Here is a 54,630-nt window from a genome sequence, read left to right as displayed (position 1 = left end):
CATCGAACCGAGCCCGATGACCACGGCGTCGCCCACCCCCAGGGTGCGCCGGAGCCCGGCAGGGGACTGTGTCATGGGCTTCATGGGCCGAACCCTACTGATCGTCGCAAACGCCCGGTGCAGCGGCGACGTCCCCGTCAGCAACAGGAGGGGAACAAAAGCACGATCGACGGACACGCCACCCCATCAGCAAGGACTTTCTGCCTCCCCGTCGGCAGACGGGGAGGGCGGACACCCACCCAGGTACCCGCCCTTTCTCGCGGCGGCCCACCGCCGTCGCGCCGGGCCGTCCATCCCGCCCGTCACGCGCCTAGCCGCTCCGCAGTGCTCCGGACCGGCTGGTCACCGGTAGTTCACGAACTGGAGCGCGAAGTCGAAGTCCTTGCCCTTGAGCAGCGCGATGACGGTCTGAAGGTCGTCGCGGCTCTTGGAGCTGACGCGCAGCTCCTCGCCCTGGACCTGGGCCTTCACACCCTTCGGGCCCTCATCACGGATGATCTTCGCGACCTTCTTGGCGTTCTCCTGGGAGATGCCCTCCTCGATCGTGGCGAAGATCTTGTACTCCTTGCCGGAGAGCTGCGGCTCGCCCGCGTCCAGCGCCTTCAGCGAGATGCCACGCTTGATCAGCTTGGACTGGAAGACGTCGAGGACTGCCTTCACCCGGTCCTCGGAGTTCGCCTCCATGAGGATCTTGTCGCCGGACCACGAGATCGAGGCGCCCACGCCCTTGAAGTCGTAGCGCTGCGAGATCTCCTTGGCGGTCTGGTTGAGGGCGTTGTCGACCTCCTGCCGCTCGACCTTCGAGACGATGTCGAAACTGGAGTCGGCCATGTGCTGTGGCTCCTTGTATCGGGGTCCGTGTCGGTGCGTATCGGCGTACGTGGGGGCGACCGCCGAGCCCGGTGTGCAACCCGGGCCGCATCCGGATAAGCCTAGCCATCCCCGGTCCCCGGGGCGGAGATCAATCGGGTGGCGGACCACCCCTCGGCATCGGGTATTGTTTACGTCGTTGCCGGGGAACGCAGCCGAAAGGCAGTTCGAAGGACAACAACCCCGGCGGTGTGCCCGAGCGGCCAAAGGGAGCAGACTGTAAATCTGCCGGCTCAGCCTTCCCAGGTTCGAATCCTGGCGCCGCCACTTCGGGGAAGACCCCCTCAGCACTGTGGAAACACAGGGCTGAGGGGGTCTCTTCGTGTGCGGCCGTTCCCCGGGCAGACTGGCCCCATGACCACTCGACGCAGAAGGTGCCCCGAGTGCCGTCGGGAGATCGCCGTGGTTGCCGGGCGGTTCGCGCGGCACGATCCGCCCGGTGCGCGGAGCAGCGGGGAACTCGTCTCGTGCGCCGGTTCTCGGCGGCCCGCGGAACTCGGCGCCGCGCAACCGTCGTTGGACGGGTACGTCGTGCCCGAGTTCCCCGGTCAGCTGCCGCTGTTCTGAGGGCTCGGCGTTCTCAGTTGCCCGCCACCGACTTCACCGCCACCGACACCGGAGCCGAGCCGCTGACCAGCTCCAGGGTCAGCCCGGCCGTGGCCGGGGTGTCGATCAGCTCCGCCAGTACGGCGGCCACGTCGTCGCGCGGGATCGGGCCGCGGCCCGTGTGGGCCTCCAGGCGGACCAGGCCCGTGCCGGCGTCGTCCGTCAGCGCGCCGGGGCGCAGGATCGTCCAGTCCAGTGCGGTCAGGCCGCGCACGTACTCGTCCGCCTCGCCCTTCGCCCGCAGGTACACGTCGAAGATCTCGCTGCCCTCGTGCTGAGGGTCGGCACCCATGGACGACACGATCACGTACCGGCGCACACCCGCCCGCACCGCCGCGTCCGCGAACAGGATCGCCGCGTCCTTGTCCACCGTCTGCTTGCGGGCCGATCCGCTGCCCGGCCCTGCGCCCGCAGCGAAGACCGCCGCGTCCGCCCCCTGCAGATGCGCCGCGACCTCCTCCACCGTCGCCGACTCCAGGTCCAGCAGCACCGGTTCGGCACCCGCCTCCCGCAGATCGTCGCCCTGTTCGGCGCGGCGGATGATGCCCGCGACCTCGTCCCCGCGCGCGGAGAGCAGCCGCTCCAGCCGCAGCGCGATCTGACCATGACCTCCAGCGATGACTGTGCGCATGTCTTCGACCGTACGCCCGGACGGCTGCATCCGCCGCATGAGTCCCCAGAGCCTCCGCGGCCCGACCGGCACCGCCCCGCAACCGCACCCGCCCCGACGTGGGCCCCACGCCTCACCCCGACGCCGCTCAGCGCCACTTACCCAGCGCGACAAGCCCTGCGCTCCGCGCACACAGGCCCCGACGATGCCACCCCGCCCACCCTCGAAACCCGGCCCCCACCGCCTCAGGAAACCTCCCCCCGCCCCTGCCGGGGCAACCCCAACTCCACCGCCGCCGCGGAGTTGCAGTACTCCCGCACCGCGCTCGTCCGCGCCACCACGCGCCCCCGATGCACCACGATCCGGCTGTACGCCAGCGACAACGCCCCCGCCAGCCGATCCCCCCGCACCGCCAATAGGTCCGCCGGAAAGCCCGCTTCGACCCGGACTTCGGGCAGACCCAGAACCGTCCGCGCCCCTGAACTCACCGTGTCATAGGCGTCCTCCGGGCTCAGCCCGTAGCGGGACGCCAGCAGATACGCCGCCTCCAAAGGGTCACCGCGGCCCACCGGGTTGGACACGTCCCGCAGCGCCCCGCTCCCCGCGGCCACCCGCACCCCGGCCGCGCGCAGCAGCCGTACCGGCGCCGTCCCGCGCTGCTCCACGCCCCCGCAGCCGCCCTGCGGCAGGCACACCACCGTCACGCCGGCCGCGGCGAGTTGGTCCGCCGTCCGGGCCGCCGCGTCGGCCGGGAGGCGCCCCAGGCCGCCGCACGGGCCGAGCGTCACGCCGGGGCGCAGGCCGCCCGCCATGGCCGCCAGCCGGGACAGCCGCGCCGGGTCGTCGGCGTCCGTGTGCAGGTCGACCGGGCAGCCGTGCTCGGAGGCCAGTTCCAGGACCGCCTCCACGTACCCCGTCGGATCGGGATCCAGATCCGGACAGCCGCCCACCACCGCCGCGCCCATCTTCAGCGCGTCCCGCAGCATCGCCAGCCCGTCCGCCCCGGCCACGCCGGTCAGCAGCCGCGGCATCGCCACCGCGGTCAGCTCGGTGAGCCCGCGCAGCGAGCGCCGGGCGCGCAGGACGGCGGACAGCGCGCCGAGCCCCGGGACGTCGCCCACCCGCACGTGGGCCCGCACCGCGGTCGCGCCGTGGCCGAGCTGCAGCAGCGCCGCCTCCGTGACCCGGCGCTGGACGTCCTGGGGGTCGTAGGAGACCGGGCCGTCCGCGTCGGCGGAGAGGGCGGTGTCGCCGTGGGCGTGCGGATCGGCGGGGGCCGGCAGGAGCAGGTAGCCGGTGAGGTCCACCCGCGAGCCGCACGCGCGCGTGCCGCTCGCCGCCAGGCTTCCCGCCGTGCCCACCGCCTCGATGCGACCACCGCCCAGCCGGACGTCCACGGTCCGGCCGTCGGCGAGCCGTGCCCCGCAGAGCAGCAGGGCGGCCGGATCGGACGGACCGGACGACCCCGGGGACGACGACGAGGACGACGAATGATGCGGCTGGGGCTGGCTGTCGGGCATCGCGCTCCAGGTGCTCGCTGCTCGGGCTGCGCGGCGGACTGCGCGGGGACGCAAGATCACGCAGAGTGCGTCGAGCCTAGGACGGTGATCCGCTCGCGGCCGGGAGGAGCGCAATAGTCGTACCGGTGTGGTCCGCCATGCGGGAGCTGGGGCGATGGCCTACGGCGGGGGCGGCCGAGGCGCCTGGGAAGCGCGCCGGAACAGGGTGCCGAGGGCGCCGCGAAACGGATTTGGGTGAACGGCTGCCGAGCGTGTAATGTCTTCATCGCTCGCCCCAATAGCTCAGTCGGTAGAGCGTCTCCATGGTAAGGAGAAGGTCTACGGTTCGATTCCGTATTGGGGCTCTGGTGTGAGAGGTTCCCGTCGCAAGGCGGGAACTGATCGCATCACAGCGGTGTAGCTCAGTCGGTAGAGCAAGCGGCTCATAATCGCTGTGTCACCGGTTCAAGTCCGGTCACCGCTACTGACAGTAGCCGATTGCGGGGTCGGTCCTTCGATCGGCTACTCTTGCTTGCGTTCATGTCCTATCCGTTCGTCAAGGAGCACTCACGTGGCTGCCACCGACGTCCGCCCGAAGATCACGCTGGCCTGCGTGGAGTGCAAGGAGCGGAACTACATCACCAAGAAGAACCGGCGTAACAACCCGGACCGTCTTGAGATGAAGAAGCACTGCCCGCGTTGCAATGCGCACACCGCGCACCGCGAAACGCGATAAATCAGGCTCGTACACGAGGCCGTCCCCGCACTCCGGGGGCGGCCTCGTGTCGTTTCGTCGGCCGGTCGACGGCCGGTTCGCAGATCCCGGGAAACCACACGCTGACTCCAGGAGGTGCCGAGCCCATGGCGCTCGACCAGTCCTTCGTCGGGCGGACCTATCCGCCCACCGACCCCTACGAGGTCGGCCGCGAGAAGATCCGTGAGTTCGCGGAGGCGGTGGGGGACGCCAATCCGGCGTACACCGACCCGGAAGCCGCCAAGGCGCTCGGCCACCCCGATGTGATCGCCCCGCCCACCTTCGTGTTCGCCATCACCTTCAAGGCGGCCGGAGAGGTCATCGCCGACCCCCAGCTCGGCCTCGACTACAGCCGGGTGGTGCACGGCGACCAGAAGTTCGCCTACGCCCGCCCGGTCCGGGCCGGCGACCGGCTCACGGTCACCTCGACCATCGAGGCGATCAAGTCCCTCGCCGGCAACGACATCCTGGACGTCCGCGGTGAGGTCCACGACGAGGCGGGCGAGCACGTCGTGACCGCCTGGACGAAGCTGGTCGCCCGCGCGGCCGAGGAGGCGTGAGCAATCCCATGACGGCGAAGATTTCGTACGCCGACGTCGAGGTCGGCACCGAGCTGCCCGCGCAGACGTTCCCCGTGACCCGTGCCGCGCTCGTCCAGTACGCGGGCGCCTCGGGCGACTTCAACCCGATCCACTGGAACGAGAAGTTCGCCAAGGAGGTCGGGCTGCCGGACGTCATCGCGCACGGCATGTTCACCATGGCCGAGGCGATCCGCGTGGTGACGGACTGGACCGGTGACCCGGGCGCGGTCGTCGAGTACGGCGTCCGCTTCACCAAGCCCGTCGTGGTCCCCAACGACGACCAGGGCGCCACGATCGAGGTCAGCGGCAAGGTCGCGGCCAAGCTCGACGACAACACCGTCCGCGTGGACCTGACGGCGACCAGCGCGGGCCAGAAGGTGCTCGGCATGTCCAGAGCGGTCGTACGACTGGCCTGACGGCACGCGCGCGGGGGGTGAGGTAAGGGGCGTTCTCCATGGTGGGGCGCCCCTTACGGCGTTGCGGCCCCCTACCGGCCCCAACGGGTGGGGGGTTGGCCCGGTTCCCTCGCCCTTGACTCAGTTAGTGATTGAGTACTAACTTACCGGCATGGTCAGGATGAGCGCAGAAGAGAGGCGCGAGAGCGTCATCCGTGCCGCGATGGGCGAGTTCGCCCGCACCGGTTATCACGGGACGTCGACCGAGACGATCGCCAAGCGGGTCGGTGTCTCGCAGCCGTATCTCTTCCGGCTCTTCCCGGGCAAGAAGGCGATCTTCCTGGCGGCGGCGGAGCGGTGTCTGGAGGACTCCATCCGCACCTTCTCGGAAGCGTCCGAGGGGCTGGAGGGCGAGGAGGCCCTGCATGCCATGGCGGACGCGTACACCAAGGTCATCGCGGAGCATCCTGAGCAGCTGCTCATGCAGATGCAGATGTACGTCGCCGTGGCGGCCGCCGAGCGGGAGGGCGAGCTGGAGCTCGGCGCCGCGGTGCGCGAGGGCTGGATGCGGCTGTGGGACACCGTCCATCTGCCGCTGGGCGCCGACGTCAAGGAGACGACGACCTTCATGGCGTACGGGATGCTCGTCAACTGCCTGGTCGCCATGGGATTCCCGCCCGAGCACCGGGTGTGGGAAGGGCTCTACCCGGCCGCCCGTACCAAGGGGCGGCTCGAACACTGACGCCAGGGAGAGGCGTTTCCGGCGCCTTTTCATGATCGTAAAAGTTAGTCATCAATAACTAACCATGCCGCGTGAGCACCCTCTGGGGGAGAGATGTCACAGCAGACCGCACCTCGCGGAGGGCCCGTCTGGGCTCTCGTCATCACCAGCGTCGCCGGATTCATGGCGGCCCTCGACAACCTCGTCGTCACCACCGCGCTGCCCTCCATCCGCGAAGACCTCGGCGGGGGGCTGCACGACCTGGAGTGGACGGTGAGCGCGTACACCCTCACCTTCGCCGTCCTGCTGATGTTCGGCGCGGCGCTCGGCGACCGGTTCGGCCGCCGCCGGCTCTTCCTCGTCGGCATCACGATCTTCACCGCCGCCTCCGCCGGCGCGGCCATGGCCCCCGGCATCGATTCCCTGATCGCCGCCCGCGCGGTGCAGGGCGTCGGCGCGGCGATCATGATGCCGCTGACGCTGACCCTGCTGACGGCCGCCGTGCCCGCCGCCAAGCGGGGGATGGCGTTCGGGATATGGGGAGCCGTCAACGGCCTCGCCGTGGCCTCCGGGCCGCTCATCGGCGGCAGCCTCACCGAACACATCTCCTGGCAGTGGATCTTCTGGCTGAACGTTCCGCTGGGCCTGATCCTGCTCCCGCTCGCCCGCCTCCGCCTCGCCGAGTCGCACGGCACCGGCGCCGCCCTCGACCTCCCCGGCACCCTCCTCGCCAGCGGTGGCCTCTTCGGCATCGTCTACGGCCTGGTCCGCGGCCCCGCCGACGGCTGGACCGCGCCCTCGGTCCTGACCGCCCTGTTCGCCGGAGGGGCGCTGCTCGCCGGGTTCGTCCTCTACAGCACCCGCGCCAAGAACCCCATGCTCCCGATGCGGCTGTTCCGCTCCCGCGCCTTCTCCGGGATCAACGCCGCCAGCATGCTGATGTTCCTCGGCATGTTCGGCTCGATCTTCCTGCTCAGCCAGTACATGCAGGGCGTGCTCGGCTACTCGCCCACCGAGGCCGGCCTGCGGATGCTGCCCTGGACCGGCATGCCGATGCTGGTCGCGCCGATCGCCGGCATCCTCTCCGACCGGATCGGCGGCCGCCCCGTCGTCGCCACCGGCCTCTTCCTCCAGGCCGCGGGCCTCGGCTACCTGGCCTGGGTCATCACCGCGGACGCCTCCTACGGCATCCAGCTGCCCGGTCTGATCATCAGCGGTATCGGCATGGCCCTGTTCTTCGCACCCGCCTCCGCCCTCGTCATGTCCAGCGTCCGGGCCGGCGAGCAGGGCATCGCCTCCGGCGCCAACAACGCCCTGCGCGAGGTCGGCGGCGCGCTCGGCATCGCCATCATGTCGTCGATCTTCGCGGCCCAAGGCGGCTACGAGACCGGACAGACCTTCGTCGACGGACTGAAGCCCGCCCTGGTGACCGGCGCCGCGCTGGTGGCCCTCGCCGGTGTCGCCGCCCTGATCATCCCCGGCCGGAGGCACACCGAGCCCGCCGGGACCCCGGACACCCCCGCCCCCGTGCTCGAGACCGCCGGACGCTGAGGAGAACGTCATGCCCACTCTTCCCTGGACCGCTCCGCACACCCCTGAGCACGGCGCCGAGGTGCACGTCTTCGCCTCCCGCTTCGAGACCCGCACCCTCGCGGGCGCGCTGAAGTTCTTCCTGCGCACCCCGGGCGTGTGGCGCCAGGTCAGCCGCGCCCCCGGCGCCTACGGGGCCACCCTCAGGGCGCAGCCCCTGCGGCGGACCTTCTGGACCCTGTCCGCCTGGGAGTCGCCCCAGGCCCTGAAGACCTTCGCCCGCTCCGGCCCGCACGCCCCGGCCTCCCGGGACCTGGCCCCCCTGATGCGGGACGCGAAGTTCGTCACCTGGACGGTGCGCGGCGACGAACTCCCGCTCGACTGGTCCGAGGCGATCCGCCGGCTGGGCTGAGTCCTGGACGACGTAACGGAGCGGCCCCGCCCGGACCGGTGGGGCCGTTCTCGTACCCTTGAGCGCGTGCAGGAACTCCACGACGCCCCCCTCGCCCCGCTGACCACCTTCCGCCTGGGCGGACCCGCCACCCGGCTGATCACCGCCACCACCGACGCCGAGGTGATCGCCGCCGTCCGCGAGGCCGACGCCGCGGGCACCCCCCTGCTGGTCATCGGCGGTGGTTCCAACCTGGTCATCGGCGACAAGGGCTTCGCGGGCACCGCCCTCGCCATCGCCACCCGGGGCGTCGAGCTCGACGGCACCCGCCTGGAACTGGCCGCAGGCGAGGTGTGGACCGACGCCGTCGCCCGCACCGTCGAGGCCGGACTCGCCGGCGTCGAATGCCTGGCCGGCATCCCCGGCTCGGCGGGTGCGACCCCGATCCAGAACGTCGGCGCGTACGGCCAGGAGGTCTCCGCCACGATCACCGAGGTCGCCGCCTACGACCGCCACCACGGCGAGACCGTCACGCTGACCAACGAGGAGTGCGCCTTCTCCTACCGCCACAGCCGCTTCAAGGCCGACCCCGAGCGGTACGTCGTCCTGCGCGTCCGCTTCGCCCTGGAGGACGCGGACGGACTGTCCGGGCCGATCAAGTACGCCGAGACCGCCCGCGCCCTCGGCGTCGAGCCCGGCGACCGGGTGCCGCTCGCCGACGCCCGCGAGACCGTCCTGAAGCTGCGGGCCGGAAAGGGCATGGTCCTCGACCCCGAGGATCACGACACCTGGTCCGCCGGATCCTTCTTCACCAACCCGATCCTCACCGACGAACAGTTCGCGGCCTTCCACGCACGCGTGCACGAGCGGCTCGGCGACACGGTGGAGCCCCCGGCCTACCCGGCGGGGGAGGGGCACACCAAGACCTCCGCCGCCTGGCTGATCGACAAGGCGGGCTTCACCAAGGGCTACGGAAGCGGGCCCGCCCGCATCTCCACCAAGCACACGCTCGCCCTCACCAACCGGGGCACGGCGACCACCGAGGACCTGCTCGCACTCGCCCGCGAGGTCGTCGCCGGAGTCCGCGAGGCCTTCGGAATCACCCTGGTCAACGAGCCGGTGACGGTCGGCGTCAGCCTGTAGAGCCTGTAAGCGCGGCTCTTTCGCGGCCCAATCTCCGTTGCGGGAGAGGGCGGGCAGCCCCGACCCTGGGGCCATGAGGCATCGCGCATGCGGCTGAGGCTGACCGAGTTCAGGCCGCGGACCGGACCCCACGCACACCGCGTGGTCCAGCCCCGGACCACCCTGCGGCACACCTCACTGACGGCGCCCGACCCCATCGGCCTGCTGCTCGGCGACCACGACGGACTCAGCCGGCTGGCGGGCCTGTTCTCCTTCGCCGCCTGCTCCCGGCACACCATCGTCCACATCCCGCTGCGCGACGGCGTCCCGCCCGACGAAGGCTGGGGCGAGCGGGTCGACCTCGTCCTGGCCCACCACACCCTCGGACTGCGCCCCAGCCAGTGGCCCGTACTCCGCCGCAAGCTGCGCGGGGGCACTCCCCTGACCGCCCGCACCGACGAGGCGCGCACCGCCCGGGACGCGCGGACCTGGCAGGCCCGGCGGGACCGCGACGAGCTGCGCCACACCACGCACGCCCGTACGTTCTTCCTGTTCGGCAGCCGGGACGTGTTCGCCGACACCGCCGTCGGCTTCGCCCACGCCGCAGGCTTCGGGCCGCACCACAAGCGGGTCGCTCAAGGGCACTCGGCGCTGATGACGGGACTGCCGCTGGCCCAGCCGCCCGGCGGCGGGCACCCCTACGAGGTCCTGATCTGCTTCAAGCCGTATCCGCCGTACGCCCACTTCAGGCGACCGGGCGAGTCAGCCACTCGTCCACCCCGGCCAGCAGCCGCGCCTTGACGTCCTCCGGCGCCGCCGACGCCCGTACCGACTGCCGGGCCAGCTCCGCCAGTTCCGCGTCCGTGAAGGCGTGGTGCCGGCGGGCGATCTCGTACTGCGCCGCCAGCCGCGAACCGAACAGCAGCGGGTCGTCCGCGCCCAGCGCCATCGGCACCCCGGCCTCGAACAACGTGCGCAGCGGCACGTCCGCCGGCTTCTCGTACACGCCCAGGGCCACGTTCGACGCCGGGCACACCTCGCACGTCACACCCCGGTCCGCCAGCCGCTTCAGCAGCCGCGGATCGTCCGCCGCACGCACCCCGTGGCCGATCCGGTGCGCGTCCAGGTCGTCCAGACAGTCACGCACCGACGCCGGGCCCGCCAGCTCACCGCCATGCGGAGCGGACAGCAGACCGCCCTCCCGCGCGATGGCGAACGCGCGGTCGAAGTCCCGCGCCATGCCCCGGCGCTCGTCGTTGGACAGCCCGAAGCCGACCACACCCCGGTCCGCGTACCGCACCGCCAGCCGCGCCAGCGTCCGCGCGTCCAGCGGATGCTTCATCCGGTTCGCCGCCACCACGACCCGCATCCCCAGGCCCGTCTCCCGCGACGTCGTCTCCACCGCGTCCAGGATGACCTCCAGAGCGGGGATCAGCCCGCCCAGACGAGGCGCGTACGAGGTCGGGTCCACCTGGATCTCCAGCCAGCCCGAGCCGTCCCGCACATCCTCCTCCGCGGCCTCCCGCACCAGCCGCTGGATGTCCTCCGGCTCCCGCAGACACGAACGCGCCGCGTCGTACAGCCGCTGGAAACGGAACCAGCCCCGCTCGTCCGTCGCCCGCAGGCTCGGCGGCTCCCCGCTCGTCAGGGCCTCCGTCAGCGCGTCGGGCAGCCGCACGCCGTGCTTGTCGGCCAGTTCCAGAACGGTGGCGGGGCGCATCGAACCGGTGAAGTGCAGGTGCAGATGGGCCTTCGGCAGCTGAGAGAGATCACGTACACGCTCCATCCCAGGATCCTGCCGCACGTCCGGGCCGCCCCGGTAGCGCTTTCCCCGTACGTGGTCTTGCTCGCACAAAGGAAGCACAAAGGAACAGGGCACCCGGGAAGCCCCAGGTGCCCTGCCCGCAGCGGTCTCGGCTACTTCGCCTCCGCCAGCAGCTTCTGGATCCGCGAGACACCCTCGACGAGATCCTCGTCGCCCAGCGCGTACGACAGCCGCAGATAGCCCGGCGTGCCGAAGGCCTCACCCGGGACGACCGCCACCTCGGCCTCCTCCAGGATCAGCTCGGCCAGCTCCACGCTGCTGCGCGGACGCTTGCCGCGGATCTCCTTGCCCAGCAGGCCCTTCACCGACGGGTACGCGTAGAAGGCGCCCTCGGGCTCCGGGCAGACCACGCCGTCGATCTCATTGAGCATCCGCACGATCGTCTTGCGGCGCCGGTCGAACGCCTCGCGCATCGTGGCGACGGCGTCCAGGTCACCGGCGACGGCGGCCAGCGCCGCGACCTGGGCGACGTTGGAGACGTTCGACGTGGCGTGCGACTGGAGGTTCGTCGCCGCCTTCACCACGTCCTTCGGGCCGATGATCCAGCCCACCCGCCAGCCCGTCATCGCGTACGTCTTGGCGACACCGTTGACCACGACGCACTTGTCCCGCAGCTCCGGCAGGATCCCGGGCAGCGAGGTGAAGGTCGCGTCGCCGTAGACCAGGTGCTCGTAGATCTCGTCCGTCATCACCCACAGGCCGTGCTCCACGGCCCAGCGGCCGATCGCCTCGGCGTCCGCGGCGCTGTAGACCGCGCCGGTGGGGTTGGAGGGGGAGACGAACAGGACGACCTTCGTCCGCTCCGTACGGGCCGCCTCCAGCTGCTCGACGGAGACGCGGTAGCCGGTCGTCTCGTCCGCGACGACCTCCACCGGGACACCGCCGGCCAGCCGGATCGACTCCGGGTACGTCGTCCAGTACGGCGCCGGGACGATCACCTCGTCGCCCGGGTCCAGGATCGCGGCGAAGGCCTCGTAGATGGCCTGCTTGCCGCCGTTGGTGACGAGGATCTGCGAGGCCTCGGGCTCGTAGCCGGAGTCCCGCAGCGTCTTCGCGGCGATCGCGGCCTTCAGCTCGGGCAAACCGCCGGCCGGGGTGTAGCGGTGGTACTTCGGGTTCTTGCACGCCTCGATGGCGGCCTCGACGATGTAGTCCGGGGTCGGGAAGTCGGGCTCACCGGCGCCGAAGCCGATCACCGGACGCCCGGCGGCCTTGAGAGCCTTGGCCTTGGCGTCCACGGCGAGGGTGGCGGACTCGGAGATCGCGCCGACTCGGGCGGAGACCCGGCGGTCGGTGGGAGGGGTTGCAGCGCTCATGGAGCCCATCGTTTCAGACCGGAAACTGCTCCGGCACGCGGGTTTCACGGACTGAACAACAGCTGAACAACCGTCCGGATCCGCGGCGCACGCTGGGCGATCTTCCATCTCCCCGGCTCCCACGGGGCACTTTCTGTTCGACGAGGCGCTTGAGAACACGTACACTCTCTCCTCGTTGGCCTCCAGCAGCCCGCACTCGTACGGTGCACACCGAGCACCCGTGTGGATGCGGTACGTTGGGGAACACACAAAGGGTCGTAGCTCAATTGGTAGAGCACTGGTCTCCAAAACCAGCGGTTGGGGGTTCAAGTCCCTCCGGCCCTGCTACACACACCTTCGCCAGGATGTGTGCGCAGGTACGTACAGCAATGCACCGCCGTGCGGCTCAGACCGGGCGCGGCACGGCCACGACCCGGAATCAGGTGAGGACGAGTGACGGACGCCGTGGGCTCCATCGACATGCCTGATGCCGAGGACGAGGCGCCGGATTCCCGGAAGACCCGCAAGGGCGGAAAGCGCGCCAAGAAGGGTCCGCTGAAGCGTCTTGCCCTCTTCTACCGCCAGATCGTCGCCGAGCTGCGCAAGGTCGTCTGGCCGTCGCGCAGCCAGCTGACGACCTACACGACCGTGGTGATTGTCTTCGTCGTCATCATGATCGGCCTGGTGACCGTGATTGACTATGGGCTCGACCACGCCGCCAAGTACATCTTCGGCTGAGCACAGAGCGAAGGGCGCCGCGGTTACCGGCGCCCCTTTTCGCATGTACCACCCCTATGTATCCAGGAAGAAGCAGCCACCGTGTCTGACCAGAACCTGAACGACGCCATCGAGCCCGACGAGACTGTCGAAGACGAGCTCGACATCGTCGAGGGCGCGGACGAGGACCTGGACGAGGTCGAGGCTGCCGACGCCGAGGCCGGCGAGCCCGCGGAGGAAGCGGCCCTCCACGTCGAGGACGAGGCCGAAGAGGCCGAGGACGAGATCGAGATCGAGGCCGCAGCCGAAGCCGAGGAAGAGCCGGCCGAGCCGGCCGACCCCGTCGCCGCCCTGCGCGAAGAGCTGCGGACCCTGCCCGGCGAGTGGTACGTCATCCACACCTACGCCGGTTACGAGAACCGCGTGAAGACCAACCTGGAGCAGCGCGCCGTCTCGCTGAACGTCGAGGACTACATCTTCCAGGCCGAAGTGCCGCAGGAAGAGGTCGTCCAGATCAAGAACGGCGACCGCAAGACGATCAAGCAGAACAAGCTCCCGGGTTACGTCCTGGTCCGCATGGACCTCACGAACGAGTCCTGGGGCGTCGTCCGCAACACGCCCGGCGTCACCGGCTTCGTGGGCAACGCCTACGACCCGTACCCGCTGACCCTGGACGAGATCGTCAAGATGCTCGCCCCCGAGGCCGAGGAGAAGGCAGCCCGCGAGGCCGCCGAGGCCGAGGGCAAGCCGGCGCCGCAGCGCAAGGTCGAGGTCCAGGTGCTGGACTTCGAGGTCGGCGACTCGGTCACCGTCACCGACGGCCCCTTCGCCACCCTCCAGGCCACGATCAACGAGATCAACGCCGACTCCAAGAAGGTCAAGGGTCTGGTGGAGATCTTCGGTCGCGAGACCCCGGTCGAGCTGTCGTTCGACCAGATCCAGAAGAACTAGATCTCACGCTTCCGGGCAGGTCAGGCGAACGCTCATGTGGGCGCCTGACCTGCTCGGTTTTTGGCCGCGCATCTATACCCGTTATCGTTGTGCGGTATGCCTTCATCCGGGACGCGACCCGGGTGGCGGCACACCCGATTCGAAAGGACCCGGAGAGCTATGCCTCCCAAGAAGAAGAAGGTCACGGGGCTCATCAAGCTCCAGATCCAGGCCGGTGCCGCCAACCCGGCTCCGCCGGTCGGCCCCGCGCTGGGTCAGCACGGCGTCAACATCATGGAGTTCTGCAAGGCCTACAACGCCGCGACCGAGTCGCAGCGTGGCTGGGTCATCCCGGTGGAGATCACGGTCTACGAGGACCGCTCCTTCACCTTCGTGACCAAGACGCCGCCGGCCGCCAAGATGATCCTCAAGGCCGCGGGCGTGGAGAAGGGCTCCGGCGAGCCGCACAAGACCAAGGTCGCCAAGATCACCCAGGCGCAGGTCCGCGAGATCGCCGAGACCAAGATGCCCGACCTCAACGCCAACGACCTGGACGCCGCGTCGAAGATCATCGCCGGCACCGCCCGTTCCATGGGCATCACGGTCGAGGGCTGAGCCCCAACCTCGTAGACCAGCAGTAGTGGCAGGGCCTGCTCGGCCCGGACCACGACTCCTAAGAAAACCCCAGGAGCAGTAGTGAGCAAGCGCAGCAAGTCTCTCCGCGCTGCGGACGCCAAGATCGACCGGGAGAAGCTCTACGCCCCGCTCGAGGCCGTCCGTCTCGCCAAGGAGACCTCCACGACCAAGTTCGACGGCACCGTCGAGGTCGCCTTCCGTCTGGGTGTCGACCCGCGCAAGGCCGACCAGATGGTCCGTGGCACCGTGAACCTCCCGCACGGCACCGGTAAGACCGCCCGGGTCCTGGTCTTCGCGACCGGTGACCGTGCCGAGGCCGCTCGTGCCGCGGGCGCCGACATCGTCGGCGCCGACGAGCTCATCGACGAGGTGTCGAAGGGCCGTCTGGACTTCGACGCCGTCGTCGCCACCCCGGACCTCATGGGCAAGGTCGGCCGCCTCGGCCGCGTGCTCGGTCCGCGTGGTCTGATGCCGAACCCGAAGACCGGCACCGTCACCCCCGATGTCACCAAGGCTGTCAACGACATCAAGGGCGGCAAGATCGAGTTCCGCGTCGACAAGCACTCGAACCTGCACTTCATCATCGGCAAGACGTCGTTCGACGACAGCAAGCTGGTGGAGAACTACGGCGCGGCCCTGGAGGAGATCCTCCGTCTGAAGCCGTCCGCCGCCAAGGGTCGCTACATCAAGAAGGCCGCCATCACCACCACGATCGGCCCCGGCATTCCGGTCGACCCCAACCGCACCCGCAACCTCCTCGTCGAGGAGGACCCGGCCGCGGTCTGAGCCATCGAGGCTCGCTGAAGTCGGCTACGGGCCCCGCACCTTCCCAGGTGCGGGGCCCGTTCCTGTTCCGGCGCAATTCAAGCGACCGCTCGCACCGCCATCGGTTAGGCTCACCGCTTCGCTGTGAATCGCTCATGTGTTCCTTGGGGGGAATCGATGACGGGGCCTTCTGTACGACGTTCCACGCGCGCTCGGACGATCGGCGCCGGGCTCGCCGCCGTGGCCCTCGCCGCCGGCGCGGTGAGCTGCGGCAAGGGCGAGGAGTCGCCGAAGATGTCACCCGCGGCGGCCGTTGCCAAGGCCGCCAAGAACTCTGACGACATCACCTCCCTGCGGTACCGCATGACGGGCGAGGTGCCGGAGCAGGGGCGGGTCAAGGCCGAGGCCTCCATGCGCATGAAGCCCACCCTGGCCATGAGCATGAAGATCACCGCCCTCGACGAGGGGGCGGACGGCTCCGCCGAGATCCGGCTCGTCGGCAAGGCCATGTACATCGGCGGGAACGCCGAGATGGCCAAGGAGATGGACGGCAAGTCCTGGATGAAGCTGGACATGTCCGCGCTCGGCGAGGACGCGCTCGGCGGAGGGGGAAACCCCGCCGCCGGCCGGGCCGAGCAGAACCCCGCGGCCGACTCCACGTTCCTCACCGGCGCCAAGGACGTGCGGGAGATCGGCACCGAGAAGGTCGACGGCGTCGAGACGACCCACTACCGGGGCACCGTCACCCTCGACGCGCTCCGCGACTCGCTCAAGGACGAGGACAAGGCCACGCGCGAGAAGCGTGAGAAGAGCATCGAGCAGTACGCGGACATGGGTGTCGACAAGCTCACGATGGACATGTGGGTCGACGGCGAGGACCACACCAAGCAGTTCCGGATGAAGGGCGCCGCCGACAAGGGCCCGCTCGATCTGACCATCACCTTCCTCGACTACAACGAGCCGGTGACCGTGCAGGCCCCGCCCGCCGAGGACACCGTCGACCTGGCCGAGATGATGAAGGACCTCGGCGAGAGCTGAGCGCCGTATGACCGGATTTGCTTCACGGCGATCCGGTCACGTACTCTCTTCCAGAAGCCAAAGACCGCTGGTCGTTGCCGTGCGCTCGTTCGAGGGCGCGGTGGCCGAAGGATCCGCTGAACTGCGGACGACCCGCGCAGGTGATTGTGGAAGTTGCTCCCGCATGGATCTTCATGACGGTCGAGTCACGCCCCGAGCGCCTGCGCCGGGGCGTTTCGTTTTCCCCAGTCCTCCTTCGGGTCCGCGCGGTCCGAATCACCCGGAAGGAGGCCGAGGCTCTATGGCGAGGCCCGACAAGGCTGCCGCGGTTGCCGAGCTGACGGACAAGTTCCGCAGCTCCAACGCCGCCGTGCTGACCGAGTACCGCGGTCTCACCGTGGCGCAGCTCAAGACGCTGCGTCGTTCGCTCGGTGAGAACGCCCAGTACGCCGTGGTGAAGAACACGCTGACCAAGATTGCGGCCAACGAGGCCGGGATCACGCTGGACGACCAGCTCTTCGCTGGTCCGACTGCTGTCGCCTTCGTCACCGGTGACCCGGTGGAGTCGGCGAAGGGTCTTCGTGACTTCGCCAAGGACAACCCGAATCTCATCATCAAGGGCGGTGTCCTTGACGGCAAGGCGCTGTCCGCCGATGAGATCAAGAAGCTTGCGGACCTCGAGTCCCGCGAGGTTCTGCTCTCCAAGCTGGCGGGTGCCATGAAGGGCAAGCAGTCCCAGGCTGCCGCGCTCTTCCAGGCGCTCCCGTCGAAGCTCGTCCGCACCGTGGACGCGCTTCGCGCCAAGCAGGACGAGCAGGGCGGTGCCGAGTAATTCGGCTCGCATCATGATCGCCGCCTGAGGCCTCCGGCCACGGGCAACGGTCGTAGCGGGCCGAACGTACGCCCGCCAGTCATGTACATCCGGCACCTGCCGAATTAGTGGAAGGAAAGCCATCATGGCTCTCACCCAGGAAGAACTGCTCGCCGAGTTCGAGGGCATGACCCTGATCCAGCTCTCCGAGTTCGTGAAGGCGTTCGAGGAGAAGTTCGACGTCACCGCCGCGGCCCCGGTCGCCGTTGCCGCCGCCGGCGCCCCGGGTGCCCCGGCCGCCGCCGTCGAGGAGGAGAAGGACGAGTTCGACGTCATCCTCACCGGTGCGGGCGACAAGAAGATCCAGGTCATCAAGGTCGTGCGTGAGCTGACCTCGCTCGGCCTGAAGGAGGCCAAGGACCTCGTGGACGGCGCCCCGAAGCCCGTCCTCGAGAAGGTCGCCAAGGACGCCGCCGAGAAGGCCGCCGAGTCCCTCAAGGGCGCCGGCGCCTCCGTCGAGGTCAAGTAACACCTCACCGGATCCGTACGGATCCGAGCGAGCTGATTGCGGTCCGGCAGGGCTGTAACGCGAGCGCACCGAAGAGCGATCATCCATCCGGGTGGTCGCTCTTCTGCGTTCCCGGAGGGGCGGCCGCGGTTGCCTTGCGCCTCAGGTCACGAGGGGTATGGTGATCTTCGTCGTGTCTCCGGACGCCCCCGGTTCTGCCAAGGGGGGCCTTGACGAACCGCACGCAGCGCGCAATTCTCAGGACGCGTCGTCACAACGATCCGAATCCGAGGCATGGATCGACGGCGAAGAGGGCAGTATGAACGTGCATCGAGGGCGTGCATGCCGAGGGCGTTGAGAACGAGGGCGTTGAGGACAACGAGGGTCGCGAACAACCCGCACTGGACATCAGTGTGCCAACTGGCTACACTGACCCTTTGCGCTGCCTGTTAGCTGTCCCCTGCCCGTCACCAGGGGCATGCCCTCGCCCGAGCACAGACGACCGGACCATCCCTGACCTGGCCAAACAGCCAAAAAGGGGAATCTGTCTCTGCGCCCCGGAGTGAGGGGCCGGTACGCGCGTAGTGAGTCCGAGCCCTCGGAAGGACCCCCTCTTGGCCGCCTCGCGCACTGCCTCGACCGCGAATACGAACAACGGCGCCAGCACCGCCCCGCTGCGCATCTCCTTTGCAAAGATCAAGGAGCCCCTCGAGGTTCCCAACCTGCTCGCGCTGCAGACCGAGAGCTTTGACTGGCTGCTCGGGAACTCCGCCTGGCAGAGTCGGGTCGAGGCGGCTCTGGAGTCCGGTCAGGACGTCCCCACCAAGTCCGGTCTGGAGGAGATCTTCGAGGAGATCTCCCCGATCGAGGACTTCTCCGGGTCGATGTCGCTGACGTTCCGCGACCACCGCTTCGAACCGCCGAAGAACAGCATCGACGAGTGCAAGGAGCGCGACTTCACGTACGCTGCCCCGCTCTTCGTGACGGCTGAGTTCACCAACAACGAGACCGGCGAGATCAAGTCCCAGACGGTCTTCATGGGCGACTTCCCGCTCATGACCAACAAGGGCACCTTCGTCATCAACGGCACCGAGCGTGTCGTGGTGTCCCAGCTGGTCCGCTCGCCCGGCGTCTACTTCGACTCCTCCATCGACAAGACGTCCGACAAGGACATCTTCTCGGCCAAGATCATCCCGTCCCGGGGTGCCTGGCTGGAGATGGAGATCGACAAGCGCGACATGGTCGGTGTCCGTATCGACCGCAAGCGCAAGCAGTCCGTCACCGTCCTGCTCAAGGCTCTCGGGTGGACCACCGAGCAGATCCTGGAGGAGTTCGGCGAGTACGAGTCCATGCGCGCCACCCTGGAGAAGGACCACACCCAGGGCCAGGACGACGCGCTGCTCGACATCTACCGCAAGCTGCGTCCGGGCGAGCCCCCCACCCGTGAGGCCGCGCAGACGCTTCTGGAGAACCTCTACTTCAACCCGAAGCGCTACGACCTCGCCAAGGTCGGCCGGTACAAGGTCAACAAGAAGCTGGGTGCGGACGCTCCGCTGGACGCGGGCATCCTGACCGTCGAGGACATCATCTCGACGATCAAGTACCTGGTGAAGCTGCACGCCGGCGAGACCGAGACCACCGGTGACAGCGGCGGCACGATCGTCGTCGAGACCGACGACATCGACCACTTCGGCAACCGTCGTCTGCGCAGCGTCGGCGAGCTCATCCAGAACCAGGTCCGTACGGGTCTGGCGCGTATGGAGCGAGTCGTCCGTGAGCGGATGACGACTCAGGACGTCGAGGCGATCACGCCGCAGACCCTGATCAACATCCGGCCGGTCGTCGCCTCCATCAAGGAGTTCTTCGGCACCAGCCAGCTGTCGCAGTTCATGGACCAGAACAACCCGCTGTCGGGTCTCACCCACAAGCGCCGTCTGTCGGCTCTTGGCCCGGGTGGTCTCTCCCGTGAGCGGGCCGGCTTCGAGGTCCGTGACGTGCACCCGTCTCACTACGGCCGTATGTGCCCGATCGAGACGCCCGAAGGCCCGAACATCGGTCTGATCGGTTCGCTGGCCTCCTACGGCCGGGTCAACGCGTTCGGTTTCGTCGAGACCCCGTACCGCAAGGTCGTCGACGGCCAGGTCACCGACGAGGTGGACTACCTGACCGCCGACGAGGAGGACCGCTTCGTCATCGCGCAGGCCAACGCCACGCTCACCGATGACATGCGCTTCGCCGAGAACCGCGTCCTGGTCCGCCGCCGTGGCGGCGAGGTCGACTACGTCGCCGGTGACGACGTGGACTACATGGACGTCTCGCCGCGCCAGATGGTGTCGGTCGCGACCGCCATGATCCCCTTCCTGGAGCACGACGACGCCAACCGTGCCCTCATGGGCGCGAACATGATGCGTCAGGCCGTGCCGCTCATCAAGAGCGAGTCCCCGCTCGTCGGCACCGGCATGGAGTACCGCTCCGCGGTCGACGCCGGCGACGTGGTCAAGGCCGAGAAGGCCGGTGTGGTCCAGGAGGTCTCCGCGGACTACATCACCACCGCCAACGACGACGGCACGTACATCACGTACCGCCTGGCCAAGTTCGCCCGCTCCAACCAGGGCACCTCGGTCAACCAGAAGGTCATCGTCAACGAGGGCGACCGGATCATCGAGGGCCAGGTCCTGGCCGACGGCCCGGCCACCCAGAACGGCGAGATGGCGCTCGGCAAGAACCTGCTGGTCGCGTTCATGCCGTGGGAGGGTCACAACTACGAGGACGCGATCATCCTGTCGCAGCGCCTCGTGCAGGACGACGTCCTCTCCTCGATCCACATCGAGGAGCACGAGGTCGACGCCCGTGACACCAAGCTCGGCCCCGAGGAGATCACCCGGGACATCCCGAACGTCTCCGAGGAGGTCCTCGCCGACCTCGACGAGCGCGGCATCATCCGGATCGGTGCCGAGGTCGTCGCCGGCGACATCCTCGTCGGCAAGGTCACGCCCAAGGGCGAGACCGAGCTGACCCCCGAGGAGCGCCTGCTGCGCGCGATCTTCGGTGAGAAGGCCCGTGAGGTCCGTGACACCTCGCTGAAGGTCCCGCACGGCGAGATCGGCAAGGTCATCGGCGTCCGTGTCTTCGACCGCGAGGAGGGCGACGAGCTTCCCCCCGGTGTGAACCAGCTGGTGCGCGTCTACGTCGCGCAGAAGCGCAAGATCACCGACGGTGACAAGCTCGCCGGCCGCCACGGCAACAAGGGCGTCATCTCCAAGATCCTGCCCATCGAGGACATGCCGTTCCTCGAGGACGGGACCCCGGTCGACATCATCCTCAACCCGCTCGGTGTGCCGTCCCGAATGAACCCGGGACAGGTTCTGGAGATCCACCTCGGCTGGCTCGCCAGCCGCGGCTGGGACGTCTCCGGTCTCGCCGACGAGTGGGCCCAGCGTCTGCAGGCCATCGGCGCCGACAGTGTCGCCCCCGGCACCAACGTCGCCACCCCGGTCTTCGACGGTGCGCGTGAGGACGAACTCGCGGGTCTGCTGCAGCACACCGTCCCGAACCGCGACGGCGAGCGCATGGTGCTCCCGACCGGCAAGGCGCGGCTGTTCGACGGCCGCTCGGGTGAGCCCTTCCCGGAGCCGATCTCGGTCGGCTACATGTACATCCTCAAGCTCCACCACCTGGTCGACGACAAGCTGCACGCCCGGTCGACCGGCCCGTACTCGATGATCACCCAGCAGCCGCTGGGTGGTAAGGCTCAGTTCGGTGGCCAGCGGTTCGGCGAGATGGAGGTGTGGGCCCTCGAGGCCTACGGCGCCGCGTACGCCCTCCAGGAGCTGCTGACCATCAAGTCCGACGACGTCACCGGCCGCGTGAAGGTCTACGAGGCCATCGTCAAGGGCGAGAACATCCCCGAGCCCGGCATCCCCGAGTCCTTCAAGGTGCTCATCAAGGAGATGCAGTCTCTCTGCCTCAACGTGGAGGTGCTGTCCAGCGACGGTATGTCCATCGAAATGCGTGACACCGACGAGGACGTCTTCCGCGCGGCGGAGGAGCTCGGCATCGACCTGTCCCGGCGCGAGCCGAGCAGCGTCGAAGAGGTCTGACGGGAGTTCGGCGGCCTTCACCAGAAGGCCGCCGGCCCCAGGACCCCCGTATCAGACCCCTAAGACTTACAACCCTGAGAGGGATTGACGCATAGTGCTCGACGTCAACTTCTTCGATGAGCTCCGGATCGGTCTGGCCACCGCTGACGACATCCGTCAGTGGAGCCACGGCGAGGTCAAGAAGCCCGAGACCATCAACTACCGCACCCTCAAGCCCGAAAAGGACGGACTCTTCTGCGAGAAGATCTTCGGTCCGACCCGGGACTGGGAGTGCTACTGCGGCAAGTACAAGCGTGTCCGCTTCAAGGGCATCATCTGTGAGCGCTGCGGCGTCGAGGTGACCCGCGCCAAGGTGCGCCGGGAGCGGATGGGCCACATCGAGCTGGCCGCCCCGGTCACGCACATCTGGTACTTCAAGGGCGTCCCGTCGCGCCTCGGCTACCTGCTGGACCTGGCTCCGAAGGACCTCGAGAAGGTCATCTACTTCGCGGCGTACATGATCACGTACGTCGACGAGGAGCGCCGCACCCGCGACCTGCCCTCCCTGGAGGCGCACGTCTCCGTCGAGCGGCAGCAGGTCGAGAACCGGCGCGACGCCGACCTCGAGGCCCGCGCCAAGAAGCTCGAGTCGGACCTGGCCGAGCTGGAGGCCGAGGGCGCCAAGGCCGACGTGCGCCGCAAGGTGCGCGAAGGTGCCGAGCGGGAGATGAAGCAGCTGCGCGACCGTGCGCAGCGCGAGATCGACCGTCTCGACGAGGTGTGGACCCGGTTCAAGAACCTCAAGGTCCAGGACCTCGAGGGCGACGAGCTGCTCTACCGCGAGCTGCGGGACCGCTTCGGTACCTACTTCGACGGCTCGATGGGTGCCGCGGCGCTGCAGAAGCGCCTGGAGTCCTTCGACCTCGAGGAGGAGGCCGAGAGGCTCCGCGAGATCATCCGTACCGGCAAGGGCCAGAAGAAGACCCGTGCGCTGAAGCGGCTGAAGGTCGTGTCTGCCTTCCTGCAGACCTCCAACAGCCCCAAGGGCATGGTCCTCGACTGCGTCCCGGTCATCCCGCCGGACCTTCGCCCGATGGTGCAGCTGGACGGTGGCCGCTTCGCGACCTCCGACCTGAACGACCTGTACCGCCGGGTGATCAACCGCAACAACCGTCTGAAGCGCCTGCTCGACCTGGGTGCTCCGGAGATCATCGTCAACAACGAGAAGCGCATGCTTCAGGAGGCCGTTGACGCCCTCTTCGACAACGGTCGTCGTGGTCGCCCGGTCACCGGTCCCGGTAACCGCCCGCTGAAGTCCCTCAGCGACATGCTGAAGGGCAAGCAGGGTCGTTTCCGGCAGAACCTGCTCGGCAAGCGAGTCGACTACTCGGCGCGTTCCGTCATCGTCGTCGGCCCGCAGCTGAAGCTGCACCAGTGCGGTCTGCCCAAGGCCATGGCGCTGGAGCTCTTCAAGCCGTTCGTGATGAAGCGCCTGGTCGACCTGAACCACGCGCAGAACATCAAGAGCGCCAAGCGCATGGTGGAGCGCGGCCGCACCGTCGTGTACGACGTCCTCGAAGAGGTCATCGCCGAGCACCCGGTGCTGCTGAACCGTGCTCCCACCCTGCACCGCCTCGGCATCCAGGCCTTCGAGCCGCAGCTGGTCGAGGGCAAGGCCATCCAGATCCACCCGCTCGTCTGCACCGCGTTCAACGCGGACTTCGACGGTGACCAGATGGCCGTGCACCTGCCGCTGTCCGCGGAGGCGCAGGCCGAGGCCCGCATCCTGATGCTGTCCTCGAACAACATCCTCAAGCCCGCCGACGGCCGTCCGGTGACGATGCCGACCCAGGACATGGTCCTCGGTCTGTTCTTCCTCACCACCGACGGTGAGATGCGGAACGTCAAGGGTGAGGGCCGCTCCTTCGCGTCCGTCGCCGAGGCGATCATGGCGTTCGACGCGGGCGAGCTCTCGCTCCAGTCGCCGATCGACATCCGCTTCCCGGTGGGCACCATCCCGCCGCGTGGCTGGATGCCGCCGGCGCGGGAGGAGGGCGAGCCGGAGTGGCAGCAGGGCGACTCGTTCCGGCTGCGGACGACCCTGGGCCGCGCGCTCTTCAACGAGCTGCTGCCCGAGGACTACCCGTTCGTCGACTACGAGGTCGGCAAGAAGCAGCTCTCCGAGATCGTCAACGACCTCGCCGAGCGCTACCCCAAGGTCATCGTGGCGGCGACGCTCGACAACCTGAAGGCGTCCGGCTTCTACTGGGCGACCCGTTCCGGTGTCACCGTGGCCATCTCCGACGTCGTCGTTCCCGAGGCGAAGAAGGAGATCGTCAAGGGCTACGAGGCGCAGGACGAGAAGGTCCAGAAGCAGTACGAGCGCGGTCTGATCACCAAGGACGAGCGCACGCAGGAGCTCATCGCGATCTGGACCAAGGCGACCAACGAGGTCGCCGAGGCGATGAACGACAACTTCCCGAAGACCAACCCGATCTTCATGATGGTGAACTCGGGTGCACGAGGCAACATGATGCAGATGCGTCAGATTGCCGGTATGCGTGGTCTGGTGTCGAACGCGAAGAACGAGACCATCCCGCGTCCGATCAAGGCGTCCTTCCGTGAGGGCCTGTCCGTGCTGGAGTACTTCATCTCCACGCACGGTGCCCGTAAGGGTCTGGCGGACACCGCCCTGCGTACCGCCGACTCGGGTTACCTGACCCGTCGTCTGGTGGACGTCTCGCAGGACGTGATCATCCGCGAGGAGGACTGCGGCACCGAGCGCGGTCTGAAGCTGAAGATCGCCGTGCGCGGCGCGGACGGCGTCCTGCGCAAGACGGACGACGTCGAGACCAGCGTCTACGCCCGCATGCTCGCCGAGGACGTCGTCATCGACGGCAAGGTGATCGCGCCGGCCAACGTGGACCTGGGTGACGTGCTCATCGACCAGCTCGTGCACCACGGTGTCGAGGAGGTCAAGACCCGCTCGATCCTCACGTGCGAGTCCCAGGTGGGCACCTGCGCCATGTGCTACGGCCGCTCGCTGGCCACCGGCAAGCTGGTCGACATCGGTGAGGCGGTCGGCATCATCGCCGCCCAGTCCATCGGTGAGCCCGGTACCCAGCTGACGATGCGTACCTTCCACACCGGTGGTGTGGCCGGTGACGACATCACCCAGGGTCTGCCCCGTGTCGTCGAGCTCTTCGAGGCCCGTACGCCGAAGGGTGTCGCCCCGATCTCCGAGGCCTCCGGCCGCGTGCGGATCGAGGAGACCGAGAAGACCAAGAAGATCGTCGTCACCCCGGACGACGGCAGCGACGAGACGGCGTTCCCGATCTCCAAGCGTGCCAAGGTCCTGGTCCGCGAGGGCGACCACGTCGAGGTGGGCCAGCAGCTCACCGTGGGTGCCACCAACCCGCACGACGTGCTGCGCATTCTGGGTCAGCGTGCCGTCCAGGTCCACCTGGTCGGCGAGGTCCAGAAGGTCTACAACTCGCAGGGTGTGTCGATCCACGACAAGCACATCGAGATCATCATCCGGCAGATGCTGCGCCGGGTGACGATCATCGAGTCCGGCGACGCCGAGCTGCTGCCCGGCGAGCTGGTCGAGCGCTCGAAGTTCGAGACCGAGAACCGTCGTGTGGTCCAGGAGGGCGGTCACCCGGCCTCCGGTCGTCCGCAGCTCATGGGTATCACCAAGGCCTCGCTGGCCACGGAGTCCTGGCTGTCGGCGGCGTCCTTCCAGGAGACGACACGAGTCCTCACGGATGCGGCGATCAACGCCAAGTCCGACTCGCTCATCGGCCTCAAGGAGAACGTCATCATCGGTAAGCTCATCCCGGCCGGTACGGGTCTGTCCCGCTACCGCAACATCCGGGTCGAGCCGACCGAGGAGGCCAAGGCCGCGATGTACTCGGCCGTCGGCTACGACGACATCGACTACTCGCCGTTCGGCACCGGCTCCGGCCAGGCCGTTCCGCTGGAGGACTACGACTACGGTCCGTACAACCAGTAAGCGAGTCGCTTGAGGCGAAGGGCGGCCACCCACACGGGTGGCCGCCCTTCGGCGTGTTCGAGCCCGGCGTGCGAGTGATCGTGCGGTGCCGCCCGGCGGGTCCGCACCGGTCGCCCTGCCGCTGTGCGAGGTTGGCCCGGACCCGGCCCGGTGGAAGCGGAGGCGACATGACGTCAGCGATGGTCAGGCTGTTCGCCGCAGCGGCGATGACGGCGGTGCTGGCGGCCTGCGGGGGCGGCGGCGAGGGCTCCGGCTCGGGCCAGGAGCAGACGCGGCCCACGGGGGCCGAGGAGAACGGCACGGCGGCGACCGGGGACGCGGAGAAGGACCGGCCGGCCTCGATCTTCCCGGGCAGTGACTCGCGGGGCGGTTCCGGGACGGCGGTCAAGCTCCCGCGGACCGAGGTGGGGGAGTCCACCCGGGGGGAGGTGCACGTCGTGGGGTCGAGCGGGGAGAAGCCCAAGCCGCTGCAGGGGGTCACGGGGGAGATCGACGGCGCGGAGCTCGCGTTCATCCAGAAGTGCCTGGGCGAGGTGCCGCCGGAGGGCTGCGATGTGATCTTCCAGGTCACTCCGACCGAGCCGGGCCCCTACAGCGGGGAGCTGACCTTCACGATGGAGGACGGGTCCACCGTCACCGCCCCCGTCTCCGGGGAGGCGACGGGAGGGGGGACCACTACCTCCGAGGCGCCCGTCGGGCCGAGCACCACCGCGCCGACGCCGGGCACGCCCTCCGACGTGGTGCCCACGGCCGAGGGCGAGTTCGACCTTCCCTGAGCGCCGCCGGGCGCCATCACCTTCGCCCTGCTCTGCTGCTCGGGGGTGTCTCCGGGTTTTCTCCGGGGCCGCACCCTGTGCCGGGAATGCCGGTTCGGCGCATGATGGAGGAACTCCGGCCGGTACGGGGAGGTGCTCCATGACGCAACCGGTGTGGCCGTCCTGGCAGGGCGGCGGTTCTTCGATGCTCGCCTCGCACGCCGACCGTGAGCGAGCCGTGGATGTGCTGAGGGCGGGGTTCGGCGAGGGGCGGATGGAGCAGCCCGAGTTCGAGAAGCGGGTTGCGCGGGCGTATGCCGCCCGTACGGTGGGGGAGCTGGGTCTGCTGGTCGCCGACCTGCCCAACGGCCCTGTGCCGCAGCAGGTGCCCTTCCTGGCCGTACCGCACCCGGCGCCCTATTACGCCGTACCGCGGCCGCGGACCAACGGGAAGGCGGTCGGGGCGGGCGTGTGCGGGCTGCTGTGTCTGGTCAGCTTCGGGCTCACCGGCATACCGGCGGTCGTCCTGGGGCACTCGGCCCGCGCCGAGATCCGGCGGACCGGCGAGGGCGGTGACGCGCTGGCGCTGACGGGGCTGGTGCTCGGCTGGCTGTCCACGGCCGGCTGGGTGCTCGTGCTGACGCTGCTGATGGTGGCCGCGGCCGTGTCCGGAGCGTAGAGCCCGACGATCGATCTCGTGGATTCGAAGATCAATCGCGGCGGACGGTCTTGACATGACACGTGCCGAGATGTGAGCGGGCCTCATTTGTTTTGACCGCAGCGAATGAGGTAGGTACGCTCAGACCTTGTGCCTGGGGTGTGCCCTGGCTCTCGTGCGTGCCTTCAAACCGCATAGCGAGCTGTGAGTGGCCACCGTAATCTGTGCTCTTTTCGCCTTGCGGCGGGAGTCCGCCGGATTCGACACACCCGACCGCGTGGGTCGGAGACGTTCCAGGTTAGCTTCACCATTCGGCACACAGAAACCGGAGAAGTAGTGCCTACGATCCAGCAGCTGGTCCGGAAGGGCCGGCAGGACAAGGTCGAGAAGAACAAGACGCCCGCACTCGAGGGTTCTCCTCAGCGTCGCGGCGTCTGCACGCGTGTGTTCACGACCACCCCGAAGAAGCCGAACTCGGCCCTGCGTAAGGTCGCGCGTGTGCGTCTGACCAGCGGGATCGAGGTCACCGCTTACATTCCGGGTGAGGGACACAACCTGCAGGAGCACTCCATCGTGCTCGTGCGTGGTGGCCGTGTGAAGGACCTGCCGGGTGTTCGCTACAAGATCATCCGAGGTTCGCTTGACACCCAGGGTGTCAAGAACCGCAAGCAGGCCCGCAGCCGCTACGGCGCCAAGAAGGAGAAGTAAGAATGCCTCGTAAGGGCCCCGCCCCGAAGCGCCCGGTCATCATCGACCCGGTCTACGGTTCTCCTCTGGTGACCTCCCTCATCAACAAGGTGCTGCTGAACGGCAAGCGCTCCACCGCCGAGCGCATCGTCTACGGCGCCATGGAGGGCCTGCGCGAGAAGACCGGCAACGACCCGGTCATCACGCTGAAGCGCGCTCTGGAGAACATCAAGCCGACCCTCGAGGTCAAGTCCCGCCGCGTCGGTGGCGCCACCTACCAGGTGCCGGTCGAGGTCAAGCCCGGCCGCGCCAACACGCTGGCGCTGCGCTGGCTGGTCGGTTACTCCCGCGCCCGTCGCGAGAAGACCATGACCGAGCGTCTGCTCAACGAGCTCCTCGACGCCTCCAACGGCCTCGGTGCCGCTGTGAAGAAGCGCGAGGACACGCACAAGATGGCCGAGTCCAACAAGGCCTTCGCGCACTACCGCTGGTAGTCGCAGTCCACATCGAGACCGAGAGAAGACTGAAGCCTTATGGCTACCACTTCGCTTGACCTGGCCAAGGTGCGCAACATCGGCATCATGGCCCACATCGACGCGGGCAAGACGACCACCACCGAGCGGATCCTGTTCTACACCGGCGTTTCGTACAAGATCGGTGAAGTCCACGACGGCGCTGCCACCATGGACTGGATGGAGCAGGAGCAGGAGCGTGGCATCACGATCACGTCTGCTGCGACCACCTGCCACTGGCCGCTCGAGGACAACGACTACACCATCAACATCATCGACACCCCGGGGCACGTCGACTTCACCGTTGAGGTGGAGCGCTCCCTGCGTGTGCTCGACGGTGCCGTGACGGTGTTCGACGGTGTCGCCGGTGTCGAGCCGCAGTCCGAGACGGTGTGGCGTCAGGCCGACCGTTACGGCGTGCCGCGCATCTGCTTCGTCAACAAGCTCGACCGGACCGGCGCGGAGTTCCACCGCTGCGTCGACATGATCTCGGACCGCCTCGGTGCGCAGCCGCTGGTCATGCAGCTTCCGATCGGTGCCGAGGCCGACTTCAAGGGCGTCGTGGACCTGGTCCGCATGAAGGCGCTCGTGTGGTCCGCCGAGGCCGCCAAGGGCGAGATGTACGACGTCGTCGACATCCCGGCCACGCACACCGAGGCTGCCGAGGAGTACCGCGGCAAGCTGATCGAGGGCGTCGCCGAGAACGACGAAGAGATCATGGAGCTGTACCTGGAGGGCCAGGAGCCCACCGAGGAGCAGCTGTACGCCGCGATCCGTCGCATCACCATCGCGTCCGGCAAGTCCAGCGACACCACGGTCACCCCGGTGTTCTGCGGCACCGCGTTCAAGAACAAGGGCGTCCAGCCCCTGCTCGACGCGGTCGTGCGCTACCTGCCGACCCCGCTCGACGTCGAGGCCATCGAGGGCCACGACGTGAAGGACCCCGAGCTGGTCGTCAAGCGCAAGCCGTCCGAGGACGAGCCGCTGTCCGCCCTTGCGTTCAAGATCATGAGCGACCCGCACCTCGGCAAGCTCACCTTCGTCCGGGTCTACTCGGGCCGCCTGGAGTCCGGCACCTCGGTGCTGAACTCCGTCAAGGGCAAGAAGGAGCGCATCGGCAAGATCTACCGCATGCACGCGAACAAGCGTGAGGAGATCGACGCGGTGGGCGCCGGCGACATCATCGCCGTGATGGGTCTGAAGCAGACCACGACCGGTGAGACGCTGTGCGACGACAAGGCCCCGGTGATCCTGGAGTCCATGGACTTCCCGGCGCCGGTCATCCAGGTCGCCATCGAGCCCAAGTCCAAGGGTGACCAGGAGAAGCTGGGTGTCGCCATCCAGCGTCTCGCGGAGGAGGACCCCTCCTTCCAGGTTCACTCGGACGAGGAGACCGGCCAGACCATCATCGGCGGTATGGGCGAGCTGCACCTCGAGGTGCTGGTCGACCGTATGCGCCGAGAGTTCAAGGTCGAGGCCAACGTTGGTAAGCCGCAGGTCGCCTACCGTGAGACGATCCGCAAGGCCGTCGAGCGCGTGGACTACACCCACAAGAAGCAGACCGGTGGTACCGGTCAGTTCGCGAAGGTGCAGATCGCGATCGAGCCGATCGAGGGCGGCGACGCCTCGTACGAGTTCGTGAACAAGGTGACCGGTGGTCGTATCCCGAAGGAGTACATCCCTTCGGTCGACGCCGGTGCGCAGGAGGCCATGCAGTTCGGCATCCTCGCCGGGTACGAGATGACGGGCGTCCGCGTCACGCTTCTCGACGGTGCCTACCACGAGGTCGACTCCTCCGAGCTCGCGTTCAAGATCGCCGGATCGCAGGCCTTCAAGGAGGCCGCGCGCAAGGCCAGCCCTGTGCTCCTCGAGCCGATGATGGCCGTAGAGGTCACCACGCCCGAGGACTACATGGGTGAGGTCATCGGTGACATCAACTCCCGCCGTGGCCAGATCCAGGCCATGGAGGAGCGGGCCGGTGCCCGCGTCGTGAAGGGCCTCGTGCCCCTCTCGGAGATGTTCGGTTACGTCGGCGACCTGCGCAGCAAGACGTCCGGCCGGGCCAGCTACTCCATGCAGTTCGACTCCTACGCCGAGGTTCCGCGGAACGTCGCCGAGGAGATCATCGCGAAGGCCAAGGGCGAGTAACGCACCGCGTTCGCACGCTTTAGGCTTGACTCCGGAGCCTCAGGGGGCAAACACCCGTAAAAGCAGGTGTTTGTCCCAGGACCCCGGACTTTCCAGCAAAGATCACCTGGCGCCGATGAAGTAAGGCGTACCAGAACCACTCCCAGGAGGACCCCCGTGGCGAAGGCGAAGTTCGAGCGGACTAAGCCGCACGTCAACATCGGCACCATCGGTCACATCGACCACGGTAAGACGACCCTCACGGCCGCCATTACCAAGGTGCTGCACGACGCGTACCCGGACCTGAACGAGGCCTCGGCCTTCGACCAGATCGACAAGGCTCCTGAGGAGCGCCAGCGCGGTATCACCATCTCGATCGCGCACGTCGAGTACCAGACGGAGACGCGTCACTACGCCCACGTCGACTGCCCCGGTCACGCGGACTACATCAAGAACATGATCACGGGTGCTGCCCAGATGGACGGCGCCATCCTCGTGGTCGCCGCCACCGACGGCCCGATGCCGCAGACCAAGGAGCACGTGCTCCTGGCCCGCCAGGTCGGCGTTCCGTACATCGTCGTCGCCCTGAACAAGGCCGACATGGTGGACGACGAGGAGATCCTGGAGCTCGTCGAGCTCGAGGTCCGTGAGCTCCTCTCCGAGTACGAGTTCCCGGGCGACGACCTGCCGGTCGTCAAGGTCTCGGCGCTCAAGGCGCTCGAGGGCGACAAGGAGTGGGGCCAGTCGGTCCTGGACCTGATGGCCGCCGTCGACGAGGCGATCCCGACCCCCGAGCGTGACGTCGACAAGCCGTTCCTCATGCCCGTCGAGGACGTCTTCACGATCACCGGTCGCGGTACGGTCGTCACCGGCCGTATCGAGCGTGGTGTCCTGAAGGTCAACGAGACCGTTGACATCATCGGCATCAAGCAGGACAAGACCACCACCACGGTCACCGGTATCGAGATGTTCCGCAAGCTGCTCGACGAGGGCCAGGCCGGTGAGAACGTCGGTCTGCTCCTCCGTGGCATCAAGCGCGAGGACGTCGAGCGCGGCCAGGTCATCATCAAGCCGGGCTCGGTCACCCCGCACACCGAGTTCGAGGCGCAGGCCTACATCCTGTCCAAGGACGAGGGTGGCCGCCACACGCCGTTCTTCAACAACTACCGTCCGCAGTTCTACTTCCGTACGACGGACGTGACGGGCGTTGTGACCCTCCCCGAGGGCACGGAGATGGTCATGCCGGGCGACAACACTGAGATGAAGGTTGAGCTCATCCAGCCCGTCGCCATGGAGGAGGGCCTGAAGTTCGCCATCCGTGAGGGTGGCCGGACCGTGGGCGCCGGCCAGGTCACCAAGATCAACAAGTAAGCTTGTTGATTGACCTGGTAGCTCCAGCCGTATAGCTGAGCTCCTTGAAGGGGCCCGTACGACTTCGGTCGTACGGGCCCCTTTGCCGTATGTTCCCGTGTGCATACGGTTGTTGGTGGTGCGTACGTGACGGGGGTTGCGGTATGGCGGGGCATCGGCCCACGGATTGGCATGTCCTGGATCTGGACGGTGATCCGGTGCCGGGGGATCCGCAGCAGGTGCGGCAGCTGGCGAAGAAGTTGCATGACTTCGCGGATGACGTGTCGGATGCGTTGCGTCTGGTGAAGGGGATGGCGGGGGAGGGCACGCTCGCGGAGTGGGCGGGTAAGTCGGCTGATGTCTTCAAGGAGGACTTCGCCGATGTGCCGAAGAATCTGAGGAAGCTGAAGTCGTCGTACGAGTTGTGCGGTGATGCGCTGGCGGATTACTGGCCGAAGCTGGAGCGGGCGCAGGCGTTGGCGGATCGGGCGCTGGCGCGGGGGCGGGAGGCGCGGTCGGATCTCGCGTCGGCCAAGTCGCGGCTGTCGACGGCTGATTCGTGGGTGACGCGGGCGGGGAAGGAAGCCGACAAGTACAAGGACGATCCGACGGGCAGTAAGGCGGCGGATAAGCCGGACGAGGCGAAGGTCCGCGCCGCCACCCGGGATGTGCAGCAGGCGGAGAGCGCGCAAGCGACTGCCCGTGGTGATGTGGCGGATGCGCAGGGTGCGTTGGATGCGGCGAAGAAGATGGCCGGGGACGCGCGCAAGATGCGTGAGGAGGCGGCCAGGACCGCGAAGACGAAGATTGATGAGGCGTCGGACGCGGGGATTCAGAACCGGTCGTGGTGGGAGGACATCGGGGACTGGTTCGTCGACAACTGGGACACGATCGTCGCGGTGTGCAAGGTCGTCGTGGCGGTGGTGGGTGTGATCGCGCTGATCATCGGGGGGCCGATCCTGGCTGCGATCGTGCTGGTGGCCGCGCTCGTGGTGCTTGCGGACACGCTCTACAAGTATTCGCAGGGCCGGGCGTCCCTGTGGGATGTGGGGCTGGCCGCGCTGGACTGCATACCGGGTATGAAGGGGCTCACCACCCTCGGCGGGCTCGCCAAGGGCCTGAAAGCCGCCGGGAAGGTCGGGCTCAAGGGCATGGCCGCGGGCGTCAAGGGGCTCGGCAGGTCGCTCAGAGGCGGTGCGGGCAGCCTCGTGAAGCGAGCCAAGGCGCTCGCGGGGCGCTGCCCGGGCGGTGACCCCATCGACATGGTCACCGGCGAGATGCTGATGTACGACACGGACGTCGAACTGCCCGGGGTCCTGGCGCTGGCGCTGAAGCGCACCCATATCTCCACGTACCGGGAAGGACGCTGGTTCGGCAGGTCATGGGCGTCCACGCTCGACGAGCGCGTCGAACTCGACGACCAGGGCGTGCTGTTCGCCGCCGAGGACGGCATGATCCTCGCCTATCCCGTGCCCGCCCCCGGCGAGCCGACCATGCCGCTGGAAGGCCCGCGCTGGCCGCTGGAGTGGGACGGGCCGCACCACGGCACCCTGCGCGTCCACGACCCCGCCCTCGGCGTCACACGTCACTTCGCGGTGGTCACCGAGCCGTCGCCGGACATGCCGTACACCCTGGCGCTGTCCGCGATCACGGACCGCAACGGCAACCGCGTCGACATCGACCGGGACGCCGACGGCACCCCGGTCGCGGTACGGCACTCCGGCGGCTACCTCATCGAGGTCGACACGGCGGACGGCCTGGTGACGGGGCTGCGGCTGCGCGACCGTGCCGCGGCCGACGGCACCACGACGGTGCGTCGGTACGCGTACTCCGCGGACCGGAACCTCACCGAGATCCACAACTCCTCCGGCCTGCCGCTCCGGCTCACCTACGACGACCGGGCACGCGTCGTCTCCTGGACCGACCGCAACGGCAGCTGGTACCGGTTCACCTACGACGGCGCGGACCGCTGCGTGGCGGGGCAGGGCGCCGACGGCTACCTCGACTGCGTGATCGGCTACGACACCGCCCGGCGCCGCACGACCTACACGAACTCGCTCGGACATTCCCTCCGGTACGAGTACAACGAGCTGCTGCAACTCGTCCGGGTGACCGACCCCCTGGGCCGCCGGGAGTCGCTCGCGTGGGACCGGCACGGCCGGCTCCTCAAGCAGACCGACCCGGTGGGACGGGAGACGACGTACACCTACGACGACGCCGGCAACGTCACGTCGATCACCGGCCCCGACGGCCGCCGGGCCAGTGCCGAGTACAACCAGTGGCACCTGCCGGTCAGGACCGTCGGTGGCGACGGGGCCGTGCGCACCTACGCCTACGACGAGCGCGGGAACCGTACGTCCGTGGTGGAGCCGGGAGGCGCCGAGACCGCCTTCCGGTACGGCCCCGCAGGCGCCCTTGTCGCCATCACCGATCCCCTGGGGGCGACGGTGTCCCTGGTGCCGAACGCCGCCGGCCTGCCGGTGCGGGTCACGAGTGCCACCGGTGCGGCCGTCGAGTACACCCGGGACGCGTTCGGCCGCGTCGACACCGTGACGGATCCGCTGGGCGGCATCACCCGGATCTCCTGGACGCCGGAGGGCAGGCGGAGGGAGCGGGTCGCGGCCGACGGCAGCAGGGAGTCCTGGACCTGGGACGCGGAGGGCAACCTCCTCGCGTACACGGACGCCGCCGGGGCGACGACCGTGTCGACGTACTCCCATTTCGACCTCCTGGTGAGCAGGACCGACCCCGCGGGCGCCACCCTCCGCTTCGCGCACGACACCGAGCTGCGGCTCACCGGCGTCACCGGCGCGCACGGGCTCACCTGGACCTACACCTACGACGCGGCGGGCCACCTGGTCGCGGAGCGGGACTTCGACGGGCGCCGGATCGGCTACGTGCGCGACGAGGTGGGCCGGCTGGTCCGGCAGGTCAACGGCGCCGGTGAGACGGTCGAGTACCTGCGTGACGTGGTCGGCAACGTCATCGAGAAGCGAGCCGGGGACGCCATCACGGTGTTCCGGTACGACGAGGCCGGGCTGCTGGCGGAGGCCCGCTCGCCCGGCGTCCACCTCACCTTCGCGCACGACGAGTACGGGCGGGTCACGGAGGAGACCGTCAACGGACGGACCAGCAGCTTCCGCTACGACCTGGCCGGCCGCCGCACGGCCCGCGTCACCCCCTCCGGAGCGCTGAGCAACTGGTCCTACACCCCCGACGGACAGCCCCGGGAGCTCGCGGCCTTCGACCACGCCCTGCACTTCACCCACGACGCCGCGGGCCGGGAGACGGAGATCAGGCTCGGCGACCGGCCGGCGGTGCGGCAGACCTGGGACGGGCTGCACCGCATGCGTCGGCAGACCGTCGTCACGGAGGCGGCCTTCGTCGACCGTGAGTACGTCCACGGCCCCACCGGCCCCGTCGAGGAGATCGACGCCCTGGACGGCAGCACGCGCTACGCCCTGGACGCGGTGGGCCGGCCCGTCGCGGTCGGGGCACGGTCGGGGACCGAGCGCTACGCCTACGACACCGGCGGCCGGCTGGTCGCCTCCGGCCGGGAGCGGCCGGACGGTGCCGGTGAGGAACCCGAGCAGCGGTTCGAGTACTCCGGCAACCGGCTGAGGCAGGCGGGACGGACCGGCTACGAGTACGACGCCCAGGGCCGGGTGGTCCGCCGTACCCGGAGAACGCTGTCGGGCCGACGGAAGACCTGGACGTACAGCTGGAACGCGGAGGACCGGCTGACGGGTCTGGTCACCCCGGACGGGGCGACCTGGCGCTACGCCTACGACCCCCTCGGGCGCCGGATATCGAAGGAACGCCTGGATTCCGCCGGGGAAGTCGCCGAGGCCGTCTTCTTCGTCTGGGACGGCAGCCGACTGGCGGAGGAGATACACGACCGCGGAGCCGGTGACCGTACCAGCGTCACCTGGGAGTACGCCCCCGACAGTCATCGCCCGGTGGCGCAGAGCACCCGTGAATGGCTCCGCGACGCTCCGCAGGACGAGGTGGACCGGAGATTCCGGCTCATCGTGAGCGATCTCGCGGGCAGTCCCCGTGAATTGCTTTCCCCGGAAGGCGCGGCGGTCTGGAAGAACAGATCGAGCCTGTGGGGAGAACCATGGGAATTCTCCGAATCGGAAGAATCCTGTCGGCTTCGGTTCCCCGGCCAGTACGTCGACACCGAGAGCGAACTCCACTACAACTGCTTCCGCTACTACGACCCGTACACCTCCCGGTACCTCTCGCCCGACCCCCTCGGGCTCGCCGCGGGCCCCGACCACTACGCGTACGTGGTCAATCCGCTGGTCTGGTCCGACCCGCTGGGGCTGCAGACCTGCCCCACCTTCAAGGGGCTCGCCTGGCTGACCGACAAGATGCTCAAGCGCCCCTCGTTCAGGTACCAGCGGGTGGTGTCCGGCGTGGACTACGAGCAGATCTGGAAGCTCTCCAACGGCCGGGAAGTCCATGTGGACGGCGGTCCCACGAACGGCTGGATCATGGAGGCGAAGTTCACCGGCGGACGGGAGAGCGAGTGGGCCAAGTCCGCCTACAACCCCGAAAGCTCCTTCTACAAGGAGCAGAAAATCACCGACCAGGCCGCCAAGCTGCTGAAGCTGAATGAAGAACTCGGCGGGAAAGGCGTGCGCTATGCCATATCGAATGAAGCGGGTGCTGCGCATTTCCGAGAGGTGCTCGGCACGCATTTCCCGGAGGCAATGGCAAATGGTACGCTGGCGGTCTTTCATGTGCCCGGCAATGGTATGAGCGGAATGAGTAAATGGTTGACGTAAGCGCGGAAGTGGGTCGGCTGTCCGAACTCGACGAACTCACCGGCCCCGCGGCGGCCGCGGTGCTCGAGGCGGCGGGCTGGACGGGCGAGCGCAGGAATCCGGCGAAGGAATGGGCGACGACCTGGCGGCGCGAGGACGCGCACGCGTGGATCCAGGGCGACGGGCCGTCCGTGCAGGTTGAGTTCACGCTCTGGTACCGGGAGGTCGAGGAGGAGTGGCCGGACCCGGACACCTACCTCGACGACCTGTACGACACCGCCTCGGCCGAACTTCCGCGCATCGCCGCCCAGCTGGAATCCGGCGCCCTGGGGGCCCGGCTGGAAAGCTCCGACGAGGATCTGACCGACGGCGCGGACTACATCGACCACACCGCCTGGCTGCTCTCGGGCAAGGTCCTGCTGGCCGGTGTCAAGCACGACGACACCGAAGCGCCGGTCCAGCTGGTCGTGGTGGTGCGCGACCGCGGCGAGGGCGTGGAGGGCGACGAGGGGGAGTGGCTCTGACGGCTCTGCCCGCGGGGCTCCGGGCCGCCGGTGTTTGACCTGCGTCACTCCCGGGGTATTGTCTCCGGCTCGATTGGCCAGGCGGCTGCCCCATATGGCAGACTGTCGGAGTTGCTCGGTCGAGTGTTGATGCTGCGCGCCTCCCGCCGGGAGGACTGGAAGCAAGTCCCACGGTACTCGTCGCCTTAACTGCCGCAAGGCAGCGCTGGGGCGGACGTACGGGAATCTTCCGGGAAGTGTGGTGCGGCACCGACCAGGCGCCCGGTGGGCTTCTCGCCCTCGGCCTGCGGTTCCGGAAGGACCGTGTGCATTCCCAGCAGGGATGTTCGAACAAGGGACATCTGTGTCAGCGGGAGCGCGACACGCCCGACCGCGTGGGTCGGAGAGTGAGGGACAGGAACACCGGGTTCCAGAGCGTTACGAGACAAAGGACTACTGAGTAGCCATGGCGGGACAGAAGATCCGCATCCGGCTCAAGGCCTACGACCACGAGGTCATCGACTCTTCGGCGAAGAAGATCGTCGAGACGGTGACTCGCACTGGTGCGTCGGTCGCGGGCCCGGTGCCGCTGCCCACTGAGAAGAACGTGTACTGCGTCATCAAGTCGCCGCACAAGTACAAGGACTCGCGCGAGCACTTCGAGATGCGTACGCACAAGCGCCTGATCGACATCCTCGACCCGACTCCCAAGACCGTTGACTCTCTGATGCGACTCGACCTCCCGGCCGGTGTCGACATCGAGATCAAGCTCTGAGGGTCGGTGATCTGAGAATGGCTAAGCAGATCAAGGGCATCCTGGGCGAGAAGCTCGGCATGACGCAGGTGTGGGACGAGAACAACCGTGTTGTTCCCGTCACCGTCGTCAAGGCCGGCCCCAACGTCGTGACCCAGGTGCGTACGAACGACGTCGACGGCTATGAGTCGGTCCAGATCGCCTTCGGCGAGATCGACCCGCGCAAGGTGAACAAGCCCCTCAAGGGTCACTTCGCCAAGGCCGACGTCACCCCCCGTCGTCACCTCGTCGAGATCCGCACCGCTGACGCCTCCGAGTACACGCTCGGCCAGGAAGTCACGGCCGAGGTCTTCGAGGCCGGCGTGAAGGTCGACGTCACCGGCAAGAGCAAGGGCAAGGGCTTCGCCGGTGTCATGAAGCGTCACAACTTCAAGGGCCTCGGCGCCGGTCACGGCACCCAGCGCAAGCACCGCTCTCCCGGTTCCATCGGTGGCTGCGCCACCCCGGGCCGTGTGTTCAAGGGCCTCCGCATGGCGGGTCGCATGGGCAACGAGCGGGTCACCACCCAGAACCTGACCGTCCACGCCGTTGACGCGGAGAAGGGCCTGCTGCTCATCAAGGGCGCGGTTCCCGGTCCGAACGGCGGCCTCGTCCTGGTCCGCACCGCGGCCAAGGGGGCCTGAGGTAACCGATGAGCACTGTTGACATCCTTTCGCCGGCGGGCGACAAGGCCGGTACCGTCGAGCTCCCTGCGGAGATTTTCGACGTAGAGAAGATCAGCGTCCCGCTGCTTCACCAGGTCGTCGTCGCACAGCTGGCCGCTGCCCGCCAGGGCACGCACAAGACCAAGACCCGCGGCGAAGTCCGTGGCGGTGGCAGGAAGCCTTACCGCCAGAAGGGCACCGGTCGCGCCCGTCAGGGCTCGACCCGCGCGCCGCAGTTCGCCGGTGGTGGCGTCGTGCACGGTCCCGTGCCGCGTGACTACTCGCAGCGGACCCCGAAGAAGATGAAGGCCGCGGCCCTGCGCCACGCCCTCACCGACCGGGCCCGCAACAACCGCATCCACGTCGTCTCCGGCGTCATCGAGGGTGAGACCCCCTCGACGAAGGCCGCGAAGTCGCTGTTCGGCAAGATCTCGGAGCGCAAGAACCTGCTCCTGGTCGTCGAGCGTGCCGACGAGGCCGCGTGGCTGTCCGCCCGCAACCTGCCCCAGGTCCACATCCTGGAGCCGGGCCAGCTGAACACGTACGACGTTCTCGTCTCGGACGACGTGGTCTTCACCCAGGCCGCCTTCGAGTCCTTCGTGTCCGGCCCGAAGGCCAATGACACCGAAGGGAGCGAGGCCTGATGGCTATCCGTCACCCCGCCATTGCCTCCAAGGCGGCCAAGGCCGCCAAGGCCGCCCGCGTCGCCAAGGCGCGTCGCCACGCCACGGAGGGCAAGAACACCGTCGAGACCCCGCTGAGCAAGTCGATCACGGACCCCCGTGACGTGCTGCTCAAGCCGGTCGTCTCCGAGAAGAGCTACGCGCTCCTCGACGAGGGCAAGTACACGTTCATCGTCGACCCGCGTGCCAACAAGACCCAGATCAAGGAAGCCGTCCAGGCGGTCTTCTCGGTCAAGGTCACCGGGGTCAACACGATCAACCGTCAGGGCAAGCGCAAGCGGACCAAGACGGGCTTCGGCAAGCGTGCGGACAGCAAGCGCGCGATCGTGACCCTCGCCGAGGGCGACCGTATCGACATCTTCGGCGGTCCGACCGCGTAAGCGGGTCGGATCGTCCGATATCGGACGAGGACTGAGAAATGGGAATCCGCAAGTACAAGCCGACTACGCCGGGCCGTCGTGGCTCCAGCGTCGCCGACTTCGTCGAGGTCACGCGGTCCACGCCGGAGAAGTCGCTGGTCCGCCCGCTGCACAGCAAGGGCGGCCGTAACAACGCCGGTCGTGTGACCGTTCGCCACCAGGGTGGCGGACACAAGCGCGCCTACCGCGTGATCGACTTCCGTCGTCACGACAAGGACGGCGTGCCGGCGAAGGTCGCGCACATCGAGTACGACCCCAACCGCACCGCGCGCATCGCGCTGCTGCACTACGCCGACGGCGAGAAGCGCTACATCCTCGCCCCGCGCAACCTGCAGCAGGGTGACCGCGTCGAGAACGGTCCCGGGGCCGACATCAAGCCGGGCAACAACCTGGCGCTCCGCAACATCCCGGTCGGTACCACGATCCACGCGATCGAGCTCCGTCCGGGTGGCGGCGCCAAGTTCGCCCGCTCCGCCGGTGCCTCCGTGCAGCTGCTCGCGAAGGAGGGCCAGATGGCCCACCTGCGCATGCCCTCCGGTGAGATCCGCCTGGTCGACGTGCGCTGCCGCGCCACCGTCGGCGAGGTCGGCAACGCCGAGCAGAGCAACATCAACTGGGGTAAGGCCGGCCGCAAGCGCTGGCTGGGCGTCCGCCCGACCGTTCGCGGTGTGGCGATGAACCCGGTTGACCACCCCCACGGTGGTGGTGAGGGCAAGACCTCCGGTGGTCGCCACCCGGTCAGCCCCTGGGGTCAGAAGGAGGGTCGTACTCGTTCGCCGAAGAAGGCTTCGAACAAGTACATCGTCCGCCGCCGCAAGACGAACAAGAAGCGCTAGGAGCGGGTTTAGATGCCGCGTAGTCTCAAGAAGGGGCCCTTCGTCGACGACCACCTGATCAAGAAGGTGGACGCCCAGAACGAAGCCGGCACCAAGAACGTCATCAAGACCTGGTCCCGTCGCTCCATGATCGTGCCGGCCATGCTCGGCCACACGCTCGCGGTGCACAACGGCAAGACCCACATCCCGGTGTTCGTCACCGAGTCGATGGTCGGCCACAAGCTCGGCGAGTTCTCGCCGACGCGCACCTTCCGGGGTCACGTCAAGGACGACCGGAAGTCGAAGCGCCGCTAGCAGCGGATCGCATTCAGACACGTAAGTAACTGAGAGGGACAACCATGGAAGCCAGGGCCCAGGCGCGGTACATCCGCGTCACGCCCATGAAGGCCCGCCGAGTGGTGGACCTGATCCGTGGCATGGACGCCACGGAGGCTCAGGCTGTTCTGCGATTCGCTCCGCAGGCAGCCTCAGTGCCCGTCGGCAAGGTGCTGGACAGCGCCATCGCCAACGCCGCGCACAACTACGACCACACCGACGCCGACAGCCTCTTCATCTCCGAGGCGTACGTCGACGAGGGTCCGACCCTGAAGCGGTTCCGGCCGCGCGCCCAGGGCCGTGCCTACCGGATCCGCAAGCGGACCAGCCACATCACCGTGGTCGTCAGCAGCAAGGAAGGAACCCGGTAATGGGCCAGAAGGTAAACCCGCATGGGTTCCGGCTCGGCATCACCACGGACTTCAAGTCCCGTTGGTACGCCGACAAGCTGTACAAGGACTACGTCAAGGAAGACGTCGCCATCCGTCGGATGATGACGTCCGGCATGGAGCGCGCCGGTATCTCCAAGGTGGAGATCGAGCGCACCCGTGACCGCGTCCGCGTGGACATCCACACCGCGCGTCCGGGCATCGTCATCGGCCGCCGTGGCGCCGAGGCCGACCGCATCCGCGGTGACCTCGAGAAGCTCACGGGCAAGCAGGTCCAGCTGAACATCCTCGAGGTCAAGAACCCCGAGACGGACGCTCAGCTGGTTGCTCAGGCCGTCGCCGAGCAGCTCTCCTCCCGCGTCTCCTTCCGCCGCGCCATGCGTAAGAGCATGCAGTCGGCGATGAAGGCCGGCGCCAAGGGCATCAAGATCCAGTGCGGCGGCCGCCTCGGTGGCGCCGAGATGTCCCGCTCGGAGTTCTACCGCGAGGGCCGCGTGCCCCTGCACACGCTCCGCGCGAACGTGGACTACGGCTTCTTCGAGGCCAAGACGACCTTCGGCCGCATCGGTGTGAAGGTCTGGATCTACAAGGGCGATGTCAAGAACATCGCCGAGGTCCGCGCCGAGAACGCTGCCGCCCGTGCGGGTAACCGCCCGGCTCGCGGTGGCGGCGGCTCCGACCGCCCGGCCCGTGGTGGCCGCGGTGGCGAGCGGCGCGGTCGCAAGCCGCAGCAGGCTGCCGGCGCCGAGGCCCCCAAGGCCGAGGCTCCCGCCGCCGCTCCGGCTGAGAGCACCGGAACGGAGGCCTGACCGTCATGCTGATCCCCCGTAGGGTCAAGCACCGCAAGCAGCACCACCCGAAGCGCCGTGGTCAGGCCAAGGGCGGTACGACGGTCGCGTTCGGCGAGTACGGCATTCAGGCCCTCACGCCGGCGTACGTGACCAACCGCCAGATCGAGGCGGCCCGTATCGCGATGACCCGCCACATCAAGCGTGGCGGCAAGGTCTGGATCAACATCTACCCGGACCGCCCGCTCACGAAGAAGCCTGCCGAGACCCGCATGGGTTCCGGTAAGGGTTCTCCCGAGTGGTGGATCGCGAACGTGCACCCGGGCCGGGTCATGTTCGAGCTGTCCTACCCCAACGAGAAGATCGCCCGTGAGGCCCTGACTCGCGCAGCCCACAAGCTGCCGATGAAGTGCCGGATCGTCAAGCGCGAGGCAGGTGAAGCGTGATGTCGGCCGGTACCAAGGCGTCCGAGCTGCGCGAACTGGGTGACGAGGAGCTTCTGGCGAAGCTCCGCGAAGCCAAGGAAGAGCTGTTCAACCTCCGCTTCCAGGCGGCGACTGGTCAGCTCGAGAACCACGGTCGGCTCAAGGCCGTCCGTAAGGACATCGCGCGGATCTACACCCTGATGCGCGAGCGTGAGCTGGGCATCGAAACGGTGGAGAACGCATGAGCGAGAACAACGTGACTGAGAACACAGAGGCCCGAGGCTTCCGCAAGACCCGTGAGGGTCTCGTCGTCAGCGACAAGATGGACAAGACCGTCGTCGTCGCCGTCGAGGACCGTGTGAAGCACGCGCTGTACGGCAAGGTCATCCGCCGTACGAACAAGCTCAAGGCCCACGACGAGCAGAACGCCGCGGGCGTCGGCGACCGCGTCCTCCTCATGGAGACGCGTCCGCTGTCCGCGACGAAGCGCTGGCGCGTCGTCGAGATCCTCGAGAAGGCCAAGTAATTCCCGTAAGGGAATTCCTTAAGCAAGGTATTCCTGCGGGGGTAATCCCGCAGGTCAGTTCCGCCAGGCTCGGGGCGGGGTCATGAGACCCCGCCCCGGGAACCGGCAGACAAACAGGAGATAGACGTGATCCAGCAGGAGTCGCGACTGCGCGTCGCCGACAACACTGGTGCGAAGGAAATCCTTTGCATCCGTGTGCTCGGTGGCTCCGGTCGCCGCTACGCGGGCATCGGTGACGTCATCGTCGCCACCGTCAAGGACGCGATCCCCGGTGGCAACGTGAAGAAGGGTGACGTCGTCAAGGCGGTCATCGTTCGCACCGTCAAGGAGCGCCGCCGTCCGGACGGCTCGTACATCCGCTTCGACGAGAACGCCGCCGTCATTCTGAAGAACGACGGCGACCCTCGCGGCACCCGTATCTTCGGCCCGGTCGGCCGTGAGCTGCGCGAGAAGAAGTTCATGAAGATCATCTCGCTCGCGCCGGAGGTGCTGTAAGCATGAAGATCAAGAAGGGCGACCTGGTCCAGGTCATCACCGGTAAGGACAAGGGCAAGCAGGGCAAGGTCATTGCCGCTTACCCGCGCGACGAGCGCGTCCTGGTCGAGGGTGTCAACCGGGTCAAGAAGCACACCAAGGCCGGTCCGACCGCTCGCGGTTCGCAGGCCGGCGGCATCGTCACGACCGAGGCGCCGATCCACGTCTCCAACGTCCAGCTGGTCGTTGAGAAGGACGGCAACAAGGTTGTCACGCGTGTCGGTTACCGCTTCGACGATGAGGGCAACAAGATCCGCGTTGCCAAGCGGACGGGTGAGGACATCTGATGGCTACCACCACCACTCCGCGTCTGAAGACGAAGTACCGCGAGGAAATCGCGGGCAAGCTGCGTGAAGAGTTCAAGTACGAGAACGTCATGCAGATTCCCGGCCTCGTCAAGATCGTGGTCAACATGGGTGTGGGCGACGCCGCCCGCGACTCCAAGCTGATCGAGGGCGCCATCCGCGACCTCACCACGATCACCGGTCAGAAGCCGGCCGTCACCAAGGCCCGCAAGTCCATCGCGCAGTTCAAGCTGCGTGAGGGTCAGCCGATCGGTGCCCACGTCACGCTCCGTGGCGACCGCATGTGGGAGTTCCTGGACCGCACCCTGTCGCTCGCGCTGCCGCGCATCCGCGACTTCCGTGGTCTGTCCCCCAAGCAGTTCGACGGTCGGGGCAACTACACCTTCGGTCTCACGGAGCAGGTCATGTTCCACGAGATCGACCAGGACAAGATCGACCGCGTCCGGGGTATGGACATCACCGTGGTCACCACGGCGACCAACGACGCTGAGGGCCGCGCGCTCCTTCGTCACCTCGGCTTCCCCTTCAAGGAGGCGTGAGCGAGATGGCGAAGAAGGCTCTGATCGCAAAGGCTGCTCGCAAGCCCAAGTTCGGCGTGCGTGGCTACACGCGCTGCCAGCGCTGCGGCCGTCCCCACTCCGTGTACCGCAAGTTCGGCCTGTGCCGCGTGTGCCTTCGTGAGATGGCTCACCGTGGCGAGCTGCCGGGCGTGACCAAGAGCTCCTGGTAGTCCCTGCTTTCAGGGATTCCGGAGTCTCTCGGTAAGCACTGGGCGTGTCAGGCGCCCTCCCCTTCATGGCTTAGGCTTGGAGGGTTGGGCGCCTGATGGTCGCCCGTACGACTTACTACGCCGTAGGTCCACCGCACCGCACCCGCCTCGTCTCGGATCGAGGAGAGGGATGGGCACCTGGAAACCCCGGCGAGAGAGGCCGAAGGCCAATTCATGACCATGACTGATCCGATCGCAGACATGCTTACGCGTCTGCGGAACGCGAACTCGGCGTACCACGACACCGTGGCGATGCCGCACTCGAAGATCAAGTCGCACATCGCGGAGATCCTCCAGCAGGAGGGCTTCATCACGGGCTGGAAGGTCGAGGACGCCGAGGTCGGCAAGAACCTCGTTCTCGAGCTGAAGTTCGGCCCGAACCGTGAGCGCTCCATCGCGGGCATCAAGCGGATCTCCAAGCCCGGTCTCCGGGTGTACGCGAAGTCCACCAACCTGCCCAAGGTGCTGGGTGGCCTCGGCGTGGCGATCATCTCCACGTCCCACGGGCTCCTCACCGACAAGCAGGCCGGCAAGAAGGGCGTAGGCGGAGAAGTTCTCGCCTACGTCTGGTAACGGAAGGGAACGGAGGAAACAGCTATGTCGCGCATCGGCAAGCTCCCCATCGCGGTTCCCGCCGGCGTGGACGTCACCATCGACGGCCGTACGGTGAAGGTCAAGGGCCCCAAGGGCGAACTGACCCACACCGTCTCGGCGCCGATCGAGATCGTCAAGGGTGAGGACGGCGTTCTGAACGTCACCCGCCCCAACGACGAGCGTCAGAACAAGGCCCTGCACGGCCTGTCCCGCACGCTGGTGGCGAACATGATCACCGGCGTGACCCAGGGTTACGTGAAGAAGCTCGAGATCAGTGGTGTCGGTTACCGCGTGACCGCCAAGGGCTCGAACCTCGAGTTCGCGCTCGGCTACAGCCACCCGATCACGGTCGAGGCCCCCGAGGGAATCGCCTTCAAGGTGGAGACCCCGACCCGTTTCCAGGTCGAGGGCATCGACAAGCAGAAGGTCGGCGAGGTTGCGGCCAACATCCGCAAGCTGCGCAAGCCCGACCCGTACAAGGCCAAGGGTGTCAAGTACGAGGGCGAAGTCATCCGCCGCAAGGTCGGAAAGGCGGGTAAGTAAGCCATGGCATACGGACAGAAGATCCTGAAGGGCGACGCCTACAAGCGCGCCGCGATCAAGCGCCGTCACATCCGGATCCGCAAGCGGATCGCCGGTACGGCGGAGCGTCCCCGTCTGGTCGTTACCCGCTCGAACCGCCACATCGTGGCCCAGGTGATCGACGACATCAAGGGTCACACCCTGGCGTCGGCGTCCACCCTGGACACCTCGGTCCGCGGTGGCGAGGGCGACAAGTCGGCCCAGGCCAAGCAGGTCGGAGCCCTGGTCGCCGAGCGTGCCAAGGCCGCCGGCGTCGAGGCTGTCGTATTCGACCGTGGTGGCAATCAGTACGCCGGGCGCATTGCTGCCCTGGCGGACGCCGCCCGCGAAGCCGGCTTGAAGTTCTGAGCCGTTCGTAGCTAGCGGAAAAGAGAGAGGTAAATCCAATGGCTGGACCCCAGCGCCGCGGTGGCGGTGCCGGTGGCGGCGAGCGGCGGGACCGGAAGGGCCGTGACGGCGGCGCAGCTGCCGCCGAGAAGACCGCGTACGTTGAGCGCGTTGTCGCGATCAACCGCGTCGCCAAGGTTGTGAAGGGTGGTCGTCGCTTCAGCTTCACTGCGCTCGTCGTAGTGGGCGACGGTGACGGCACCGTGGGTGTCGGTTACGGCAAGGCCAAGGAGGTGCCGGCCGCCATCGCCAAGGGTGTGGAGGAGGCCAAGAAGCACTTCTTCAAGGTCCCCCGTATCCAGGGCACCATCCCGCACCCGATCACGGGTGAGAAGGCTGCGGGCGTCGTCCTGCTCAAGCCTGCTTCCCCCGGTACCGGCGTTATCGCCGGTGGTCCGGTGCGTGCCGTGCTCGAGTGCGCCGGCGTGCACGACATCCTGTCGAAGTCGCTCGGCTCGTCGAACGCGATCAACATCGTGCACGCGACCGTGGAGGCCCTGAAGGGCCTGCAGCGTCCCGAGGAGATCGCGGCCCGCCGCGGTCTGCCGCTCGAGGACGTCGCTCCCGCGGCTCTGCTGCGTGCGCGTGCCGGGGCTGGTGCTGCGTAATGGCTCAGCTCAGGATCACGCAGACGAAGTCGTACATCGGCAGCAAGCAGAACCACCGTGACACCCTGCGTTCCCTTGGTCTCAAGGGCATCAACACGCAGGTCGTCAAGGAGGACCGCCCCGAGTTCCGCGGCATGGTGCACACCGTCCGCCACCTCGTGACGGTCGAGGAGGTCGACTGATCATGGCGGAGAACAACCCGCTCAAGATCCACAACCTCCGTCCGGCTCCCGGCGCCAAGACCGCCAAGACCCGTGTCGGTCGTGGTGAGGCGTCGAAGGGTAAGACGGCCGGTCGTGGTACCAAGGGCACCAAGGCCCGTTACCAGGTTCCGGAGCGCTTCGAGGGCGGGCAGATGCCCCTCCACATGCGCCTCCCGAAGCTCAAGGGCTTCAAGAACCCGTTCAAGACCGAGTACCAGGTCGTGAACCTCGACAAGCTGGCCTCGCTCTACCCCGAGGGTGGCGAGGTCACCGTCGAGGGTCTGGTGGCCAAGGGTGCCGTTCGCAAGAACAGCCTCGTCAAGGTCCTCGGCCAGGGCGAGATCTCCGTGGCGCTGCAGGTGACGGTCGACGCCGTCTCCGGCTCCGCCAAGGAGAAGATCACCGCCGCCGGCGGTACCGTCACCGAGCTCGTCTGAACACATCAGGCGTCTCGATGACTTGAGCGATCCCGACCGGGGATACCCCACAAATGGGGTATCCCCGGTTGGTCGTTCCTAGGGTGGCAGTCTCGCGGGTAAGGTGGCCTGCACTGCCAACTTTTACTGGGTGCTTCACATGCGGCACTCTGAGCGGCAGTTGACCGTTACCTAATCGTCGAACCTCAAGACCGTCACCCTTGACGCAGTAGCGCGGGGGTCGCAGGAGGCACCGTGCTCACCGCGTTCGCCCGGGCGTTCAAGACGCCCGACCTGCGCAAGAAGCTGCTCTTCACGCTCGGCATCATCGTGATCTACCGGATCGGTACGCATGTACCGATCCCCGGTGTCGATTACACGTCCGTCCAGCAGTGTGTGGACGAGGCGTCCGGCAACCAGGGCCTGTTCGGTCTGGTCAACATGTTCAGTGGCGGCGCGCTGCTGCAGATCACGGTCTTCGCGCTGGGCATCATGCCGTACATCACGGCGAGCATCATTCTGCAGCTGCTGACCGTGGTGATCCCGCGACTGGAGGCCCTGAAGAAGGAGGGCCAGGCCGGTACGGCGAAGATCACGCAGTACACCCGTTACCTGACAGTGGCGCTCGCCATCCTGCAGGGCACCGGCCTCGTCGCCACCGCCCGCAGCGGCGCCCTCTTCTCCGGCTGCACGGTCGCCGGCCAGATCGTCCCGGACCGCTCGATCTTCGTCACCGTCACCATGGTCATCACGATGACCGCCGGTACGGCCATGGTCATGTGGCTCGGTGAGCTGATCACCGACCGCGGCATCGGCAACGGCATGTCGATCCTGATGTTCATCTCGATCGCCGCCACCTTCCCGTCCGCGCTGTGGGCCATCAAGACGCAGGGCAGCCTGGCCGACGGCTGGATCGAGTTCGGCACCGTCATGCTCGTCGGGTTCGTCATGGTCGGCCTGGTCGTCTTCGTCGAGCAGGCCCAGCGCCGCGTTCCCGTGCAGTACGCGAAGCGCATGATCGGGCGCCGTTCCTACGGTGGTACGTCCACGTACATCCCGCTGAAGGTGAACCAGGCGGGTGTGATTCCCGTCATCTTCGCCTCGTCGCTGCTCTACATCCCGGCACTGATCGCGCAGTTCTCGAGCGGTACTTCGGGCTGGAAATCCTGGATCGAAGCGAATCTCGTCACAGGCGACCATCCGATTTACATCACTGTGTACTTCTTGCTCATCGTTTTCTTTGCGTTCTTCTATGTGGCGATCTCCTTCAACCCCGAGGAAGTCGCCGACAACATGAAGAAGTATGGTGGCTTCATCCCGGGCATCCGGGCTGGCCGACCGACCGCTGAGTACCTGAGCTACGTGCTCAACCGGATCACTTGGCCGGGTTCGCTGTATCTGGGTCTGATCGCTCTCGTCCCGACGATTGCGTTGGCCGGTTTCGGCGCCAACCAGAACTTCCCGTTCGGTGGCACCAGCATCCTGATCATCGTGGGTGTCGGTCTCGAGACCGTGAAGCAGATCGAGAGCCAGCTCCAGCAGCGCAATTACGAAGGGTTCCTCCGCTGATGCGAATCGTCCTCGTCGGGCCGCCGGGCGCCGGTAAGGGAACGCAAGCCACGCGCCTTGCCGAGAAGCTGAACATCCCGCACATCTCCACGGGCGACCTGTTCCGCGCCAACATCAGCCGGCAGACGGAGCTCGGGAAGCTCGCGAAGTCCTACATGGACGCGGGCAATCTCGTGCCGGACGAGGTCACCATCGCGATGGCCAAGGACCGCATGGAGCAGCCGGACGCCGAGGGCGGTTTCCTGCTGGACGGCTTTCCGCGGAATGTGTCCCAGGCCGAGGCGCTGGACGAGCTGCTGACCACCGAGGGCATCACCCTGGACGCGGTGCTGGACCTGGAGGCCCCGGAGGAGGAGGTCGTCAAGCGGATCGCCGGCCGGCGCATCTGCCGCAACGACTCCGCGCACGTCTTCCACGTCTCGTACAAGAAGCCGGCCAAGGAAGGCGTCTGTGACGTCTGCGGCGGCGAGCTGTACCAGCGGGACGACGACTCCGAGGCGACCGTCCGGACGCGGCTGGAGGTCTACCACACGCAGACCGAGCCGATCATCGACTACTACAAGGCGCAGGGTCTGGTCGTGACGATCGAGGCCATGGGTCAGGTGGACGAGGTCACGGGCCGGGCGCTGGCCGCGCTGAAGCGCGAGGGCGCCTCGCAGTAGGTCTTTGTACGGTGCGACAGCCGCGGTTCCCTTGTCAGGGGGCCGCGGCTGCTGCGTGGGCGGTCCCGCTCCGGCGGCACGGCCGCGCATGGCCGCCCGTATGGTTGAGGTAGTCCCCTTCGCCGGTTCCAGAAAGGCCCCCGCCGCCATGGTGCAGATCAAGACCCCCGAGCAGATCGCCAAGATGCGTGAGGCGGGACTGGTCGTCGCGGCCATTCATGCGGCGACCCGGGAGGCCGCGGTGCCCGGGGCCAGCACCAAGGATCTGGACGAGGTCGCGCGCAAGGTGCTCGCCGAGCACGGGGCCAAGTCGAACTTCCTCGGCTACGGCGGGTTCCCGGCGACGATCTGCACCTCCGTGAACGAGGTCGTCGTCCACGGCATCCCGTCCGACGAGGTCGTCCTCAAGGACGGGGACGTCATCTCCATCGACTGCGGCGCGATCGTGGACGGCTGGCACGGAGACGCCGCCTACACGGCGTTCGTGGGGTCCGGTCACGCCCCGGAGCTGGTCGAGCTCTCGCGGGTGACCGAGGAGTCGATGTGGGCCGGGATCGCGGCGATGAAGCCGGGCAACCGGCTCGTCGACATCTCCCGGGCCATCGAGACCTACATCCGCCGCCAGCCCAAGGTCGGCGGCGGTCGCTACGGCATCATCGAGGACTACGGCGGCCACGGCATCGGCACCGAGATGCACATGGACCCGCACCTGCTGAACTACGTCGAGCGCCGGCGCGGCAAGGGCCCGAAGCTGGTGCCGGGCTTCTGCCTGGCCATCGAGCCGATGGTCTCCCTGGGCACCCCGAAGACCGAGGTCCTCGAGGACGACTGGACGGTCATCACCACGGACGGCACCTGGTCCTCGCACTGGGAGCATTCCGTCGCGCTGACGGAGCAGGGTCCGCTGGTCCTGACGGCCCCGGACGGCGGCAAGGCGAAGCTGGCGGAGTACGGAATCACTGCCGCGCCGGATCCGCTGGCCTGAGGACGGGCCAAGCCCATGCCCGCCGGTCGGAGGCCGGCGCAGCCGCTCGAAGCTTGTGAGGCGCCCCGGGCGCCGAGCCCGCGAGAGCGGCGTCCAGGATGGGTCGACTGGACGGTCATCACCACGGACGGCACCTGGTCCTCGCACTGGGAGCATTCCGTCGCGCTGACGGAGCAGGGTCCGCTGGTCCTGACGGCCCCGGACGGCGGCAAGGCGAAGCTGGCGGAGTACGGAATCACTGCCGCGCCGGATCCGCTGGCCTGAGCGGCTGGGGGAGCGGGGTGTCCGGTGGTTGTGGGATGGTCGACGCCCGGCGTGACGGTCGTCGGCGTGACCGGCACGCAGGACGGCCTCCCGGTTGACCTGCTCCGCCGAGGAGCACGCCCCGTCCTCCAGCGCCCCCGTCGACAGCACGCCTCAGCACGGCTCGCGGGGCGCCGCCCTGCAGCTGGGGCGTGCGGTTTTCTGTGCCCCTGGGTTCGCGTGCTTAATGATCTGTGTGGCAGGGCAGACTTGGTCGATTCGTGTTTCCGGGTGCGCTGTCGTAGACTGACTCGTCGGCTCTTGTGTACCCGCATGTCTGTATGCGCTCGCACTGAGTCGATCAAGGTAGTCGATTCGAAGGGCGAAGCGTGGCCAAGAAGCAAGGTGCCATCGAGATCGAGGGCACTGTCGTCGAGTCTCTTCCGAACGCCATGTTCAAGGTCGAGCTCCAGAACGGCCACCAGGTCCTGGCACACATCAGCGGCAAGATGCGCATGCACTACATCCGCATCCTCCCTGACGACCGGGTCGTGGTGGAGCTGTCTCCGTACGACCTGACGCGTGGCCGGATCGTCTACCGCTACAAGTAGATCTTGCCCGCGCTCCGTTTCGGCGGGGTGATGGCACTGACCCGGAGAACCTCAATCCCATGAAGGTCAAGCCGAGCGTCAAGAAGATCTGCGACAAGTGCAGGGTGATCCGCCGTCACGGTCGGGTCATGGTCATCTGCGACAACCCGCGCCACAAGCAGCGCCAGGGCTGACGCACGACCTTTCCCTCTGCACTTCTTTCGCAGAGACTTCGCGCGACGCAAGCTGAATTTGTTCATACGCAGAACCCAGGCGAGCGATCGTCTGACACCCCCGGTTCGGAGGCCGGGGACCCAGTTCGTACCTGGTACGGCGGCTGGGAATCGGTTCTGCGGAAGACCTCCGAAGATCACCAGGAGCCATTGAATGGCACGCGTTTCCGGTGTTGACATCCCGCGCGACAAGCGCGTGGAGGTTGCCCTCACCTACGTGTTCGGCATCGGTCGGACCCTCTCCCAGGCGACGCTGGCTGCGACCGGCGTCGACCCGAACACCCGCGTTCGCGACCTCTCCGAGGAGCAGCTCGTCGCGATTCGTGAGTACGTCGACAGCAACATCAAGACCGAGGGTGACCTCCGCCGTGAGGTCCAGGCCGACATCCGCCGCAAGGTCGAGATCGGCTGCTACCAGGGTCTGCGGCACCGCCGTGGCCTGCCCGTCCGCGGTCAGCGCACCAGCACCAACGCCCGCACCCGCAAGGGCCCGCGTCGCGCCATCGCCGGCAAGAAGAAGCCGGGCAAGAAGTAGTCCTCAGCGGACTTCGCAGTCCAGCGGTCTTCGCTGTAGGACCGACCACCTCCCGTAGGAGTACAGATGCCCCCCAAGGGTCGTCAGGGCGCTGCCAAGAAGGTGCGCCGCAAGGAAAAGAAGAACGTCGCTCACGGCCACGCGCACATCAAGAGCACGTTCAACAACACCATCGTCTCGATCACGGACCCCTCGGGCAACGTGATCTCCTGGGCCTCCGCCGGCCACGTCGGCTTCAAGGGCTCCCGGAAGTCGACGCCGTTCGCCGCGCAGATGGCCGCCGAGTCGGCTGCCCGCCGCGCCCAGGAGCACGGCATGCGCAAGGTCGACGTGTTCGTCAAGGGCCCGGGTTCCGGTCGTGAGACCGCCATCCGTTCGCTCCAGGCGACCGGTCTCGAGGTCGGCTCCATCCAGGACGTCACCCCGACCCCGCACAACGGCTGCCGTCCGCCGAAGCGCCGCCGCGTCTGACGCGTCGCGCCGCTTCGCGCGGGCTGGGTCTTCGGGCGGTACGGCTCCTTCGAGTCGTATCGCCCGTACCCTTGTCACATATCAGGGCGTCAAATAGCGGGCGCCCCTGACAGAAGGATCTGATCCACACATGCTGATCGCTCAGCGTCCCTCGTTGACCGAAGAGGTCGTCGACGAATTCCGCTCCCGGTTCGTGATCGAGCCGCTGGAGCCGGGCTTCGGTTACACCCTCGGCAACTCCCTGCGCCGTACCCTCCTGTCCTCCATCCCCGGCGCGGCTGTCACCAGCATCCGCATCGACGGCGTGCTGCACGAGTTCACCACCGTGCCGGGCGTCAAGGAGGACGTCACCGACCTGATCCTCAACATCAAGCAGCTGGTCGTCTCCTCGGAGCACGACGAGCCGGTCGTGATGTACCTGCGCAAGCAGGGCCCGGGTCTGGTCACCGCCGCCGACATCGCGCCCCCGGCCGGTGTCGAGGTGCACAACCCCGACCTGGTCCTCGCCACGCTCAACGGCAAGGGCAAGCTGGAGATGGAGCTGACGGTCGAGCGCGGCCGCGGTTACGTCTCCGCCGTGCAGAACAAGCAGGTGGGCCAGGAGATCGGCCGTATCCCGGTCGACTCCATCTACTCGCCGGTGCTCAAGGTCACGTACAAGGTCGAGGCGACCCGTGTCGAGCAGCGCACCGACTTCGACAAGCTGATCGTCGACGTCGAGACCAAGCAGGCGATGCGTCCGCGTGACGCGATGGCCTCCGCCGGTAAGACCCTGGTCGAGCTGTTCGGTCTCGCCCGCGAGCTGAACATCGACGCCGAGGGCATCGACATGGGCCCGTCCCCCACGGACGCCGCCCTCGCCGCCGATCTGGCGCTGCCGATCGAGGAGCTGGAGCTCACGGTCCGCTCCTACAACTGCCTCAAGCGTGAGGGCATCCACTCCGTGGGTGAGCTCGTGGCGCGTTCCGAGGCCGACCTGCTGGACATCCGCAACTTCGGTGCGAAGTCCATCGACGAGGTCAAGGCGAAGCTGGCCGGCATGGGCCTGGCCCTCAAGGACAGCCCGCCCGGATTCGACCCCACGGCCGCTGCCGACGCCTTCGGCGCCGACGACGACGCGGACGCGGGTTTCGTGGAGACCGAGCAGTACTGATCGGTCGTTGCCGGTGAGCATCCGCTCACCGGGTTCCTGACCCCGGTACCTGATACGGCCGGGGCAGACACACAGGAGAAAGAAATGCCGAAGCCCACCAAGGGTGCCCGTCTGGGCGGCAGTGCCGCGCACGAGAAGCTGCTCCTCGCGAACCTGGCGAAGAGCCTCTTCGAGCACGGCCGCATCACCACCACCGAGGCGAAGGCCCGCCGGCTGCGCCCGTACGCCGAGCGTCTGGTCACCAAGGCGAAGAAGGGCGACCTTCACAACCGCCGTCAGGTGCTCCAGGTGATCACGGACAAGAGCATCGTCCACACGCTCTTCACCGAGATCGGCCCGCGCTACGAGAACCGCCCGGGTGGCTACACCCGTATCACCAAGATCGGTAACCGCCGTGGCGACAACGCGCCCATGGCTGTCATCGAGCTGGTGGAGGCGCTGACCGTGGCGCAGGAGGCGACCGGCGAGGCGGAGGCCGCGACGAAGCGGGCCGCCAAGGACGCGGAGACGCCGGCTGCGGAGGAGAAGAAGGTCGACGTGGCCAAGGCCGATGAGGCCGAGGAGACGTCTGCCGAGGAGTCGAAGGACGCGTAAGCGTCTGCCGGGTCCTGTTGGTCGGCGGCCGCGGCCTTGTCGTGGTTGCTCGCGCAGTTCCCCGCGCCCCTTCGGGGCGCTCAGCGGGTCCGTTCCTTTCGAGGGGCGGGCCCGCTTTTGTGTGGTGTGGAGAGGATCTCTGGGTGAGTGACGACGTACAGCCCGGGTTCGTGCGGGTGCGGCTCGACCTGTCGTACGACGGGACCGAGTTTTCCGGGTGGGCCAAGCAGGCCGGGGGGCGGCGGACCGTGCAGGGGGAGGTCGAGGCCGCGTTGCGGACCGTGACGCGGTCGAAGGAGACGTACGACCTGACGGTG

63 protein-coding genes, 4 tRNA genes and 1 pseudogene (2 of these 68 only partly in view) are annotated in these 54,630 nt (G+C 67.7%); 62 read left to right on the top strand and 6 right to left on the bottom strand.

Translation table 11 applies throughout. The features are described 5' to 3' along the window. On the bottom strand, positions 1–75 hold the 5' portion of the coding sequence (locus ACFYW5_RS04745; RefSeq protein ID WP_389415643.1) for an APC family permease. 1,170 nt of this gene lie to the left of the window's left edge; 75 of the gene's 1,245 nt are visible here — the first part of the coding sequence; the start codon lies at positions 73–75; its stop codon lies off the left edge, out of view. Between the two features lie 267 nt (positions 76–342). After that, a complete protein-coding gene (locus ACFYW5_RS04740; protein ID WP_389415448.1) occupies positions 343–831 on the bottom strand; it encodes a YajQ family cyclic di-GMP-binding protein in 489 nt (162 codons plus the stop codon). 224 nt (positions 832–1,055) lie between these two features. Between ACFYW5_RS04740 and ACFYW5_RS04735 the strand changes: the two genes are divergently transcribed. Continuing rightward, a tRNA-Tyr gene (locus ACFYW5_RS04735) sits at positions 1,056–1,137 on the top strand. Positions 1,138–1,224: 87 nt separating this feature from the next. Continuing rightward, positions 1,225–1,437 carry a hypothetical protein gene (locus ACFYW5_RS04730; protein WP_250070935.1) on the top strand — a complete coding sequence of 71 codons (213 nt, stop codon included), beginning with the start codon at positions 1,225–1,227 and terminating at the stop codon, positions 1,435–1,437. 13 nt (positions 1,438–1,450) lie between these two features. On the opposite strand, the gene ACFYW5_RS04725 is transcribed toward ACFYW5_RS04730, so the two are convergent. Together ACFYW5_RS04725 and ACFYW5_RS04720 are read right to left on the bottom strand one after the other, a co-directional pair. Continuing rightward, the gene (locus ACFYW5_RS04725) at positions 1,451–2,107 is read right to left on the bottom strand and encodes an SDR family oxidoreductase (RefSeq protein WP_389415447.1); all 657 of its coding nucleotides are present in this window, start codon (positions 2,105–2,107) and stop codon (positions 1,451–1,453) included. A gap of 224 nt (positions 2,108–2,331) precedes the next feature. After that, positions 2,332–3,606: an amidohydrolase family protein gene (locus ACFYW5_RS04720; protein WP_389415446.1), complete on the bottom strand. Its 1,275-nt coding sequence runs from the start codon at positions 3,604–3,606 to the stop codon at positions 2,332–2,334. Between the two features lie 271 nt (positions 3,607–3,877). Between ACFYW5_RS04720 and ACFYW5_RS04715 the strand changes: the two genes are divergently transcribed. The 10 genes from ACFYW5_RS04715 to ACFYW5_RS04670 all read left to right on the top strand — a co-directional run bounded on the left by ACFYW5_RS04715 (position 3,878) and on the right by ACFYW5_RS04670 (position 9,880). Continuing rightward, positions 3,878–3,950: transfer RNA gene (locus ACFYW5_RS04715), tRNA-Thr, on the top strand. Positions 3,951–3,996: 46 nt separating this feature from the next. Beyond that, a tRNA-Met gene (locus tag ACFYW5_RS04710) sits at positions 3,997–4,069 on the top strand. Between the two features lie 87 nt (positions 4,070–4,156). Further along, positions 4,157–4,321 (top strand): 50S ribosomal protein L33, encoded by a 165-nt coding sequence (gene rpmG, locus ACFYW5_RS04705; protein WP_003948671.1) that lies wholly within the window; start codon positions 4,157–4,159, stop codon positions 4,319–4,321. 125 nt (positions 4,322–4,446) lie between these two features. Then, entirely contained in the window at positions 4,447–4,899 is a 453-nt protein-coding gene (locus ACFYW5_RS04700) for a MaoC family dehydratase N-terminal domain-containing protein (protein ID WP_389415445.1), read from the top strand. 8 nt (positions 4,900–4,907) lie between these two features. Beyond that, on the top strand, positions 4,908–5,336 hold the full coding sequence (locus ACFYW5_RS04695) for a MaoC family dehydratase (RefSeq protein WP_389415642.1): 429 nt from the start codon (positions 4,908–4,910) through the stop codon (positions 5,334–5,336). A gap of 151 nt (positions 5,337–5,487) precedes the next feature. Then, positions 5,488–6,057: a TetR/AcrR family transcriptional regulator gene (locus tag ACFYW5_RS04690; protein WP_389415444.1), complete on the top strand. Its 570-nt coding sequence runs from the start codon at positions 5,488–5,490 to the stop codon at positions 6,055–6,057. Between the two features lie 93 nt (positions 6,058–6,150). Beyond that, complete coding sequence (locus tag ACFYW5_RS04685; protein ID WP_389415443.1) at positions 6,151–7,587, top strand: MFS transporter; 1,437 nt, start codon at positions 6,151–6,153, stop codon at positions 7,585–7,587. 10 nt (positions 7,588–7,597) lie between these two features. Further along, complete coding sequence (locus tag ACFYW5_RS04680) at positions 7,598–7,978, top strand: DUF3291 domain-containing protein (protein ID WP_389415442.1); 381 nt, start codon at positions 7,598–7,600, stop codon at positions 7,976–7,978. 3 nt (positions 7,979–7,981) lie between these two features. Further along, positions 7,982–9,100, top strand: a complete 1,119-nt coding sequence (locus ACFYW5_RS04675) for a UDP-N-acetylmuramate dehydrogenase (protein ID WP_389415641.1) — start codon at positions 7,982–7,984, stop codon at positions 9,098–9,100. 87 nt (positions 9,101–9,187) lie between these two features. Continuing rightward, positions 9,188–9,880: a hypothetical protein gene (locus ACFYW5_RS04670; protein ID WP_389415441.1), complete on the top strand. Its 693-nt coding sequence runs from the start codon at positions 9,188–9,190 to the stop codon at positions 9,878–9,880. Here ACFYW5_RS04670 and ACFYW5_RS04665 read toward each other — a convergent pair. Next, on the bottom strand, positions 9,825–10,865 hold the full coding sequence (locus ACFYW5_RS04665; RefSeq protein ID WP_389415440.1) for an adenosine deaminase: 1,041 nt from the start codon (positions 10,863–10,865) through the stop codon (positions 9,825–9,827). The genes ACFYW5_RS04670 and ACFYW5_RS04665 overlap by 56 nt on opposite strands. A gap of 131 nt (positions 10,866–10,996) precedes the next feature. Beyond that, positions 10,997–12,220 carry a pyridoxal phosphate-dependent aminotransferase gene (locus tag ACFYW5_RS04660; protein WP_389415439.1) on the bottom strand — a complete coding sequence of 408 codons (1,224 nt, stop codon included), beginning with the start codon at positions 12,218–12,220 and terminating at the stop codon, positions 10,997–10,999. 251 nt (positions 12,221–12,471) lie between these two features. Between ACFYW5_RS04660 and ACFYW5_RS04655 the strand changes: the two genes are divergently transcribed. The 50 genes and pseudogenes from ACFYW5_RS04655 to truA form a co-directional block, all read left to right on the top strand. Then, positions 12,472–12,544 (top strand) — tRNA-Trp (locus tag ACFYW5_RS04655). A gap of 108 nt (positions 12,545–12,652) precedes the next feature. Continuing rightward, a complete protein-coding gene (secE, locus tag ACFYW5_RS04650; RefSeq protein WP_389415438.1) occupies positions 12,653–12,937 on the top strand; it encodes a preprotein translocase subunit SecE in 285 nt (94 codons plus the stop codon). A gap of 81 nt (positions 12,938–13,018) precedes the next feature. Continuing rightward, a complete protein-coding gene (gene nusG / locus ACFYW5_RS04645) occupies positions 13,019–13,867 on the top strand; it encodes a transcription termination/antitermination protein NusG (RefSeq protein WP_389415437.1) in 849 nt (282 codons plus the stop codon). A 159-nt stretch (positions 13,868–14,026) separates the two neighbouring features. Next, the gene (rplK, locus tag ACFYW5_RS04640) at positions 14,027–14,461 is read left to right on the top strand and encodes a 50S ribosomal protein L11 (protein ID WP_250070948.1); all 435 of its coding nucleotides are present in this window, start codon (positions 14,027–14,029) and stop codon (positions 14,459–14,461) included. 81 nt (positions 14,462–14,542) lie between these two features. Further along, the gene (rplA, locus tag ACFYW5_RS04635) at positions 14,543–15,268 is read left to right on the top strand and encodes a 50S ribosomal protein L1 (protein ID WP_389415436.1); all 726 of its coding nucleotides are present in this window, start codon (positions 14,543–14,545) and stop codon (positions 15,266–15,268) included. 156 nt (positions 15,269–15,424) lie between these two features. Beyond that, entirely contained in the window at positions 15,425–16,285 is an 861-nt protein-coding gene (locus tag ACFYW5_RS04630) for a DUF1396 domain-containing protein (protein ID WP_389415435.1), read from the top strand. A 280-nt stretch (positions 16,286–16,565) separates the two neighbouring features. After that, positions 16,566–17,096 (top strand): 50S ribosomal protein L10, encoded by a 531-nt coding sequence (gene rplJ, locus ACFYW5_RS04625; protein WP_389415434.1) that lies wholly within the window; start codon positions 16,566–16,568, stop codon positions 17,094–17,096. A 121-nt stretch (positions 17,097–17,217) separates the two neighbouring features. Then, complete coding sequence (rplL, locus tag ACFYW5_RS04620) at positions 17,218–17,604, top strand: 50S ribosomal protein L7/L12 (protein ID WP_389415640.1); 387 nt, start codon at positions 17,218–17,220, stop codon at positions 17,602–17,604. Positions 17,605–18,197: 593 nt separating this feature from the next. Beyond that, positions 18,198–21,683 (top strand): DNA-directed RNA polymerase subunit beta, encoded by a 3,486-nt coding sequence (rpoB, locus tag ACFYW5_RS04615; protein ID WP_389415433.1) that lies wholly within the window; start codon positions 18,198–18,200, stop codon positions 21,681–21,683. Positions 21,684–21,777: 94 nt separating this feature from the next. Continuing rightward, a complete protein-coding gene (locus ACFYW5_RS04610) occupies positions 21,778–25,677 on the top strand; it encodes a DNA-directed RNA polymerase subunit beta' (RefSeq protein WP_389415432.1) in 3,900 nt (1,299 codons plus the stop codon). 167 nt (positions 25,678–25,844) lie between these two features. Further along, positions 25,845–26,453: a hypothetical protein gene (locus ACFYW5_RS04605; protein WP_389415431.1), complete on the top strand. Its 609-nt coding sequence runs from the start codon at positions 25,845–25,847 to the stop codon at positions 26,451–26,453. A 139-nt stretch (positions 26,454–26,592) separates the two neighbouring features. After that, positions 26,593–27,111: a DUF1707 and DUF4190 domain-containing protein gene (locus tag ACFYW5_RS04600; protein WP_389415430.1), complete on the top strand. Its 519-nt coding sequence runs from the start codon at positions 26,593–26,595 to the stop codon at positions 27,109–27,111. Between the two features lie 315 nt (positions 27,112–27,426). Further along, a complete protein-coding gene (rpsL, locus tag ACFYW5_RS04595; RefSeq protein ID WP_003948652.1) occupies positions 27,427–27,798 on the top strand; it encodes a 30S ribosomal protein S12 in 372 nt (123 codons plus the stop codon). Positions 27,799–27,800: 2 nt separating this feature from the next. Continuing rightward, positions 27,801–28,271 carry a 30S ribosomal protein S7 gene (gene rpsG, locus ACFYW5_RS04590; protein ID WP_003998848.1) on the top strand — a complete coding sequence of 157 codons (471 nt, stop codon included), beginning with the start codon at positions 27,801–27,803 and terminating at the stop codon, positions 28,269–28,271. Positions 28,272–28,310: 39 nt separating this feature from the next. Further along, positions 28,311–30,437, top strand: coding sequence for an elongation factor G (gene fusA, locus ACFYW5_RS04585; RefSeq protein ID WP_250070966.1), 2,127 nt, complete (start codon positions 28,311–28,313; stop codon positions 30,435–30,437). Between the two features lie 156 nt (positions 30,438–30,593). Continuing rightward, complete coding sequence (tuf, locus tag ACFYW5_RS04580; protein WP_217237702.1) at positions 30,594–31,787, top strand: elongation factor Tu; 1,194 nt, start codon at positions 30,594–30,596, stop codon at positions 31,785–31,787. A gap of 197 nt (positions 31,788–31,984) precedes the next feature. Then, the gene (locus ACFYW5_RS04575) at positions 31,985–36,559 is read left to right on the top strand and encodes a DUF6531 domain-containing protein (protein ID WP_389415429.1); all 4,575 of its coding nucleotides are present in this window, start codon (positions 31,985–31,987) and stop codon (positions 36,557–36,559) included. Then, a complete protein-coding gene (locus tag ACFYW5_RS04570) occupies positions 36,547–37,062 on the top strand; it encodes a hypothetical protein (RefSeq protein WP_389415428.1) in 516 nt (171 codons plus the stop codon). Before ACFYW5_RS04575 ends, ACFYW5_RS04570 begins: the two co-directional genes overlap by 13 nt. Before the next feature lie 445 nt (positions 37,063–37,507). Continuing rightward, positions 37,508–37,816, top strand: coding sequence for a 30S ribosomal protein S10 (rpsJ, locus tag ACFYW5_RS04565; RefSeq protein ID WP_003948644.1), 309 nt, complete (start codon positions 37,508–37,510; stop codon positions 37,814–37,816). 17 nt (positions 37,817–37,833) lie between these two features. After that, positions 37,834–38,478 carry a 50S ribosomal protein L3 gene (rplC, locus tag ACFYW5_RS04560; protein ID WP_062706771.1) on the top strand — a complete coding sequence of 215 codons (645 nt, stop codon included), beginning with the start codon at positions 37,834–37,836 and terminating at the stop codon, positions 38,476–38,478. A gap of 8 nt (positions 38,479–38,486) precedes the next feature. Next, entirely contained in the window at positions 38,487–39,143 is a 657-nt protein-coding gene (rplD, locus tag ACFYW5_RS04555; RefSeq protein WP_389415427.1) for a 50S ribosomal protein L4, read from the top strand. Continuing rightward, on the top strand, positions 39,143–39,562 hold the full coding sequence (rplW, locus tag ACFYW5_RS04550; protein WP_389415426.1) for a 50S ribosomal protein L23: 420 nt from the start codon (positions 39,143–39,145) through the stop codon (positions 39,560–39,562). Before rplD ends, rplW begins: the two co-directional genes overlap by 1 nt. A gap of 38 nt (positions 39,563–39,600) precedes the next feature. Then, a complete protein-coding gene (gene rplB, locus ACFYW5_RS04545) occupies positions 39,601–40,437 on the top strand; it encodes a 50S ribosomal protein L2 (protein ID WP_059192905.1) in 837 nt (278 codons plus the stop codon). A 12-nt stretch (positions 40,438–40,449) separates the two neighbouring features. Then, positions 40,450–40,731: a 30S ribosomal protein S19 gene (rpsS, locus tag ACFYW5_RS04540; RefSeq protein ID WP_003992359.1), complete on the top strand. Its 282-nt coding sequence runs from the start codon at positions 40,450–40,452 to the stop codon at positions 40,729–40,731. Positions 40,732–40,775: 44 nt separating this feature from the next. After that, positions 40,776–41,123 (top strand): 50S ribosomal protein L22, encoded by a 348-nt coding sequence (gene rplV / locus ACFYW5_RS04535; RefSeq protein WP_003974262.1) that lies wholly within the window; start codon positions 40,776–40,778, stop codon positions 41,121–41,123. Beyond that, positions 41,123–41,950, top strand: a complete 828-nt coding sequence (gene rpsC, locus ACFYW5_RS04530) for a 30S ribosomal protein S3 (RefSeq protein WP_250070974.1) — start codon at positions 41,123–41,125, stop codon at positions 41,948–41,950. Before rplV ends, rpsC begins: the two co-directional genes overlap by 1 nt. A gap of 5 nt (positions 41,951–41,955) precedes the next feature. Then, a complete protein-coding gene (rplP, locus tag ACFYW5_RS04525) occupies positions 41,956–42,375 on the top strand; it encodes a 50S ribosomal protein L16 (protein WP_004927269.1) in 420 nt (139 codons plus the stop codon). Then, entirely contained in the window at positions 42,375–42,599 is a 225-nt protein-coding gene (gene rpmC / locus ACFYW5_RS04520) for a 50S ribosomal protein L29 (protein WP_030831683.1), read from the top strand. Before rplP ends, rpmC begins: the two co-directional genes overlap by 1 nt. Beyond that, a complete protein-coding gene (gene rpsQ / locus ACFYW5_RS04515; RefSeq protein ID WP_004984524.1) occupies positions 42,596–42,880 on the top strand; it encodes a 30S ribosomal protein S17 in 285 nt (94 codons plus the stop codon). The genes rpmC and rpsQ overlap by 4 nt, the downstream gene beginning before the upstream one ends. Before the next feature lie 126 nt (positions 42,881–43,006). Continuing rightward, positions 43,007–43,375: a 50S ribosomal protein L14 gene (rplN, locus tag ACFYW5_RS04510; RefSeq protein WP_003998823.1), complete on the top strand. Its 369-nt coding sequence runs from the start codon at positions 43,007–43,009 to the stop codon at positions 43,373–43,375. Positions 43,376–43,377: 2 nt separating this feature from the next. Then, a complete protein-coding gene (gene rplX / locus ACFYW5_RS04505) occupies positions 43,378–43,701 on the top strand; it encodes a 50S ribosomal protein L24 (protein ID WP_053674523.1) in 324 nt (107 codons plus the stop codon). After that, the gene (rplE, locus tag ACFYW5_RS04500; RefSeq protein WP_250070976.1) at positions 43,701–44,258 is read left to right on the top strand and encodes a 50S ribosomal protein L5; all 558 of its coding nucleotides are present in this window, start codon (positions 43,701–43,703) and stop codon (positions 44,256–44,258) included. Before rplX ends, rplE begins: the two co-directional genes overlap by 1 nt. Positions 44,259–44,263: 5 nt before the next feature. Continuing rightward, positions 44,264–44,449 (top strand): type Z 30S ribosomal protein S14, encoded by a 186-nt coding sequence (locus tag ACFYW5_RS04495; RefSeq protein WP_003948630.1) that lies wholly within the window; start codon positions 44,264–44,266, stop codon positions 44,447–44,449. 213 nt (positions 44,450–44,662) lie between these two features. After that, positions 44,663–45,061 carry a 30S ribosomal protein S8 gene (gene rpsH, locus ACFYW5_RS04490; RefSeq protein ID WP_015658459.1) on the top strand — a complete coding sequence of 133 codons (399 nt, stop codon included), beginning with the start codon at positions 44,663–44,665 and terminating at the stop codon, positions 45,059–45,061. Between the two features lie 24 nt (positions 45,062–45,085). Beyond that, entirely contained in the window at positions 45,086–45,625 is a 540-nt protein-coding gene (gene rplF, locus ACFYW5_RS04485; RefSeq protein ID WP_389415425.1) for a 50S ribosomal protein L6, read from the top strand. A 3-nt stretch (positions 45,626–45,628) separates the two neighbouring features. After that, complete coding sequence (gene rplR / locus ACFYW5_RS04480; protein WP_067018998.1) at positions 45,629–46,012, top strand: 50S ribosomal protein L18; 384 nt, start codon at positions 45,629–45,631, stop codon at positions 46,010–46,012. Positions 46,013–46,050: 38 nt separating this feature from the next. Next, positions 46,051–46,659: a 30S ribosomal protein S5 gene (rpsE, locus tag ACFYW5_RS04475; protein WP_013001409.1), complete on the top strand. Its 609-nt coding sequence runs from the start codon at positions 46,051–46,053 to the stop codon at positions 46,657–46,659. Beyond that, positions 46,659–46,841 (top strand): 50S ribosomal protein L30, encoded by a 183-nt coding sequence (gene rpmD / locus ACFYW5_RS04470; RefSeq protein ID WP_053846785.1) that lies wholly within the window; start codon positions 46,659–46,661, stop codon positions 46,839–46,841. The genes rpsE and rpmD overlap by 1 nt, the downstream gene beginning before the upstream one ends. Positions 46,842–46,843: 2 nt before the next feature. Beyond that, positions 46,844–47,299, top strand: a complete 456-nt coding sequence (gene rplO, locus ACFYW5_RS04465) for a 50S ribosomal protein L15 (protein WP_053846784.1) — start codon at positions 46,844–46,846, stop codon at positions 47,297–47,299. 234 nt (positions 47,300–47,533) lie between these two features. Beyond that, on the top strand, positions 47,534–48,847 hold the full coding sequence (gene secY, locus ACFYW5_RS04460) for a preprotein translocase subunit SecY (RefSeq protein ID WP_250070977.1): 1,314 nt from the start codon (positions 47,534–47,536) through the stop codon (positions 48,845–48,847). Continuing rightward, positions 48,847–49,509 (top strand): adenylate kinase, encoded by a 663-nt coding sequence (locus tag ACFYW5_RS04455; protein WP_389415424.1) that lies wholly within the window; start codon positions 48,847–48,849, stop codon positions 49,507–49,509. Before secY ends, ACFYW5_RS04455 begins: the two co-directional genes overlap by 1 nt. A 148-nt stretch (positions 49,510–49,657) precedes the next feature. Next, positions 49,658–50,494, top strand: coding sequence for a type I methionyl aminopeptidase (gene map / locus ACFYW5_RS04450; protein WP_389415639.1), 837 nt, complete (start codon positions 49,658–49,660; stop codon positions 50,492–50,494). A gap of 105 nt (positions 50,495–50,599) precedes the next feature. Then, positions 50,600–50,758: pseudogene (locus ACFYW5_RS04445) on the top strand (type I methionyl aminopeptidase); the annotation flags it as partial. 368 nt (positions 50,759–51,126) lie between these two features. After that, a complete protein-coding gene (infA, locus tag ACFYW5_RS04440; RefSeq protein WP_003948620.1) occupies positions 51,127–51,348 on the top strand; it encodes a translation initiation factor IF-1 in 222 nt (73 codons plus the stop codon). Between the two features lie 59 nt (positions 51,349–51,407). Beyond that, on the top strand, positions 51,408–51,521 hold the full coding sequence (gene rpmJ / locus ACFYW5_RS04435) for a 50S ribosomal protein L36 (RefSeq protein ID WP_003974245.1): 114 nt from the start codon (positions 51,408–51,410) through the stop codon (positions 51,519–51,521). Positions 51,522–51,714: 193 nt separating this feature from the next. After that, complete coding sequence (gene rpsM, locus ACFYW5_RS04430; protein WP_389415423.1) at positions 51,715–52,095, top strand: 30S ribosomal protein S13; 381 nt, start codon at positions 51,715–51,717, stop codon at positions 52,093–52,095. Between the two features lie 66 nt (positions 52,096–52,161). After that, on the top strand, positions 52,162–52,566 hold the full coding sequence (rpsK, locus tag ACFYW5_RS04425) for a 30S ribosomal protein S11 (protein WP_003956432.1): 405 nt from the start codon (positions 52,162–52,164) through the stop codon (positions 52,564–52,566). A 130-nt stretch (positions 52,567–52,696) separates the two neighbouring features. Further along, on the top strand, positions 52,697–53,719 hold the full coding sequence (locus ACFYW5_RS04420) for a DNA-directed RNA polymerase subunit alpha (protein WP_003966937.1): 1,023 nt from the start codon (positions 52,697–52,699) through the stop codon (positions 53,717–53,719). A gap of 84 nt (positions 53,720–53,803) precedes the next feature. Next, entirely contained in the window at positions 53,804–54,313 is a 510-nt protein-coding gene (rplQ, locus tag ACFYW5_RS04415) for a 50S ribosomal protein L17 (protein WP_389415422.1), read from the top strand. A gap of 143 nt (positions 54,314–54,456) precedes the next feature. Then, positions 54,457–54,630: the 5' portion of a tRNA pseudouridine(38-40) synthase TruA gene (truA, locus tag ACFYW5_RS04410; protein ID WP_389415421.1), read on the top strand. 669 nt of this gene lie beyond the right edge of the window; 174 of the gene's 843 nt are visible here — the first part of the coding sequence; it begins with the start codon at positions 54,457–54,459; the stop codon falls past the right edge of the window.

This window comes from Streptomyces sp. NPDC002779 (genome assembly GCF_042888685.1).
In the GTDB taxonomy this organism is placed as follows: domain Bacteria; phylum Actinomycetota; class Actinomycetes; order Streptomycetales; family Streptomycetaceae; genus Streptomyces.
This window is presented reverse-complemented; position numbering and strand designations above follow the sequence as displayed.

Excerpts from the sequence above, each read along its gene's own strand:
- fusA (WP_250070966.1), top strand. The coding sequence starts at position 28,311 with ATGGCTACCACTTCGCTTGACCTGGCCAAGGTGCGCAACATCGGCATC.
- rpsH (WP_015658459.1), top strand. The coding sequence starts at position 44,663 with ATGACCATGACTGATCCGATCGCAGACATGCTTACGCGTCTGCGGAAC.
- ACFYW5_RS04600 (WP_389415430.1), top strand. The coding sequence starts at position 26,593 with ATGACGCAACCGGTGTGGCCGTCCTGGCAGGGCGGCGGTTCTTCGATG.
- ACFYW5_RS04720 (WP_389415446.1), bottom strand. The coding sequence starts at position 3,606 with ATGCCCGACAGCCAGCCCCAGCCGCATCATTCGTCGTCCTCGTCGTCG.
- rpsJ (WP_003948644.1), top strand. The coding sequence starts at position 37,508 with ATGGCGGGACAGAAGATCCGCATCCGGCTCAAGGCCTACGACCACGAG.
- rpmC (WP_030831683.1), top strand. The coding sequence starts at position 42,375 with ATGTCGGCCGGTACCAAGGCGTCCGAGCTGCGCGAACTGGGTGACGAG.
- ACFYW5_RS04695 (WP_389415642.1), top strand. The coding sequence starts at position 4,908 with ATGACGGCGAAGATTTCGTACGCCGACGTCGAGGTCGGCACCGAGCTG.
- ACFYW5_RS04570 (WP_389415428.1), top strand. The coding sequence starts at position 36,547 with ATGGTTGACGTAAGCGCGGAAGTGGGTCGGCTGTCCGAACTCGACGAA.
- rplW (WP_389415426.1), top strand. The coding sequence starts at position 39,143 with ATGGCTATCCGTCACCCCGCCATTGCCTCCAAGGCGGCCAAGGCCGCC.
- ACFYW5_RS04700 (WP_389415445.1), top strand. The coding sequence starts at position 4,447 with ATGGCGCTCGACCAGTCCTTCGTCGGGCGGACCTATCCGCCCACCGAC.
- rpsK (WP_003956432.1), top strand. The coding sequence starts at position 52,162 with ATGCCCCCCAAGGGTCGTCAGGGCGCTGCCAAGAAGGTGCGCCGCAAG.
- rplF (WP_389415425.1), top strand. The coding sequence starts at position 45,086 with ATGTCGCGCATCGGCAAGCTCCCCATCGCGGTTCCCGCCGGCGTGGAC.
- ACFYW5_RS04455 (WP_389415424.1), top strand. The coding sequence starts at position 48,847 with ATGCGAATCGTCCTCGTCGGGCCGCCGGGCGCCGGTAAGGGAACGCAA.
- rpsQ (WP_004984524.1), top strand. The coding sequence starts at position 42,596 with ATGAGCGAGAACAACGTGACTGAGAACACAGAGGCCCGAGGCTTCCGC.
- ACFYW5_RS04605 (WP_389415431.1), top strand. The coding sequence starts at position 25,845 with ATGACGTCAGCGATGGTCAGGCTGTTCGCCGCAGCGGCGATGACGGCG.
- rplR (WP_067018998.1), top strand. The coding sequence starts at position 45,629 with ATGGCATACGGACAGAAGATCCTGAAGGGCGACGCCTACAAGCGCGCC.
- rplP (WP_004927269.1), top strand. The coding sequence starts at position 41,956 with ATGCTGATCCCCCGTAGGGTCAAGCACCGCAAGCAGCACCACCCGAAG.
- rplD (WP_389415427.1), top strand. The coding sequence starts at position 38,487 with ATGAGCACTGTTGACATCCTTTCGCCGGCGGGCGACAAGGCCGGTACC.
- ACFYW5_RS04690 (WP_389415444.1), top strand. The coding sequence starts at position 5,488 with ATGGTCAGGATGAGCGCAGAAGAGAGGCGCGAGAGCGTCATCCGTGCC.
- rpsE (WP_013001409.1), top strand. The coding sequence starts at position 46,051 with ATGGCTGGACCCCAGCGCCGCGGTGGCGGTGCCGGTGGCGGCGAGCGG.
- ACFYW5_RS04685 (WP_389415443.1), top strand. The coding sequence starts at position 6,151 with ATGTCACAGCAGACCGCACCTCGCGGAGGGCCCGTCTGGGCTCTCGTC.
- rplX (WP_053674523.1), top strand. The coding sequence starts at position 43,378 with ATGAAGATCAAGAAGGGCGACCTGGTCCAGGTCATCACCGGTAAGGAC.
- rplO (WP_053846784.1), top strand. The coding sequence starts at position 46,844 with ATGGCGGAGAACAACCCGCTCAAGATCCACAACCTCCGTCCGGCTCCC.
- rplC (WP_062706771.1), top strand. The coding sequence starts at position 37,834 with ATGGCTAAGCAGATCAAGGGCATCCTGGGCGAGAAGCTCGGCATGACG.
- ACFYW5_RS04730 (WP_250070935.1), top strand. The coding sequence starts at position 1,225 with ATGACCACTCGACGCAGAAGGTGCCCCGAGTGCCGTCGGGAGATCGCC.
- ACFYW5_RS04495 (WP_003948630.1), top strand. The coding sequence starts at position 44,264 with ATGGCGAAGAAGGCTCTGATCGCAAAGGCTGCTCGCAAGCCCAAGTTC.
- ACFYW5_RS04420 (WP_003966937.1), top strand. The coding sequence starts at position 52,697 with ATGCTGATCGCTCAGCGTCCCTCGTTGACCGAAGAGGTCGTCGACGAA.
- ACFYW5_RS04740 (WP_389415448.1), bottom strand. The coding sequence starts at position 831 with ATGGCCGACTCCAGTTTCGACATCGTCTCGAAGGTCGAGCGGCAGGAG.
- rpsS (WP_003992359.1), top strand. The coding sequence starts at position 40,450 with ATGCCGCGTAGTCTCAAGAAGGGGCCCTTCGTCGACGACCACCTGATC.
- rpmJ (WP_003974245.1), top strand. The coding sequence starts at position 51,408 with ATGAAGGTCAAGCCGAGCGTCAAGAAGATCTGCGACAAGTGCAGGGTG.
- rplJ (WP_389415434.1), top strand. The coding sequence starts at position 16,566 with ATGGCGAGGCCCGACAAGGCTGCCGCGGTTGCCGAGCTGACGGACAAG.
- ACFYW5_RS04680 (WP_389415442.1), top strand. The coding sequence starts at position 7,598 with ATGCCCACTCTTCCCTGGACCGCTCCGCACACCCCTGAGCACGGCGCC.
- rplB (WP_059192905.1), top strand. The coding sequence starts at position 39,601 with ATGGGAATCCGCAAGTACAAGCCGACTACGCCGGGCCGTCGTGGCTCC.
- rpsG (WP_003998848.1), top strand. The coding sequence starts at position 27,801 with ATGCCTCGTAAGGGCCCCGCCCCGAAGCGCCCGGTCATCATCGACCCG.
- ACFYW5_RS04665 (WP_389415440.1), bottom strand. The coding sequence starts at position 10,865 with ATGGAGCGTGTACGTGATCTCTCTCAGCTGCCGAAGGCCCATCTGCAC.
- ACFYW5_RS04670 (WP_389415441.1), top strand. The coding sequence starts at position 9,188 with ATGCGGCTGAGGCTGACCGAGTTCAGGCCGCGGACCGGACCCCACGCA.
- rplQ (WP_389415422.1), top strand. The coding sequence starts at position 53,804 with ATGCCGAAGCCCACCAAGGGTGCCCGTCTGGGCGGCAGTGCCGCGCAC.
- rplV (WP_003974262.1), top strand. The coding sequence starts at position 40,776 with ATGGAAGCCAGGGCCCAGGCGCGGTACATCCGCGTCACGCCCATGAAG.
- rplE (WP_250070976.1), top strand. The coding sequence starts at position 43,701 with ATGGCTACCACCACCACTCCGCGTCTGAAGACGAAGTACCGCGAGGAA.
- rpsM (WP_389415423.1), top strand. The coding sequence starts at position 51,715 with ATGGCACGCGTTTCCGGTGTTGACATCCCGCGCGACAAGCGCGTGGAG.
- ACFYW5_RS04630 (WP_389415435.1), top strand. The coding sequence starts at position 15,425 with ATGACGGGGCCTTCTGTACGACGTTCCACGCGCGCTCGGACGATCGGC.
- rpmD (WP_053846785.1), top strand. The coding sequence starts at position 46,659 with ATGGCTCAGCTCAGGATCACGCAGACGAAGTCGTACATCGGCAGCAAG.
- rpsC (WP_250070974.1), top strand. The coding sequence starts at position 41,123 with ATGGGCCAGAAGGTAAACCCGCATGGGTTCCGGCTCGGCATCACCACG.
- ACFYW5_RS04725 (WP_389415447.1), bottom strand. The coding sequence starts at position 2,107 with ATGCGCACAGTCATCGCTGGAGGTCATGGTCAGATCGCGCTGCGGCTG.
- ACFYW5_RS04660 (WP_389415439.1), bottom strand. The coding sequence starts at position 12,220 with ATGAGCGCTGCAACCCCTCCCACCGACCGCCGGGTCTCCGCCCGAGTC.
- rplK (WP_250070948.1), top strand. The coding sequence starts at position 14,027 with ATGCCTCCCAAGAAGAAGAAGGTCACGGGGCTCATCAAGCTCCAGATC.
- map (WP_389415639.1), top strand. The coding sequence starts at position 49,658 with ATGGTGCAGATCAAGACCCCCGAGCAGATCGCCAAGATGCGTGAGGCG.